Annotated in this window: 52 protein-coding genes, 1 other RNA gene and 1 pseudogene (1 of these 54 running past the window's edge); 34 read left to right on the top strand and 20 right to left on the bottom strand. The window is 51.1% G+C overall.

What is annotated here, in order from left to right:
* Together aroH and ppsR are read right to left on the bottom strand one after the other, a co-directional pair.
* On the bottom strand, positions 1 to 151 hold the 5' end (the start) of the coding sequence (gene aroH, locus NMD08_RS14900) for a 3-deoxy-7-phosphoheptulonate synthase AroH (protein WP_151219027.1). Its footprint begins 896 nt before the window's first position; 151 of the gene's 1,047 nt are visible here — the first part of the coding sequence; its start codon is at positions 149 to 151; the stop codon falls past the left edge of the window.
* Positions 152 to 277: 126 nt separating this feature from the next.
* Positions 278 to 1,111 carry a posphoenolpyruvate synthetase regulatory kinase/phosphorylase PpsR gene (gene ppsR / locus NMD08_RS14895; protein WP_003030553.1) on the bottom strand — a complete coding sequence of 278 codons (834 nt, stop codon included), beginning with the start codon at positions 1,109 to 1,111 and terminating at the stop codon, positions 278 to 280.
* Positions 1,112 to 1,438: 327 nt separating this feature from the next.
* Here ppsR and ppsA point away from each other — a divergent pair, with 327 nt between their 5' ends.
* Positions 1,439 to 3,817, top strand: a complete 2,379-nt coding sequence (ppsA, locus tag NMD08_RS14890) for a phosphoenolpyruvate synthase (protein WP_187252536.1) — start codon at positions 1,439 to 1,441, stop codon at positions 3,815 to 3,817.
* 109 nt (positions 3,818 to 3,926) lie between these two features.
* Here the strand turns inward: ppsA and aroD are convergent, their stop codons facing one another.
* From aroD to ydiK, 3 genes are all read right to left on the bottom strand, one after another.
* Positions 3,927 to 4,685 carry a type I 3-dehydroquinate dehydratase gene (gene aroD / locus NMD08_RS14885; protein ID WP_370618441.1) on the bottom strand — a complete coding sequence of 253 codons (759 nt, stop codon included), beginning with the start codon at positions 4,683 to 4,685 and terminating at the stop codon, positions 3,927 to 3,929.
* 166 nt (positions 4,686 to 4,851) lie between these two features.
* Positions 4,852 to 4,959, bottom strand: an RNA gene (gene rprA, locus NMD08_RS14880) — antisense sRNA RprA.
* A gap of 184 nt (positions 4,960 to 5,143) precedes the next feature.
* Positions 5,144 to 6,253, bottom strand: coding sequence for an AI-2E family transporter YdiK (gene ydiK, locus NMD08_RS14875; RefSeq protein ID WP_151219029.1), 1,110 nt, complete (start codon positions 6,251 to 6,253; stop codon positions 5,144 to 5,146).
* A 213-nt stretch (positions 6,254 to 6,466) separates the two neighbouring features.
* Between ydiK and NMD08_RS14870 the strand changes: the two genes are divergently transcribed.
* From NMD08_RS14870 to NMD08_RS14860, 3 genes are all read left to right on the top strand, one after another.
* Complete coding sequence (locus NMD08_RS14870; protein ID WP_151225381.1) at positions 6,467 to 9,523, top strand: FAD-binding and (Fe-S)-binding domain-containing protein; 3,057 nt, start codon at positions 6,467 to 6,469, stop codon at positions 9,521 to 9,523.
* A complete protein-coding gene (gene menI / locus NMD08_RS14865) occupies positions 9,520 to 9,930 on the top strand; it encodes a 1,4-dihydroxy-2-naphthoyl-CoA hydrolase (RefSeq protein ID WP_151219031.1) in 411 nt (136 codons plus the stop codon). Before NMD08_RS14870 ends, menI begins: the two co-directional genes overlap by 4 nt.
* A 77-nt stretch (positions 9,931 to 10,007) precedes the next feature.
* Entirely contained in the window at positions 10,008 to 10,196 is a 189-nt protein-coding gene (locus tag NMD08_RS14860; protein ID WP_151219032.1) for a YdiH family protein, read from the top strand.
* 67 nt (positions 10,197 to 10,263) lie between these two features.
* Here NMD08_RS14860 and NMD08_RS14855 read toward each other — a convergent pair whose 3' ends face one another.
* Positions 10,264 to 11,115: a Vmh family MBL fold metallo-hydrolase gene (locus NMD08_RS14855; RefSeq protein WP_370618439.1), complete on the bottom strand. Its 852-nt coding sequence runs from the start codon at positions 11,113 to 11,115 to the stop codon at positions 10,264 to 10,266.
* A 122-nt stretch (positions 11,116 to 11,237) separates the two neighbouring features.
* Between NMD08_RS14855 and NMD08_RS14850 the strand changes: the two genes are divergently transcribed.
* Positions 11,238 to 12,113 (top strand): LysR family transcriptional regulator, encoded by an 876-nt coding sequence (locus NMD08_RS14850; protein WP_370618437.1) that lies wholly within the window; start codon positions 11,238 to 11,240, stop codon positions 12,111 to 12,113.
* A 333-nt stretch (positions 12,114 to 12,446) separates the two neighbouring features.
* On the opposite strand, the gene NMD08_RS14845 is transcribed toward NMD08_RS14850, so the two are convergent.
* A complete protein-coding gene (locus NMD08_RS14845; RefSeq protein ID WP_151219035.1) occupies positions 12,447 to 12,878 on the bottom strand; it encodes a DUF3828 domain-containing protein in 432 nt (143 codons plus the stop codon).
* 1 nt (position 12,879) lies between these two features.
* Positions 12,880 to 13,242, bottom strand: coding sequence for a CHAP domain-containing protein (locus NMD08_RS14840; RefSeq protein ID WP_151225386.1), 363 nt, complete (start codon positions 13,240 to 13,242; stop codon positions 12,880 to 12,882).
* Positions 13,243 to 13,908: 666 nt separating this feature from the next.
* Between NMD08_RS14840 and sufA the strand changes: the two genes are divergently transcribed.
* From sufA to NMD08_RS14805, 7 genes are all read left to right on the top strand, one after another.
* The gene (gene sufA, locus NMD08_RS14835) at positions 13,909 to 14,277 is read left to right on the top strand and encodes a Fe-S cluster assembly scaffold SufA (protein ID WP_151219036.1); all 369 of its coding nucleotides are present in this window, start codon (positions 13,909 to 13,911) and stop codon (positions 14,275 to 14,277) included.
* Positions 14,278 to 14,285: 8 nt separating this feature from the next.
* Positions 14,286 to 15,773 carry a Fe-S cluster assembly protein SufB gene (sufB, locus tag NMD08_RS14830; RefSeq protein ID WP_151219037.1) on the top strand — a complete coding sequence of 496 codons (1,488 nt, stop codon included), beginning with the start codon at positions 14,286 to 14,288 and terminating at the stop codon, positions 15,771 to 15,773.
* A gap of 16 nt (positions 15,774 to 15,789) precedes the next feature.
* Complete coding sequence (gene sufC / locus NMD08_RS14825; protein ID WP_151225388.1) at positions 15,790 to 16,536, top strand: Fe-S cluster assembly ATPase SufC; 747 nt, start codon at positions 15,790 to 15,792, stop codon at positions 16,534 to 16,536.
* Positions 16,511 to 17,782, top strand: a complete 1,272-nt coding sequence (gene sufD / locus NMD08_RS14820; protein ID WP_370618434.1) for a Fe-S cluster assembly protein SufD — start codon at positions 16,511 to 16,513, stop codon at positions 17,780 to 17,782. Before sufC ends, sufD begins: the two co-directional genes overlap by 26 nt.
* Entirely contained in the window at positions 17,779 to 18,999 is a 1,221-nt protein-coding gene (sufS, locus tag NMD08_RS14815; RefSeq protein WP_151225390.1) for a cysteine desulfurase SufS, read from the top strand. The genes sufD and sufS overlap by 4 nt, the downstream gene beginning before the upstream one ends.
* A 12-nt stretch (positions 19,000 to 19,011) precedes the next feature.
* Entirely contained in the window at positions 19,012 to 19,428 is a 417-nt protein-coding gene (gene sufE / locus NMD08_RS14810) for a cysteine desulfuration protein SufE (protein ID WP_151219041.1), read from the top strand.
* A 123-nt stretch (positions 19,429 to 19,551) separates the two neighbouring features.
* Positions 19,552 to 20,556 carry a L,D-transpeptidase family protein gene (locus NMD08_RS14805; RefSeq protein WP_187253017.1) on the top strand — a complete coding sequence of 335 codons (1,005 nt, stop codon included), beginning with the start codon at positions 19,552 to 19,554 and terminating at the stop codon, positions 20,554 to 20,556.
* Between the two features lie 67 nt (positions 20,557 to 20,623).
* On the opposite strand, the gene lpp is transcribed toward NMD08_RS14805, so the two are convergent.
* From lpp to NMD08_RS14790, 3 genes are all read right to left on the bottom strand, one after another.
* Positions 20,624 to 20,860, bottom strand: coding sequence for a murein lipoprotein Lpp (lpp, locus tag NMD08_RS14800; RefSeq protein ID WP_003029373.1), 237 nt, complete (start codon positions 20,858 to 20,860; stop codon positions 20,624 to 20,626).
* 308 nt (positions 20,861 to 21,168) lie between these two features.
* Positions 21,169 to 22,581 (bottom strand): pyruvate kinase PykF, encoded by a 1,413-nt coding sequence (pykF, locus tag NMD08_RS14795; RefSeq protein ID WP_003029366.1) that lies wholly within the window; start codon positions 22,579 to 22,581, stop codon positions 21,169 to 21,171.
* Positions 22,582 to 22,588: 7 nt separating this feature from the next.
* Positions 22,589 to 22,783 (bottom strand): hypothetical protein, encoded by a 195-nt coding sequence (locus tag NMD08_RS14790; RefSeq protein WP_242637968.1) that lies wholly within the window; start codon positions 22,781 to 22,783, stop codon positions 22,589 to 22,591.
* 376 nt (positions 22,784 to 23,159) lie between these two features.
* Between NMD08_RS14790 and NMD08_RS14785 the strand changes: the two genes are divergently transcribed.
* The 4 genes and pseudogenes from NMD08_RS14785 to NMD08_RS14770 form a co-directional block, all read left to right on the top strand.
* Complete coding sequence (locus NMD08_RS14785) at positions 23,160 to 24,182, top strand: methionine ABC transporter ATP-binding protein (protein WP_151219042.1); 1,023 nt, start codon at positions 23,160 to 23,162, stop codon at positions 24,180 to 24,182.
* Complete coding sequence (locus NMD08_RS14780; protein ID WP_151219043.1) at positions 24,175 to 24,843, top strand: methionine ABC transporter permease; 669 nt, start codon at positions 24,175 to 24,177, stop codon at positions 24,841 to 24,843. Before NMD08_RS14785 ends, NMD08_RS14780 begins: the two co-directional genes overlap by 8 nt.
* A 21-nt stretch (positions 24,844 to 24,864) precedes the next feature.
* The gene (locus NMD08_RS14775) at positions 24,865 to 25,677 is read left to right on the top strand and encodes a MetQ/NlpA family ABC transporter substrate-binding protein (RefSeq protein WP_187252528.1); all 813 of its coding nucleotides are present in this window, start codon (positions 24,865 to 24,867) and stop codon (positions 25,675 to 25,677) included.
* Between the two features lie 16 nt (positions 25,678 to 25,693).
* Positions 25,694 to 25,816: pseudogene (locus NMD08_RS14770) on the top strand (hypothetical protein); the annotation flags it as partial.
* Between the two features lie 511 nt (positions 25,817 to 26,327).
* On the opposite strand, the gene NMD08_RS14765 reads toward NMD08_RS14770, so the two are convergent.
* The 4 genes from NMD08_RS14765 to ttrB form a co-directional block, all read right to left on the bottom strand.
* Positions 26,328 to 26,924: a hypothetical protein gene (locus tag NMD08_RS14765; RefSeq protein WP_370618431.1), complete on the bottom strand. Its 597-nt coding sequence runs from the start codon at positions 26,922 to 26,924 to the stop codon at positions 26,328 to 26,330.
* Between the two features lie 191 nt (positions 26,925 to 27,115).
* Positions 27,116 to 30,187: a tetrathionate reductase subunit TtrA gene (ttrA, locus tag NMD08_RS14760; RefSeq protein ID WP_370618429.1), complete on the bottom strand. Its 3,072-nt coding sequence runs from the start codon at positions 30,185 to 30,187 to the stop codon at positions 27,116 to 27,118.
* Positions 30,180 to 31,202: a tetrathionate reductase subunit TtrC gene (gene ttrC / locus NMD08_RS14755; protein WP_370618427.1), complete on the bottom strand. Its 1,023-nt coding sequence runs from the start codon at positions 31,200 to 31,202 to the stop codon at positions 30,180 to 30,182. The genes ttrA and ttrC overlap by 8 nt, the downstream gene beginning before the upstream one ends.
* On the bottom strand, positions 31,203 to 31,937 hold the full coding sequence (ttrB, locus tag NMD08_RS14750) for a tetrathionate reductase subunit TtrB (protein ID WP_222840911.1): 735 nt from the start codon (positions 31,935 to 31,937) through the stop codon (positions 31,203 to 31,205).
* A 226-nt stretch (positions 31,938 to 32,163) separates the two neighbouring features.
* On the opposite strand from ttrB, the gene ttrS reads away from it, so the two are divergent.
* From ttrS to ydhT, 9 genes are all read left to right on the top strand, one after another.
* Positions 32,164 to 33,897 (top strand): tetrathionate respiration histidine kinase TtrS, encoded by a 1,734-nt coding sequence (ttrS, locus tag NMD08_RS14745; RefSeq protein ID WP_370620213.1) that lies wholly within the window; start codon positions 32,164 to 32,166, stop codon positions 33,895 to 33,897.
* Positions 33,872 to 34,456 (top strand): tetrathionate respiration response regulator TtrR, encoded by a 585-nt coding sequence (ttrR, locus tag NMD08_RS14740; RefSeq protein WP_151225391.1) that lies wholly within the window; start codon positions 33,872 to 33,874, stop codon positions 34,454 to 34,456. The genes ttrS and ttrR overlap by 26 nt, the downstream gene beginning before the upstream one ends.
* Before the next feature lie 92 nt (positions 34,457 to 34,548).
* Complete coding sequence (gene fumD / locus NMD08_RS14735; RefSeq protein ID WP_151219047.1) at positions 34,549 to 34,758, top strand: fumarate hydratase FumD; 210 nt, start codon at positions 34,549 to 34,551, stop codon at positions 34,756 to 34,758.
* A 479-nt stretch (positions 34,759 to 35,237) separates the two neighbouring features.
* Positions 35,238 to 35,864, top strand: a complete 627-nt coding sequence (locus NMD08_RS14730; protein WP_003029338.1) for a ferredoxin-like protein — start codon at positions 35,238 to 35,240, stop codon at positions 35,862 to 35,864.
* 121 nt (positions 35,865 to 35,985) lie between these two features.
* Positions 35,986 to 38,088 carry an aldehyde ferredoxin oxidoreductase gene (locus tag NMD08_RS14725; protein ID WP_370620212.1) on the top strand — a complete coding sequence of 701 codons (2,103 nt, stop codon included), beginning with the start codon at positions 35,986 to 35,988 and terminating at the stop codon, positions 38,086 to 38,088.
* Between the two features lie 10 nt (positions 38,089 to 38,098).
* On the top strand, positions 38,099 to 38,764 hold the full coding sequence (locus tag NMD08_RS14720) for a YdhW family putative oxidoreductase system protein (RefSeq protein ID WP_151219048.1): 666 nt from the start codon (positions 38,099 to 38,101) through the stop codon (positions 38,762 to 38,764).
* 64 nt (positions 38,765 to 38,828) lie between these two features.
* Entirely contained in the window at positions 38,829 to 39,497 is a 669-nt protein-coding gene (locus NMD08_RS14715; RefSeq protein WP_151219049.1) for a 4Fe-4S dicluster domain-containing protein, read from the top strand.
* Positions 39,494 to 40,279, top strand: a complete 786-nt coding sequence (phsC, locus tag NMD08_RS14710) for a thiosulfate reductase cytochrome B subunit (RefSeq protein ID WP_151219050.1) — start codon at positions 39,494 to 39,496, stop codon at positions 40,277 to 40,279. Before NMD08_RS14715 ends, phsC begins: the two co-directional genes overlap by 4 nt.
* Before the next feature lie 3 nt (positions 40,280 to 40,282).
* Positions 40,283 to 41,095, top strand: a complete 813-nt coding sequence (gene ydhT / locus NMD08_RS14705) for a protein YdhT (protein ID WP_151219051.1) — start codon at positions 40,283 to 40,285, stop codon at positions 41,093 to 41,095.
* Between the two features lie 59 nt (positions 41,096 to 41,154).
* Here the strand turns inward: ydhT and NMD08_RS14700 are convergent, their stop codons facing one another.
* Positions 41,155 to 41,295 (bottom strand): hypothetical protein, encoded by a 141-nt coding sequence (locus NMD08_RS14700; protein WP_151219111.1) that lies wholly within the window; start codon positions 41,293 to 41,295, stop codon positions 41,155 to 41,157.
* A 93-nt stretch (positions 41,296 to 41,388) separates the two neighbouring features.
* Positions 41,389 to 42,120 carry a FadR/GntR family transcriptional regulator gene (locus tag NMD08_RS14695; RefSeq protein WP_151219052.1) on the bottom strand — a complete coding sequence of 244 codons (732 nt, stop codon included), beginning with the start codon at positions 42,118 to 42,120 and terminating at the stop codon, positions 41,389 to 41,391.
* 193 nt (positions 42,121 to 42,313) lie between these two features.
* Here NMD08_RS14695 and NMD08_RS14690 point away from each other — a divergent pair, with 193 nt between their 5' ends.
* The 6 genes from NMD08_RS14690 to NMD08_RS14665 all read left to right on the top strand — a co-directional run bounded on the left by NMD08_RS14690 (position 42,314) and on the right by NMD08_RS14665 (position 49,624).
* Positions 42,314 to 43,219, top strand: a complete 906-nt coding sequence (locus tag NMD08_RS14690; protein WP_210905021.1) for a 2-dehydro-3-deoxygalactonokinase — start codon at positions 42,314 to 42,316, stop codon at positions 43,217 to 43,219.
* Positions 43,206 to 43,853: a 2-dehydro-3-deoxy-6-phosphogalactonate aldolase gene (locus tag NMD08_RS14685; RefSeq protein WP_187252521.1), complete on the top strand. Its 648-nt coding sequence runs from the start codon at positions 43,206 to 43,208 to the stop codon at positions 43,851 to 43,853. Before NMD08_RS14690 ends, NMD08_RS14685 begins: the two co-directional genes overlap by 14 nt.
* 34 nt (positions 43,854 to 43,887) lie before the next feature.
* Complete coding sequence (locus NMD08_RS14680) at positions 43,888 to 45,255, top strand: MFS transporter (protein WP_151225395.1); 1,368 nt, start codon at positions 43,888 to 43,890, stop codon at positions 45,253 to 45,255.
* Positions 45,252 to 46,964 carry a dihydroxy-acid dehydratase gene (locus NMD08_RS14675; RefSeq protein ID WP_151219056.1) on the top strand — a complete coding sequence of 571 codons (1,713 nt, stop codon included), beginning with the start codon at positions 45,252 to 45,254 and terminating at the stop codon, positions 46,962 to 46,964. Before NMD08_RS14680 ends, NMD08_RS14675 begins: the two co-directional genes overlap by 4 nt.
* A complete protein-coding gene (locus tag NMD08_RS14670) occupies positions 46,964 to 47,875 on the top strand; it encodes a dihydrodipicolinate synthase family protein (protein ID WP_151225396.1) in 912 nt (303 codons plus the stop codon). The genes NMD08_RS14675 and NMD08_RS14670 overlap by 1 nt, the downstream gene beginning before the upstream one ends.
* Before the next feature lie 267 nt (positions 47,876 to 48,142).
* Positions 48,143 to 49,624, top strand: a complete 1,482-nt coding sequence (locus tag NMD08_RS14665; protein ID WP_151219058.1) for an APC family permease — start codon at positions 48,143 to 48,145, stop codon at positions 49,622 to 49,624.
* Between the two features lie 20 nt (positions 49,625 to 49,644).
* On the opposite strand, the gene NMD08_RS14660 is transcribed toward NMD08_RS14665, so the two are convergent.
* Positions 49,645 to 50,343, bottom strand: a complete 699-nt coding sequence (locus NMD08_RS14660; RefSeq protein ID WP_151219059.1) for a cache domain-containing protein — start codon at positions 50,341 to 50,343, stop codon at positions 49,645 to 49,647.
* Between the two features lie 24 nt (positions 50,344 to 50,367).
* Positions 50,368 to 51,093 (bottom strand): FadR/GntR family transcriptional regulator, encoded by a 726-nt coding sequence (locus NMD08_RS14655; protein WP_151219060.1) that lies wholly within the window; start codon positions 51,091 to 51,093, stop codon positions 50,368 to 50,370.
* A gap of 314 nt (positions 51,094 to 51,407) precedes the next feature.
* On the opposite strand from NMD08_RS14655, the gene NMD08_RS14650 reads away from it, so the two are divergent.
* The 3 genes from NMD08_RS14650 (at position 51,408) to NMD08_RS14640 (ending at position 56,098) form a co-directional block, all read left to right on the top strand.
* A complete protein-coding gene (locus NMD08_RS14650; protein ID WP_151219061.1) occupies positions 51,408 to 52,835 on the top strand; it encodes a gamma-aminobutyraldehyde dehydrogenase in 1,428 nt (475 codons plus the stop codon).
* Positions 52,836 to 52,993: 158 nt separating this feature from the next.
* Positions 52,994 to 54,886, top strand: a complete 1,893-nt coding sequence (locus NMD08_RS14645; RefSeq protein ID WP_151219062.1) for an FAD/NAD(P)-binding protein — start codon at positions 52,994 to 52,996, stop codon at positions 54,884 to 54,886.
* 3 nt (positions 54,887 to 54,889) lie between these two features.
* The gene (locus NMD08_RS14640; RefSeq protein WP_252838340.1) at positions 54,890 to 56,098 is read left to right on the top strand and encodes a cytochrome c; all 1,209 of its coding nucleotides are present in this window, start codon (positions 54,890 to 54,892) and stop codon (positions 56,096 to 56,098) included.
* Between the two features lie 43 nt (positions 56,099 to 56,141).
* Here NMD08_RS14640 and NMD08_RS14635 read toward each other — a convergent pair whose 3' ends face one another.
* Positions 56,142 to 57,614, bottom strand: coding sequence for a PLP-dependent aminotransferase family protein (locus tag NMD08_RS14635; RefSeq protein ID WP_370618423.1), 1,473 nt, complete (start codon positions 57,612 to 57,614; stop codon positions 56,142 to 56,144).
* Positions 57,615 to 57,671 lie beyond the last annotated feature (57 nt).

Raw genomic sequence — 57,671 nt, 5'->3', positions numbered from 1 at the left:
GGTCTTCACCATTTAAAATTTTTTCTATCCGGCGTCGGGATTCCGTGACATGACGGGCGACGGAGGACGAAACAGGATACCGTTGCGCAAGCTCTGCTGGAGTGACCAGGTTGTCAATACGCGCAGTACGGAGTTCATCGGTTCTGTTCATTATTTGTCTCAGAAATTTGTTGCTTCAACGGCAGGACTACCGGGAAGTGATGTACATCACAATATCACACTCATCCTGCCTGGTGGCGAGCATCATAACAAAAAATCGAACCAATGAACTAGCGTTCTAGTACATGCGCCGATTCAGCCCCATAATGTCGAGGATCTTGGTAGCAATCTCTTCTACCGAATAATTGGTACTGTTCAGCCATGGGATTTGATTTTTCCGGTATAGCGCTTCTACCTCAGCAACTTCCATCCGGCACTGGCGCAGCGAAGCGTACCGACTGTTCTCCCGGCGTTCTTCGCGGATTGCCGCCAGGCGCTCTGGGTCGATGGTCAGGCCGAACAATTTATGCTGCAACGGCTTCAGGGACGCTGGCAGTACCAGATTATCCATATCATCGGCAATAAAGGGGTAGTTGGCGGCGCGAATACCAAACTGCATCGCCAAGTACAAACTGGTCGGTGTTTTGCCGCAACGGGAAACGCCAAGCAGGATCACCTGCGCCTGATCGAGGTTGCGCAACGAAATACCATCATCATGGGCAAGGGTGTAATCAATAGCGGCAATGCGCGCGTCGTATTTGTTGAGATTACCGGGATTCAGACCGTGGGTGCGATGGGCGATTGGCGTGGGATCGAGCTTCATCTCGTGCTGCAGCGGAGCAACCAACGCCTGCACGATATCCTGACAAAAACCCTCGCTTTGCAAAATGATTGAGCGTATTTCTGGCAGGACGATGGAGTAGAACACCAGAGGACGCACGCCAGTTTGTTGGTAGATCGCGTCAATCTGGTCTTTTACCGCCCGCGCACGGCTCTCATTTTCCACAAACGGCAGCGTAATGCTGCTGATCGTGACCGGAAATTGCGACATTACCGCGTGGCCCAATACCTCGGCGGTGATGGCCGTACCATCAGAAATATAAAATACATGACGATCAACAGCATTATCCATTTTGCTCATCCTGGGCAGACATAATTCTCTGAAAGCATAAATTAAAATTCGCCAGAAGCGAATATTGCTGCATCTTTTTTATAAAATGAAACGGTATTTTTATATTTAATGAAAAGTACATTTCATTTTTCGGAACAAATGTTTATACCGGTAGTTTTTGTGGAGATCCCCTGTGGCTCGCGGGTTTGCGCAAATGCGGAAACAATCTGAAAAAATAAAAAATAAAGTTGCTTGAACGATTCACCGTTTTTTTCGCTGGAGTAAATATGCAAAGATAATTACGCAAAATTGAGTTTTCTAACCTCGTTCAAATATAAGGATTGTTCGATGTCCAACAATGGCTCGTCACCGCTGGTGCTTTGGTATAACCAACTCGGCATGAATGATGTAGACAGAGTTGGGGGCAAAAATGCCTCCCTGGGTGAAATGATTACTAACCTTTCAGGTATGGGTGTTTCCGTACCGAATGGTTTTGCAACGACCGCCGATGCGTTTAACCAGTTTCTGGACCAAAGCGGTGTAAACCAGCGCATTTATGAGCTGCTGGATAAAACGGATATTGACGATGTCACCGAGCTTGCAAAAGCCGGCGCGCAGATCCGCCAGTGGATTATCGACACTCCTTTCCAGCCGGAGCTGGAAAATGCCGTCCGCGATGCCTACGCGCAGCTGTCAGCGGACGATGCCCATGCATCTTTTGCCGTGCGTTCTTCCGCCACCGCAGAAGATATGCCAGATGCGTCATTTGCCGGGCAGCAGGAAACCTTCCTCAACGTCCAGGGATTTGATGCTGTACTGGTTGCTATCAAACACGTATTTGCCTCGTTGTTTAACGACCGTGCGATCTCTTATCGTGTCCATCAGGGTTATGACCATCGTGGCGTAGCGCTCTCTGCGGGTGTGCAGCGGATGGTGCGCTCAGACCTCGCGTCTTCCGGCGTCATGTTCTCCATCGATACCGAATCCGGTTTCGATCAGGTGGTGTTTATCACGTCTGCATGGGGCCTGGGCGAGATGGTCGTGCAGGGCGCCGTTAACCCGGATGAATTCTACGTGCACAAACCGACGCTGGCGGCTAATCGTCCGGCTATCGTCCGTCGCACAATGGGTTCGAAAAAGATCCGTATGGTCTACGCGCCAACCCAGGAACACGGTAAGCAGGTAACGATTGAAGATGTCCCGCAGGAACAGCGCGACATTTTCTCCCTGACCAATGCTGAAGTGCAGGAACTGGCGAAGCAGGCGGTACAGATCGAGAAGCACTACGGTCGTCCGATGGACATTGAATGGGCGAAAGACGGTCATACAGGTAAGCTGTTTATTGTGCAGGCGCGTCCGGAAACCGTGCGTTCTCGTGGCCAGGTGATGGAGCGTTATACGCTGCATGCGCAGGGTAAAATTATTGCTGAAGGTCGTGCCATCGGTCACCGCATTGGCGCGGGTCCGGTCAAAGTCATCCAGGACATCAGCGAAATGAACCGTATCGAACCCGGCGATGTGCTGGTTACTGACATGACCGACCCGGATTGGGAACCGATCATGAAGAAAGCAGCGGCGATTGTCACCAACCGTGGCGGTCGTACCTGTCACGCGGCGATCATCGCCCGTGAGCTGGGGATCCCGGCAGTGGTTGGCTGTGGCGATGCTACCGAGCGCATGAAAGACGGTGAGAAGGTTACTGTCTCCTGTGCCGAAGGTGACACCGGTTATGTTTACGCTGACATGCTCGACTTTAGCGTGAAGAGTTCCAGCGTCGAAACCATGCCGGATCTGCCGTTGAAGGTGATGATGAACGTCGGTAACCCGGACCGCGCTTTCGACTTCGCCTGCCTGCCAAACGAAGGTGTTGGCCTGGCACGTCTGGAATTTATCATTAACCGCATGATTGGTGTACACCCTCGCGCGCTGCTGGAGTTCGATGACCAGACGCCTGAGTTGCAAAACGAAATCCGCGCCATGATGAAAGGTTTCGATTCTCCACGTGAATTCTACGTGGGTCGTCTGACGGAAGGGATCGCGACGCTGGGGGCGGCGTTTTATCCGAAACGCGTCATCGTGCGTATGTCTGACTTTAAGTCCAACGAATATGCCAACCTCGTCGGCGGTGAGCGTTATGAGCCGCATGAAGAGAACCCGATGCTGGGCTTCCGTGGAGCGGGCCGTTACGTTGCTGATAGCTTCCGCGACTGTTTCGCGTTGGAATGTGACGCAGTGAAACGTGTCCGTAACGATATGGGCCTGACTAACGTCGAAGTGATGGTGCCGTTTGTACGTACCGTCGCGCAGGCGAAAGCGGTGGTGGAAGAGCTGGCGCGTCAGGGGCTGAAACGCGGTGAGAACGGGCTGAAGATCATCATGATGTGTGAGATCCCGTCCAACGCCTTGCTGGCCGAGCAGTTCCTTGAATACTTTGACGGCTTCTCCATCGGTTCAAACGATATGACGCAGCTGGCGCTGGGTCTGGACCGTGACTCTGGTGTGGTTTCTGAACTGTTTGATGAGCGTAACGACGCGGTGAAAGCCCTGCTGTCGATGGCGATTCGCGCAGCCAAGAAACAAGGCAAATACGTGGGTATCTGCGGCCAGGGCCCCTCTGACCACGAAGACTTCGCGGCCTGGCTGATGGAAGAGGGGATCGACAGCCTGTCGCTGAACCCGGATACCGTCGTGCAGACCTGGCTGAGCCTGGCTGAACTGAACAAGTAACATTATGCCGGATGGTGGCGTAAGCGCGTTATCCGGCCTACGGTGAGTATCATTCGTGGGCCGGATAAGATGCGGTAGCATCGTCATCCGGTATTTTATCCTTCCACGCTTAAGCCTGATGCAATATTGTCAGTACAGTGCGCAGATCGGTCACTGCGATTTGCCCCGGAGCAGATGCTTTTTTCACCGCACCGAACGTGGCTGCTGAACCAAAAACCTCGCCAGCCAAACGAGAAATCACCCCGTTTTTTGCCATCGACATCGTGATAATTGGACGATCGGCATAGCGTTCATGCATTTCCAGCGTCGCGCTGAGCAGCGTCAGCACATCCGTTTTGCATTGCGGCATCAGCGCAATTTTGGGGATATCGGCGTCCAGTTCCTGCATTTTACGCAGACGCTGAACAATCTCCTCAGCGGCCGGCGTTTTATGAAAATCATGATTCGACATAATAACCAGGACTTTTTTGGCGTGAGCTTGCTCAACGGTTGCTTTCACCTGCGCATCACCAGTGAATAGCTCGAGATCGATCATATCCACCAGACCACAGTCTATCGCTGCACGGTTTAGTGCGAAATAGTCTTCAGCAGGTAAGGCCTGCTCGCCGCCTTCCTGCGCAGTACGGAAGGTAAAAAGTAACGGCTTGTCAGGCAGAATCTCGCGGATGGCGCGCGCAGCGTCCAGTACTGCGTCAATGGATGCGACATCGGCAAAATGGTCAACGCGCCATTCCAGAATATCGAAATCCGCTTCGCGATAGGTCAGCGCTTCACTTTTTACCATTGCGATGTCTTTAGCCATCAGTGAGACAATGATCTTCGGCGCACCCTTGCCAATTACGACATTTCTTACAGTTATGGTTTTCATTGATTACCCTATAAATATTGGCTGATATCTGTCCGTCAGCCCCCTGAGCCTTCAACAATATCACGGTTTTGTGCTTGATATCGAAACCACTTTTTTAATTGGTACAGACCGTTGAATGGCGGGAAAGTTAAGAAAGGAGAGTATGGCGATTAGAAGGGTACGAAGGACAAAAAAAAGCCCATCGTGGGAGATGGGCAAAGACTACACACAGCAATTCGTTGTTTCACTCAGGGGATTTCCATGCTTATAAATCAATGTGTTGATCTAAAGCCATGGGCTAATAGTAGGCATACGGCTTTTTAACGTCGATCAGATTCATCTCAATAGTTTAAAAACTGTAAAGAATTTGCGACACAAATGAGTGTTTAAAGAAGGGCAACGTTGGGTCTGATTCAGTAAATGGGAGGGATTAATTAGAATTGTTAAACAGTCAGGCAGCTGTGCCGCCTGACGTGGGATTACTTATTGCGTTCTATTTCAGCAATTTCTTCGAGGATTGTATCCGGATCGCTATCCGGCGCAGGGGCTTCGTTTACCCATGCGGAGAACAGACGCCAGGAAACAGCCAGGACCACCGGGCCGATAAACAGGCCAATCATGCCGAATGCAATTAGTCCACCGATGACCCCTGAGAGAATCAGGATCAATGGTAAATCGGCACCCATACGAATCAGCATCGGGCGAATCACGTTATCCAGCGTTCCGACCACACCGCTCCACACCAGCAGCACTGTGCCCCAGGTTGAATCGCCCGTCCAGTACAGCCAGATAATGGCCGGGACCAGCACCGGCAAGGGGCCCAGCTGTACCAGACAAGAGAGGATCATCACCACTGCCAGCAGCGTGGCATACGGCACGCCGGTTACCGCCAGACCAATACCGCCGAGCACGGCCTGCACCAGTGCGGTGACCACGACGCCTAATGCGACGGCGCGAATGGCCTGTGCTGCCAGCAGAATGGCGGCATCGCCGCGTTTGGATGCCAGGCGGCAAGCGAAGTGACGAATACCTAACGCCACCTGTTCACCGCGCCAGTACAGTAGGGCACTGAACAGCAGCATCAGACCACAGTGCATCATAAAGCGGCCAATATGTGCAGCCTGACCGACGAACCAGGTTGTCGTCGTGCCAATATAAGGACGAACCTTCGCCATGATGGCCGAGCCGCCCATATCCAGCAGGCTGTGCCATGCGGCATACATTTTGGCGCCGACTAACGGAATACTGTTCAGCCACGCCAGATCCGGCAGCGTCATATCGCCTGCGGTTACGGCATGGATCAACGGCCCGCTGCCATCCACAATGCTATTAACCAGCAGCGCGATAGGAATGATAAACAACAGTACCAGCAGCAGGGTCATCACCAGCACGGCCAGCGAGCGACGTCCCCAGAGCAGTTTTTGTAAGCGTAGCAGGATGGGCCAGGTCGCAATGACCACCGTACCTGCCCAGGCAAAACCGAGGATAAAGGGTTGAACAATCCAGAGACACGCCACAATCATGATGGCTAAAAACAGCACCGATAGCAGCACTTGTGCAATATCCCTGGGCTGACGGAAATTTACCATAAATACTTTTCACCTTTGTCTTTGCGTCAGAACGTTGACGCGACGTGAACATCTAAATGACACCCTGTAATGATGAGCAATTTCAGCGGTTTTGAACAGGTGGATTCTGCCTGTAAATCTGCTGAGCGTATTAGAAAAAAATGTGATACAACAAACAAAGCAACACGCAAACGATTAAATTCACAACACAGACCGCAGGAAAGGGTCACTATAATGATTCCACAAATTTCTCAGGCACCGGGTGTCGTTCAACTGGTGCTCAACTTTTTGCAGGCGCTGGAGCAGCAAGGATTTACGGGCGATACGGCAACGAGCTATGCCGATCGTCTGACAATGTCGACGGATAACAGTATTTATCAGCTGCTTCCTGATGCTGTGGTTTTCCCTCGTTCAACCGCAGATGTGGCGCTAATCGCCCGTCTGGCGGCAGAACCTCTTTTCTCTTCGCTCATTTTTACCCCGCGCGGCGGCGGCACCGGAACCAATGGTCAGGCGCTGAATCAGGGCATTATTGTTGATATGTCTCGCTACATGAGCCGTATCATTGAAATCAATGTGCAGGAAGGTTGGGTGCGGGTCGAAGCTGGGGTAATCAAAGATCAGCTCAACCAGTTTCTGAAGCCTTACGGCTATTTCTTTGCTCCCGAATTATCTACCAGTAACCGGGCTACGCTGGGAGGGATGATCAATACCGATGCCTCCGGACAAGGTTCGTTGGTTTACGGTAAAACCTCCGATCACGTACTGGGGATCCGCGCGGTGCTGATGGGGGGCGATATTCTTGATACTCAACCCATGCCGGTCGAACTTGCCCAAACGTTGGGTAACAGCAATACCACCATTGGACGCATTTACAAGACAGTTTATGAACGTTGCCGCGACAACCGAAAACTGATCATTGATAAATTCCCGAAACTTAATCGCTTCCTGACCGGGTACGATTTACGGCACGTCTTTAATGATGAGATGACCGAATTTGATTTAACCCGCATTCTGACCGGCTCTGAAGGTACGCTGGCGTTTATCACCGAAGCCCGTCTGGATATCACGCCGTTGCCCAAAGTCAGACAGTTGGTTAACGTCAAGTACGACTCGTTTGACTCGGCACTACGTAACGCTCCGGTGATGGTGGACGCGCGCGCGCTGTCAGTAGAAACCGTCGACTCCAAAGTGCTTAATCTGGCGCGGGAAGATATTGTCTGGCATTCGGTCAGTGAATTGATTACCGATGTTCCTGATAAAGAGATGTTGGGCCTGAATATCGTCGAATTTGCGGGTGACGATGAAGCATTGATCGATGCTCAGGTTAGTGCGCTGTGTGAACGTCTGGATGGGTTAATTGCCCGTCAGGAAGCCGGTGTCATTGGTTGGCAACTGTGTACTGAACTCTCGGGCGTAGAGCGTATTTACGCCATGCGTAAAAAAGCAGTCGGTTTGTTGGGGAATGCAAAAGGTGCTGCAAAACCTATTCCGTTTGCCGAGGACACCTGTGTTCCGCCGGAGCATCTGGCTGACTATATTGCCGAGTTCCGTGCGCTGCTCGACAGCCACGGTCTGAGTTATGGCATGTTTGGTCACGTGGATGCCGGCGTGCTGCACGTCAGGCCGGCGCTGGATATGTGCGACCCGCAGCAGGAAGTACTGATGAAGCGCATTTCTGATGATGTTGTCGCGCTGACGGCAAAATATGGCGGTTTGCTGTGGGGCGAGCACGGGAAAGGTTTTCGTGCAGAATACAGTCCGGCGTTCTTCGGGGAGGAGCTGTACCGCGAACTGCGTAAAGTGAAATCAGTGTTTGATCCGCAAAACCGTCTCAATCCAGGGAAAATCTGTCCACCGGAAGACGTAGATGCGCCGATGATGAAAGTAGATGCGGTGAAGCGCGGGACGTATGATCGTCAGATCCCACTGGCCGTACGCCAGGAGTGGCGCGGGGCAATGGAGTGTAACGGCAACGGGTTATGCTTTAACTTCGATGCGAAAAGTCCCATGTGCCCGTCGATGAAAATCAGCCTCAACCGTATTCATTCGCCAAAAGGGCGAGCTACCCTGGTGCGTGAATGGCTGCGTTTGTTAGCGGATCGCGGGATCGACCCAATACAGCTGGAAAAAGAGCTACCGGAAAAACGCGCCAGTTTACGTGCGCTGATTGCCCGTACCCGCAACAGTTGGCATGCGCGCAAGGGCGAATATGATTTCTCGCACGAAGTAAAAGAGGCAATGTCCGGCTGTCTGGCATGTAAAGCCTGTTCAACACAGTGTCCGATTAAAATCGATGTGCCGGAGTTCCGTTCGCGCTTCCTGCAGCTGTACCACACGCGTTATCTGCGCCCGCTGCGCGATCACATGGTGGCGACCGTTGAGAGCTATGCGCCGTTAATGGCGCGGGCACCCAAAACGTTTAACTTTTTCATCAATCAGCCGCTGGTACGTAATCTGGCGAAAAAGCACATCGGTATGGTCGATTTACCGCTGTTGTCTGCGCCTTCGCTACAACGTCAGCTGGTTGGCCATCGCTCCGCCAATATGACGCTGGAACAGCTCGAATCACTCACTCTTGAGCAAAAAGCGCGTACAGTGCTGGTGGTGCAGGATCCGTTCACCAGCTATTACGATGCGCAGGTGGTGGCTGATTTTATACGCCTGGTTGAAAAGCTGGGCATGCAGCCGGTACTGCTACCGTTCTCGCCAAACGGCAAGGCGCAGCATATTAAGGGCTTTTTAAACCGTTTTGCGAAAACCGCGAAGAAAACATCGGAGTTTCTCAATCGGGTGGCGAAGCTGAATATTCCGATGGTGGGTGTTGATCCTGCGCTGGTGCTTTGCTATCGCGACGAATACAAACTGGTGCTCGGGGAACAGCGGGGTGATTTCCATGTGTTGTTAGCCAACGAGTGGTTATCGACAATTGTGGAAGCGCAGCAGCCAATCGCGGTTGGCGGTGAACCGTGGTACTTCTTTGGTCACTGTACCGAAGTGACGGCTCTGCCAGGCGCGCCTGCGCAGTGGGCGGCTATTTTTGCCTGCTTTGGCGCAAAGTTGGAAAACGTCAGCGTGGGTTGCTGTGGTATGGCGGGTACCTATGGTCACGAAGTGAAGAATCATCAGAACTCACTCGGGATCTATGAGTTATCATGGCACCAGGCAATGCAACGATTGCCGCGTAACCGTTGTCTGGCGACCGGATACTCCTGTCGCAGTCAGGTAAAACGCGTTGAAGGTACGGGAGTTCGCCATCCATTACAGGCACTGCTGGAGATTATAGGATGATCTGGAAACGTGAAGTCACACTTGAGGCGCTCAATGCCATGGGTGAAGGAAACATGGTTGGGCTGCTCGATATCCGTTTTGTGCACATTGGTGACGATTCGCTGGAAGCCACGATGCCGGTGGATCATCGTACCAAACAACCTTTTGGTTTGCTGCACGGCGGCGCATCCGTAGTACTGGCGGAAAGCATGGGTTCGGTGGCAGGCTACCTGTGTACTCAGGGTGAGCAGAAAGTGGTGGGCCTGGAGGTCAACGCCAACCACATTCGCTCCGCGCGGGAGGGCCGCGTCAGAGGGGTATGTCGTGCGGTGCATACCGGCTCCCGTCATCAGGTGTGGCAAATTGAGATTTTCGATGACCAGGGACGATTGTGTTGCACGTCGCGTCTGACGACCGCAATTTTGTGATGCATATTGCTTTTGGTCATTATCTGCGCAGGGAATGGTGTTATACTGTGCAGGTTTTGAACACAAGCGAGGATGATATGTCTACCCAATTAGACCCGGCCCAACTGGCAATAGAATTTTTACGTCGTGATAAATCCGATCTTTCACCGGCTCAGTACCTGAAAAGACTGAAACAACTCGAACTGGAGTTTGCTGATTTACTGGCGCTTTCATCGATTGAACTGAAAGAAGAGATCTATTTTGCCTGGCGCATGGGCGTTCATTGATTCCGGTATGCTTATCGAGTAAAAACCCCGACACGCGTTCGGGGTTATTTTTTGCCTTAAATCTTCATTACCACTTCATCTCACCGGTATTGACTTTTGCACTTAGCTCCAGAGAGCTTGTGTCCGCGAGACCTGACCAAGCCGCGGTCATGGTTTTAATCACATAGTCAGATCCTTTCTTCGCCTCTAATGCCTGCTCAAACGACTGCAAATAGTCCTGAGTGAAGCGAATCGCTTTATCGCCCGTAGGGCGTTCGCCAATGTAATGACCTGGGATCACCTGAGTGGGGTGTAAGTTCTGCATTTCGCTCAGTACGCTACGCCATGCGCTACGTTGTTCTGCAGACTGAGTATCTGCCATCCAGACATGTATACCGGAAGCCACGCCAGTACCGCCAATAATGGCACGGTTTGCTGGGATCCAGACATAGGCTGCATAATCGTCGGGATGGCGCAGTTCCAGTGTTTCGCCATCAACCGTGAACTGCGTTTGCGTTATCGCCTGCGGAACGGTGAGCGATGTTGGCGCACCATCCTTCATTTGCGGACCCCAGAACTGCAGTTTAGCCTCTTTGGTGGCGCGGATATGGTCCACTACGTGTGGTGTTGCCAGAACTTTTACCTGTGGGAAGGCATTGACGATAGGCTGCAGGCCAAAATAGAAATCCGGATCGCCGGAGGTGATCACGATAGCCTTCAGCGTTTTACCGCTGGCGTGAATCATCTGCACCAGTTGTTCGCCATCTTTGGTGCTGAACTGGGCGTCAAACAAAATGGCCTCGTTGGGACCAGACACCAGCGTCGAAGAGACCGGGAAAATACCCTTGTCCTGGGGATTGTAAACCTCCAGTTGTAGCGGCGCGGCGAAGGCTGAAGAAGCGAAGAGAGGTAACAGCAGGGCCAGAGTTTTAACTTTCATGCCGGGTAACCTTATGCAGGGAATTGTCTTTTGATAGTTCCCGTATTTTAAGGAAATTCGGATCTGTTAGAATTCCCTCATTAGGACATGCTGAGTTTCATAAAACGATCGGATGGGATGTAATGGACAGAGTAATGGCGGCAACGGTATTTAACCATATCTGTGATTTGGGCAGTCTGAGCGCCGCTGCACGTGCATTGGGGCTTTCCCGTCCGATGGTCAGTCGTTACCTCGACGAGATGGAAAAATGGGCAGGCGCAAGGCTTATCCATCGATCATCGCGTCGCTTGACGATCACGCCAGCGGGTGAAGAGGCATTAGCGAAAACACGTTCTCTGGCGCAACTTTCGCTGGATATCGGGGCCGCCAGCGCCGCGCAAACGCCCAGTGGCACGCTACGTGTGGCCTGTGCGCACTTTACTGCTATGCATATATTAGCGCCGGTACTGCCCACATTTCTGGCGCAGTATCCGCAGTTGCGGATCGAGGTGGAGATCAATAATCAACCGGTAAGCCTGGTAGGAGAACGGATTGATGTGGCAATCCGTATAACGGAAAATCCCGAACCCGGAACCATCGCCCGTCGCCTTGGCGACTGTAAATCGGTGCTGTGCGCGTCTGTAGATTACCTGCATCAATACGGTACTCCTGAAACGCTCGACGATCTGACGCGGCACAATTGCCTCTATTACAGCGGGTTTGCTGGTAAATCCTGGCACTTTCAGGATGTCTACGGCCAGGATGTCGCCATTGCGATTAAAGGGAACTTGAGCGCCGGAATCTCTTCGCTGCTTTGTGAGTCGGCGCAGGCGGGAATGGGCATTGCGCTGGTGCCGGAACTGGAGGCGCGGGAAGGGCTGGCGCAGGGGACGTTGATTCGCATATTGCCAGAGCTGCAGCCCAAATGCCTGCCGATTTATGGTTTATACCTTTCTCGTGAACATCAGCCTGCGGGCTTACGCTTGCTGCTGGACGCACTCAGTGGGGCGCAATGCTAAAAAGGTAGCTAAACGTGCTCATAAAATAGTCAAACCGCAATTTGTGTTAAAAAAAACTTATCAGTGTATGAGATTCTTCTTATCGCCCCTTCAAGAGCTAAGCCATTGTGAGTGCCGGAGATAAGCGCCGGATGGGGCCGGAACCCTTAAGCCTGCCAGCAAGCAGACTTAAGGGTTTTTTGTTGTTTGTCAATTAGCTGGGGTCGATTCCATTATCATTGACACGGAAAATATAAAAATCCCATTCAGTTCGCGCAGGCTTTTTTACTTTCCGGCGATATAGCAGGGGTATTCGCGGATGTGCCATGGCATAGTAACTCTGTCATAACGTCGTTAATTGTTATCGCGTGCAGCAACGGACTGTACTTTCCACTCGCCATTTTCATTAACCATACAATCAATAACCGTGTGAGGATTTTTTTTGCCGAATGTTATATTGACGTTTACGCAGACAGGATCCCAGTCATATGAGGATATGGCCACATTCTCTGTCCAGTCGTCACCGATATATTGTGATTTTAGAAAAAAATCAGCAGAATAGAAAACCTCATCATCATAATTTGGATCTTGTGTTCGCCTTAGTTTCTGCATTGTTGATGCAGTAACGTATTTATCGATATCCTTACCGTCGGTAATCGGGAAATTATTATTGTTAATTTGGTTCACGTACCACTTATTAAATGCAACGGCCTGGTTAACAGGATCGTTGGTATTATTTGCCATAGCAGATGATGCCACCAGTAGCAAAAGCAGTAATTTTTTCATGTCACTTGTGCCTGTATATAGTAACAGTGGGCTGGATTTTTCTGTACTGCGGCCCAGGGTATAAACTGCGCTGTACGAAATCGGAGTACCAGGTTCCCGTCCCATCGTAAATACAGGCGTGCCCATACTGGTTTGGACCTGGTAAAGCATCAATAACCGCTATATCGCCCTCTATTAGGGTGCCGTATGATTTGCTGAATCCTGCTTTTTCTAGTGACCTTGCAAAACTGTTGGCGTTAGCACCTTCAATTTTGACGCCGCCAGCGCGAATTGCTGCAGCTACTGCTCGAGCGCAATAACCCTGGCTTTTTTGATGCGCGTGACTTCGCGCATACGAGACCGCATCATGTTTATTCCATGACATAATTTTCCCTTAGTAATAGAATGAATCATAAAATAATAATACTCCGGCACTTAATTCGAAATTGTATTTTATAGTGAGATTTAATTAATCAACATATGTAATGCCAATATTAATTATCGAATTGATAATTAAAGCGTATAGCAATATATTGAATTAGCAATTAGTCCTGCAAATCCAAAGTTAATCTTATTTACGTAATGTTTACTGTTAAAATCAAACTGGCTTGTAAATTATGACGTTTAAAATCGGGAACACGCCTCGCATAACCTCCATTTTAGGATTTGGGGGGCAAAATCGCGCTGAGGGCTCAATTTGGGGCGTTAAATAGTCTGTACTTATCTATCACGAGAAAAGACTAAGTTACTGATTACACTATAATCCAATGATTTCATTAAATTTTTAAAACCTATCCCTTAAATAGACATTATCTATACATCTTTTGATCTTTGACCTGCCTGAACGATTGGATTTTCATAATCCATTATTAATCAAAGCATTGAACAAAATAATCCATCTCTGATAACCCGCGCTGCAGGGTCTATGCTTATTAAAAGTAACCAAAAAGGGCGATTAACCCGAATGCCCCTGCTGTTGAGGGGTTGAAGTGATAATCATTATCACTAACATATTGTTATAGCTTAAAAGCTAGTGACTCGAGGTAACCCTATGGAATTGCATTCAGGAACATTTAACCCGGAAGATTTTGCATGGCGTGGACTGAGGTTAACGCCAGCGGCTGCGGCGCACATCCGCGAACTGATGGCAAAGCAACCCGGCATGTTGGGCGTTCGCTTGGGCGTGAAGCAAACGGGATGTGCAGGATTCGGCTACGTGCTGGATACCGTCCGTGAGACTCAAAAAGACGATCTCCTGTTTGAAATGGATGGTGCCAGACTGTATGTGCCGTTACAGGCGATGCCGTTCATCGACGGCACAGAAGTCGATTTTGTTCGCGAAGGATTAAATCAGTTATTTAAATTTCATAACCCGAAAGCCCAGAACGAATGCGGCTGTGGCGAAAGTTTTGGGGTATAGGCGGTACTATGTCTCGTAATACTGAAGCAACTGACGATGTCAACACCTGGGCTGACGGGCACCTTAATTACAAAGAGGGGTTCTTCACCCAACTGCAAACCGACGAGCTGGCGAAAGGGATCAGCGAAGAGGTCGTGCGCGCAATTTCGGCAAAACGTAATGAACCCGACTGGATGCTGGAATTCCGCCTTAATGCCTTTCAGGCATGGTTGACCATGGAAGAACCGCACTGGCTAAAAGCGCACTATGACAAACTGAATTATCAGGATTACAGCTATTACTCTGCGCCGTCCTGCGGCAACTGCGATGAAACCTGTGTGTCTGAACCGGGAGCGGTGCAGCAAACGGGCGCAAATGCATTTTTAAGTAAAGAGGTCGAGGACGCCTTTGAACAGCTTGGCGTGCCGGTCCGCGAAGGCAAAGAGGTGGCGGTTGATGCCATTTTTGACTCGGTGTCGGTGGCGACCACCTATCGCGACAAACTGGCGGAACAGGGCATTATTTTCTGTTCGTTCGGTGAGGCGATTCACGACCACCCGGAGCTGGTAAAACAGTATCTGGGCACGGTTGTTCCGGGTAATGACAATTTCTTTGCCGCGCTGAATGCGGCAGTGGCCTCCGACGGTACGTTTATTTATGTGCCGAAAGGTGTGCGTTGCCCAATGGAACTGTCGACCTATTTCCGTATCAATGCGGAAAAAACCGGGCAGTTTGAACGCACCATTCTGGTTGCGGATGAGGGAAGCTACGTCAGCTATATCGAAGGCTGTTCGGCCCCTGTGCGCGACAGCTATCAGCTGCATGCTGCGGTAGTGGAGGTCATCATCCACAAAGATGCCGAAGTGAAATACTCGACGGTACAAAACTGGTTCCCTGGCGATGGCAATACCGGCGGCATTTTGAACTTTGTTACCAAGCGGGCGCTGTGCGAAGGCGAAAACAGCAAAATGTCGTGGACGCAGTCAGAAACCGGTTCGGCCATTACCTGGAAATACCCAAGCTGCATTCTGCGTGGGGATAACTCTATCGGCGAATTCTACTCCGTGGCCCTGACCAGTGGTCATCAGCAGGCCGATACTGGCACCAAGATGATCCACATTGGCAAGAACACCAAATCAACCATCATCTCGAAAGGTATCTCCGCCGGACACAGTCAGAACAGCTATCGCGGTTTAGTGAAAATCATGCCAACCGCCACCAATGCCCGCAACTATACCCAATGCGACTCGATGCTGATCGGCGCGGATTGTGGGGCGCACACCTTCCCGTATGTGGAGTGTCGTAACAACAGCGCCCAGCTTGAACACGAAGCCACGACGTCGCGCATTGGTGAAGACCAGCTATTTTACTGCCTGCAGCGCGGTATCAGCGAAGAGGATGCCATTTCCATGATCGTGAATGGTTTCTGTAAAGACGTGTTCTCTGAACTGCCGCTGGAATTTGCCGTGGAAGCGCAAAAACTTCTCGCCATAAGTCTTGAACACAGCGTCGGTTAAAATTTAAGGAAAGCACATGTTAAGCATCAAAGATTTACAGGTCAGTGTGGAAGATAAGACGATCCTGCGTGGGCTGAGTCTTGACATTCGCCCCGGAGAAGTGCACGCCATTATGGGGCCAAACGGTTCCGGGAAAAGTACGCTTTCCGCCACGCTCGCCGGACGTGAAGACTATGAAGTCACCGGCGGGACGGTAGAGTTCAACGGTAAAGATTTACTGGAACTGTCACCGGAAGAGCGGGCCGGTGAAGGCATCTTTATGGCATTTCAGTATCCAGTAGAAATCCCCGGCGTAAGTAATCAGTTTTTCCTGCAAACGGCACTGAATGCGGTGCGCACCTACCGTGGCGAAGAGTCACTGGACAGGTTTGACTTCCAGGATCTGATGGAAGAAAAAATTGCGTTGCTGAAGATGCCGGAAGATTTGCTCACGCGTTCGGTCAACGTCGGTTTCTCCGGCGGTGAGAAAAAGCGTAATGACATTTTGCAAATGGCGGTACTGGAGCCTCAGTTGTGCATTCTGGATGAGTCAGACTCCGGGCTGGATATCGACGCGCTGAAAATCGTCGCCGACGGCGTGAACTCGCTGCGTGATGGGCAACGTTCATTCATTATCGTCACCCATTATCAGCGTATCCTGGACTATATCAAACCCGATTATGTTCACGTTCTCTACCAGGGGCGAATTGTGAAATCCGGTGATTTCACACTGGTCAAACAACTGGAGGAGCAAGGTTATGGCTGGCTTAGCGAACAGCAGTAACGTGTTGCAACAGTGGCACCATCTGTTTGCGACGCAAGGTGAGACTCGCTCGCAACATGCCCAGCAGCACCTGCAACAGATGCTGCGACTGGGGCTGCCAACGCGTAAGCATGAGGACTGGAAATACACGCCGCTGGAGGGATTAACCCACAGCCAGTTTGTCAGCCATGTCAATGAGATATCGTCAGCCCAGTGTGAAGCGTTAGCACCGGCTATTGAGGCCATACGACTGGTATTTGTCGACGGGCAATTCTCTCCAACGCTGAGCGACAGCGCAGAAGGTAGTGGTTTTGATATTACCGTTGATGATGTACGCCAGACGCTACCGGCCGCCATCCAACCGGAAGTCTTTCTGCACCTGACCGAAAGCCTGTCGCGTAGCGTCACGTACATTAAGGTGAAGCGAAACCAGCGGCCGAAGAAACCGCTGTTGTTGTTGCACATTACCCAGGGGCTGGCGAGCGATCAGGTGAATACGGCGCACTATCGCCACCATCTGGAACTGGCGGAAGGGGCTGAAGCAACCGTCATTGAACACTATGTCAGCCTTAGCGAGCTTCGTCATTTCACTGGCGCACGCTTAACCATGAATGTCGCGGCGAATGCGCACTTGCGCCATATCAAACTGGCGTTTGAGAATCCGCAAAGCCACCACTTCGCACATAATGACATTCAATTGGGGACGGATGCCACGGCCACCAGCCACAGCTTTTTACTCGGTGATGCGGTGCTGCGCCATAACACCAGCACTCAGCTTAACGGCGAAAACACGACGCTTCGGCTCAACAGCCTGGCGATGCCGGTGAAAAATGAACTCTGCGACACCCGCACCTGGCTTGAGCATAACAAGGGATATTGCAACAGCCGCCAGTTGCATAAAACGATTGTCAGCGATAAGGGGCGGGCGGTATTCAATGGCCTGATTAACGTTGCTCAGCACGCTATTAAAACTGATGGTCAGATGACCAACAATAATTTGCTGCTCGGTAAACTGGCTGAGGTGGATACCAAACCACAACTTGAAATCTATGCCGACGACGTGAAATGCAGCCACGGGGCGACGGTAGGGCGGATCGACGACGAGCAGATGTTCTATCTGCGTTCGCGTGGGATCGGCCAGCAGGATGCCCAACAAATGATTCTCTATGCGTTTGCCGCTGAGCTAACGGAAGCCCTGGACGAGGAAACGCTGAAGCAACAGGTATTGGCAAGGATCGCCCAACGCTTGCCGGGAGGCGTAGCATGACATTTCCCATTGAAAAAGTGCGGGCCGATTTTCCAATCCTGACGCGTGAAGTGAATGGTTTACCGTTGGCGTATCTGGACAGCGCCGCCAGCGCGCAAAAACCTAACCAGGTGATTGATGCTGAAGCCGAGTTTTACCGTCACGGCTATGCGGCGGTCCACCGTGGTATCCATACGTTGAGTGCTCAGGCCACGGAAAAAATGGAGAATGTGCGCAAGCTCGCCTCGCTGTTTATTAACGCCCGCTCAGCGGAGGAGCTGGTGTTTGTTCGCGGTACCACGGAAGGGATCAACCTGGTAGCAAACAGCTGGGGCAACAGCAATGTGCGGGCGGGTGATAACATCATCATCAGCGAAATGGAGCATCATGCCAACATTGTGCCCTGGCAGATGCTGTGTGCCCGCGTCGGGGCTGAACTGCGCGTTATTCCACTTAATGACGATGGTACATTGCAACTGGAAGCGCTGCCGATGCTGTTTGACGATCGCACGCAACTGCTGGCGATTACCCACGTATCTAACGTACTGGGCACGGAAAACCCGTTGGGTGAGATGATCGCGCTGGCGCATCAATACGGTGCAAAAGTACTGGTGGATGGCGCACAGGCGGTTATGCATCATCAGGTGGATGTGCAGGCGCTGGATTGCGACTTCTATGTTTTCTCCGGTCACAAGCTCTATGGGCCAACTGGTATTGGCGTTCTGTATGCCAGAGAATCGCTGCTACAGGAGATGCCGCCGTGGGAAGGTGGCGGGTCGATGATTGCGACAGTGAGCCTGAGCCAGGGAACGACATGGGCCAAAGCCCCCTGGCGGTTTGAAGCCGGAACGCCAAATACGGGTGGAATTATTGGGCTCGGCGCGGCTATTGAATATATTTCAGCGCTGGGGCTGGCTGAAATCAGCGAATATGAACAATTCATGATGTGCTATGCGCTTGAACAGCTGGGGGATGTGCCGGATTTAACGATCTACGGACCGGATAACCGTCTGGGCGTGATTGCGTTTAACCTCGGCAAGCATCATGCTTATGACGTCGGGAGTTTTCTCGATAACTATGGCATTGCTGTACGAACGGGGCATCACTGCGCAATGCCGCTGATGGCCTTTTATAACGTTCCCGCGATGTGCCGGGCGTCCATTGCCATGTACAACACCCATGAAGAAGTGGATCGCCTGGTAACAGGTCTCAAGCGTATTCATCACTTACTGGGCTAACAGGGAGGCGTTATGGCTGCGCTACCGGATAAAGAAAAGTTGTTGCGTAATTTTACACGTTGCGCTAATTGGGAAGAGAAATACCTGTACATTATTGAACTGGGTCAACGTCTGCCACAATTAAGCGACGACGATCGTAATGTGGAAAATAGCATCCAGGGATGTCAAAGCCAGGTATGGATTGTTATGCGTCAGAATGCCGAAGGAATTATTGAATTTCAGGGCGACAGCGATGCGGCTATTGTGAAAGGGCTTATTGCGGTGGTATTCATTTTGTATGACCGCATGATGGCCCAGGATATTGTGAATTTTGATGTGCGTCCGTGGTTTGAAAAAATGGCGCTCGCACAGCATCTCACACCGTCTCGGTCACAAGGGCTCGAAGCGATGATTCGGGCAATTCGCGCCAAAGCCGTAACTCTTAGCTAAACTGATAAGACACGTCATTTTTCAGAGCGACCTGAACAATCTCGTGTTGGGCAACGCAGTGACTCGTAGGCCGGATCGGGCGCTTGCCGCCATCCGGCATGAACGCCAGGGGGGTGAGTGAGTATGAAACGCGCGTCTGTTATTACGTTAATGCTAATCGGCGCTTACAGTGCTATTCAGGCCGCATGGGCGGTCGATTATCCTTTGCCACAGGCGAACAGCCGTCTTGTTGGGCAAAACCAAACCTACACCGTGCAGGAAGGCGATAAAAACCTACAGGCGATTGCCCGTAAGTTTGATACTGCCGCAATGCTGATCCTTGAAGCCAATAATACTATTGCCCCCGTCCCAAAACCCGGAACGCTGATTACCATTCCCTCGCAATTATTGCTGCCAGATGCGCCACGCGAAGGCATTATTGTGAATCTTGCGGAACTGCGTCTGTATTACTTCCCGCCGGGTGAGAATATTGTTCAGGTCTTCCCGATTGGGATTGGTTTACAAGGACTGGAAACGCCGGTTATGGAAACCCGGGTTGGGCAGAAGATCCCAAATCCCACCTGGACTCCTACACCAGGCATCCGTAAACGCTCTCTGGAGCGAGGCATAACTCTACCGCCAGTTGTACCCGCTGGGCCAAATAATCCGTTAGGGCGCTTTGCACTGCGTCTGGCGCATGGAAACGGTGAATACCTGATCCATGGCACCAGCGCGCCGGATAGCGTGGGCTTGCGTGTGAGTTCCGGCTGTATTCGCATGAATGCACCGGACATCAAAGCATTGTTTGCTCAGGTCCGCACTGGAACGCCGGTCAGAGTGATTAATGAACCGATTAAATATTCGGTTGAGCCGAACGGCATGCGCTATGTCGAAGTGCATCGACCGTTGTCGCCGGAAGAGGAACAAAACGTCCAGACTATGCCCTATGTACTACCCGCCGGTTTTACCTCATTTAAAGACGACAAAGCCGTGGATAACAGCCTGGTGGAACGAGCGTTGTATCGCCGCGCGGGCTATCCTGTCACAGTGACAGCCGGACAAGTCTCGGTAGTTAGCAAGGGTGCGGAAGTGAAGTCTGCGCGTAATGGCGTACCAGGAGGGGATGCAGAGGTGCACGCAACGCAATAGCAGGGAAAGGAAATTCAGAGCAAAAAAATGGCGCACAATGTGCGCCATTTTTATTACACAGATACTATTACTTGCGGTATTTAGTAGCTGCGTTGTCCAGACGCTGGTTAGCGCGAGCTGCGTCATCTTTAGCAGCCTGAACGTCGGAACGCATTGCGTTCACGTCGTTGCTCAGCTGGTCAACTTTAGCGTTCAGAGTCTGAACGTCAGAAGACAGCTGATCGATTTTAGCATTGCTGGAGCAACCTGCCAGCAGAGTAGAACCCAGGATTACCGCGCCCAGTACCAGTTTAGTACGATTCATTATTAATACCCTCTAGATTGAGTTAATCTCCATGTAGCGTTACAAGTATTACACAAAGTTTTTTATGTTGAGAATATTTTTTTGATGGGAATGCACTTATTTTTGATCGTTCGCTCAAAGAAGCATCGAATTGTGCAAAAACAGCTAAAAAACCGAGTGAAAACAGAAAGCTTCCATCGGATTCATCTTAGATAATCTCGGATTAGATAGTGAAATCCGATTTGATTTTTTATTAATTGTGGCTATCGATAAAATAAAAAAAGCGCCGCAAGGGCGCTTTTCAAGCAAATTAATTCGCGGTGGAATTATTACAGCACGTGAACAGATGCAGTGTTGGTGGTTCCGCTCGGAACCAGCGCACCGGAAACCATCACAACTACGTCGCCTTTCTGAGCCAGACCGCTCTCCAGAGCAACTTCTTTGCCCAGGCGATAGAAATCATCGGTAGAGCTGATTTCTTTAACAACTTGTGCAACAACACCTTTGCTCAGCACCAGTTGACGCGCGGTAGTTTCATTGGTGGTCAGCGCCAGAATGGTCGCATCCGGGAAGTATTTACGTACTGCGCGAGCAGATTTACCGCCCTGGGTTGCAACGACGATCAGTGGAGCATCCAGTTTTTCTGCAGTTTCAACCGCGCCACGGCAAACGGCTTCGGTGATGCGCAATTTGCGGCTGTCGTTGTTGAAGTCCAGACGGCTGGTCATCACGCGGTCAGTACGCTCACAGATGGTCGCCATGATGGTGACGGCTTCCAGCGGGTATTTACCTTTTGCAGACTCACCAGACAGCATGACTGCGTCGGTACCGTCGAGGATGGCGTTAGCAACGTCGCCGGCTTCAGCACGGGTCGGACGCGGGTTTTTGATCATCGAGTCCAGCATCTGGGTCGCAGTGATAACGACTTTACGCGCACGGATACATTTTTCGATGATCATCTTCTGTGCGAAGATAACTTCTTCAACCGGGATCTCAACGCCCATATCGCCACGAGCAACCATGATGCCGTCAGACGCTTCGAGGATTTCGTCGAAGTTGTTCAGGCCTTCCTGGTTTTCGATTTTGGAGATGATCTGGATGTTTTCGCCGCCGTGCGCTTTCAGGTGCTCACGGATTTCAACGACGTCAGAACGTTTACGGATAAAGGAAGCCGCAACGAAGTCAACGCCTTGTTCGCAACCGAAGATCAGGTCTTGTTTGTCTTTTTCAGCCAGTGCTGGCAGCGCGATGGAAACGCCTGGCAGGTTAACGCCTTTGTTTTCGCCCAGGTCGCCGTTATTCAGCACTTTACAGATAACTTTGTTACCTTCGATAGCGGTAACTTCCATGCCGATCAAACCATCGTCAACCAGAACGGTGTTGCCGACGGACAGATCTTTCGTGAAGCCTTCATAGGTAACAGCAACGATTTCGTTGTTGCCTACGACAGATTTGTCGGTGGTGAAGGTGAAGGTCTGGCCCGCTTTCAGGGAAACGTCGTTACCGCCTTCCAGTTTGATGGTACGGATTTCCGGACCTTTGGTGTCGAGCAGGATTGCGGCTTTCTTACCGGTTTTGCTCATGACGTTGCGCAAATTCTTGATGCGCTGACCGTGTTCTGCGTAATCACCGTGGGAGAAGTTCAGACGCATGACGTTCATGCCCGCGTCCAGCATTTTGGTTAACATCTCTTCGGATTCGGTTTTCGGACCGATGGTGCAAACAATTTTCGTCTTTTTCATGACAGTCTTAGTCTTTAAGTTGAGAAGGATATGGAAATCTGGCTCCCGCCGCGCACGGACGGGAAGCTAAACCTGAGTTACGAAAGTTGTGATGCCTCGCTCTAAGGATAGGTGACATCGAAAGAGCGTGCAGAGGAATGTGTGCTTGCGTTTCAGCCCAACGGGATGGTGAGTTTTGTAGTCGTTGAGTTTTACAGGTCAATGTGCTGAAACCATTCAAGAGACAATTGGCGCGCATTATACGCTGAAAAATATCAAAAAGGAAAATGGAAACAGCGTTTCAAAACACTTCTGTGCAGTTTTACAGAAAATATTCATTAATTTGTTCAGATGTATGGATAAAGAAGTTGTTTGCCACTGTGGTTTGTTGCGCAACACGCTGAAAACGTCATCCCGGTGCCTGTGTTATATGCACATGACGCCAACCATATCGACATATTTCTAAATGTTATATCAAATTCATTTTAATTCATTTTAAAAGTCAACCTTGCTGATTACACTCGTTTGGACATCCATACTGCTAAACAGCTAAAAGCGCTAGCAGAAGAACACTAAGCAGCAGCGGATACCCAAACGACATGATTGTCCTGAAAAATATTTCGAAAGTGTTTACGCCAGGCAGGCTTGCCATTACCGCTGTCGATAACGTCAACCTGACGGTTGAACAGGGACAGATTTACGGAATTATTGGTTACAGCGGGGCGGGGAAAAGCACCTTAATTCGCTTGCTCAATGGGTTGGAAAAACCAACCTCAGGCAGCGTAACAATTAACGGTCACGATATCTCTGCCGCCCGTGGGGAATCGTTACGTCAGGCGAGACTGAAAATCAGCATGGTGTTTCAGCACTTCAATTTGCTGTGGTCGCGGACCGTTAGCGAGAATATTGCTTTCTCTATGCAAATCGCTGGCGCGTCGAAAGCGTCTATCAAATCGCGGGTTGCCGAACTGATTGCGCTGGTTGGGCTGAGCGGTCGCGAAAATGCGTATCCGTCCCAGCTAAGTGGTGGACAAAAACAACGGGTAGGGATTGCCCGCGCGCTGGCGAATAATCCTGACGTATTGCTGTGTGACGAAGCCACCTCGGCGCTGGATCCGCAAACCACCGATCAGATTCTCGATTTACTGCTCGATATTAACCGTCGCTTCAAATTAACCATCGTGCTGATCACCCATGAAATGCACGTAGTACGCAAGATCTGCGATCGCGTGGCGGTCATGGAAAATGGCAAAGTCGTTGAAGAAGGCGACGTGCTCAGCGTTTTTACTCATCCGCAACAGGCGATCACCCGACAGTTCGTTCGTCAGGTGAGTCAATACGGCGAGGAAGACGAATTCAACCCGCAGTTGGCCAGCGAACTTGGCGGCGTGGTGATCAAGCTTACGTTTACCGGGCAACGTACACATCGGCCAGTGGTTGGCGAATTGACCCTACGCTATGGCCTGCCGTTTAACATTTTACACGGCAAGATGACGCAAACCGCGCACGGTGTGTTTGGTCAGCTCTGGGTGCACGTGGTGGCCTCAGAAGAACAATTGAACAATATTTTGGCCGACCTGCGCCAGAGCGACATTGAAGGCGAGGTGATTCAACATGGCTGAAGAACTTTTTCCTCATCTAAAGTGGGACCAACTGCTGGCGGCAACCCAGGAAACGCTCTACATGACTGCCCTTTCAGGCGCAGCGACCTTTATTCTGGGAATCGCACTTGGGCTGGCGTTATTCCTGACCGCACGCGGTGGACTGTTTCACAATCGCGCGGTGTATAGCGGTATTTCGCTGGTGGTGAATATCTTTCGCTCGATCCCATTCATCATTTTGATCGTGCTACTGATCCCGTTTACCAAAGTAATGGTTGGCACCATTCTCGGCGCCAATGCCGCGCTGCCTGCGCTGATCGTAGGGGCTGCACCGTTTTATGCGCGGCTGGTCGAAATTGCCCTGCGTGAAGTCGATAAAGGCGTGATTGAAGCGACGCGTTCGATGGGCGCACGTCTGAGCACACTTATTTTTCGGGTTTTACTGCCAGAATCCTCTCCTGCCTTGGTGTCCGGCATCACCGTAACGCTGATTGCACTGGTTAGCTACAGCGCGATGGCGGGGGTGATTGGCGCCGGTGGTTTAGGGAATTTGGCCTATCTGGAAGGATTCCAGCGCAACCACAGCGACGTCACGCTGGTGGCGACAGTGACGATTTTGCTCATTGTTTTCATCATCCAGCTTTGCGGCGATGTGATCACCTCTCTGTTAGATAAACGCTAATAAAATACGGAAACCATTATCATGAAAAAATCACTGACGTTACTTGCCGCAGCAACCTTAAGCGCCCTGAGCTTTGCCTCGTGGGCAGATACGCTGACCGTTGGCGCGTCCAACGTGCCGCATGCAGAGATCCTTGAGCAGGCTAAACCTATACTGGCGAAGCAGGGGATCGATCTGGAGATCAAACCGTTCCAGGATTACATTCTGCCGAACACCGCGCTGGCTGGCCGTGAGATTGACGCTAACTACTTCCAGCATATTCCGTACCTTAACAGCGTGATAAAAGATCATGCTGGCGATAATACCTATGATTTCGTCAGCGCTGGGGCGATCCACATTGAGCCGATTGGTATCTATTCGAAAAAAGTGAAATCGCTTAAAGATCTGCCGGAAGGTGGCAAGGTCATCATGCGCGATGCGGTATCTGAGGAAGGCCGTATTCTGTCGATTTTCGAAAAAGAGGGGGTGATCAAGCTGAAGCCGGGCGTAGATAAAGTGACCGCGCGCATTAGCGACATTGTTGAGAACCCAAAAAAACTGAAGTTCCTGCCTAACGTGGAAGCCGCGCTGTTGCCGCAAATGTATAACAATGATGAAGGCGATGCGGTGGTGATTAACGCTAACTACGCCATCGACGCCGGGCTGGATCCGGTGAAAGATCCGATTGCCGTTGAAAGCGGTGAAAACAACCCGTACGCCAACATCATTACCGTGCATCGTGGCGACGAGAAGAAGAAGGATATCGTCGCATTGGTCGATGTCCTGCACTCCAAAGAAATCCAGGACTGGATCCGTACCAAATATAAAGGCGCGGTGATCCCGGTTAATAACTGATCCGCTTTTTGCCGAGTGGCGTAGGAACGGTAACATATTGATGACGTTAACGTTCGGTGTATTAGCCAGTTCAGAAACATACGGTCATACAGGATGGACCGGAACGTTGACGTCAATCGATCCGGTTAACCATATGGCTGGATAGGTGATCAGATATATGGGGTGTTGAAATAAAAACTATAAAGGGACTCTGATGGAGTCCCTTTATTTATTAATGTAACCATTATCACCAGCATGATAAAACATTTATTTTATTACATATAACATTGCCGCAAGCATACAAAAAAAACAGGAGATAATGATGCTAAAATAATAATTTATTACATATATTCTTGTGAGTTTTTTAGGAAGCGAACGTATAAACTCCACATCATTAATATTTTTGCTATATTTTGACTTTTTATTATATCCTGCCAAAAAAAATGGTGATGAGGTGTAAAATAACTCTGTGCTTAATGGTAAGTTCCCAAATTTATTTTTATATAAATCACATATAGTATAAAAATTTCTATTGGCTATAAACATTAGAAAGTATATAATTATACCTCCAAAAAATACTATACCTATTAAACTTAAAGTAATTAATGATTTACTAATCATTTTCTCTCTTTATCCTATAGATAAATAATAACTCTTGTTTTTCCCATATTTTATTTTTTCGTATTGTATATTACCTCTCCGGACGTTTCACCTATCTTTTCTCCTGCTTTGCTTACGCCAAATGCTGCCGCTGCCTGTACAACGATCCCGCAAACAATACCTCCAATACCTCCTTCTGGAGCACTTAATACAGTCAATACTACTGAACATATAGCGGTCGTACCAGATTTGATTGAAGCATTAAACATAGCTGGAACTAGCAAACCCCCTGAAAACTTGCCAATTTCAGTGTAAGCCGTTTTTTCACAATCTCTACCAATTGTACAGGCATCATAAATAGAATTAGCACCATTCAATGCTGACAGGGCAATGCCAAATTTATTGAATGTTTTCATTAGCTTTACCAGTTTTGCTGATTTTTCTATATAAGTTGCATAACCTTCAATATCGTTAATCCCGGTCTGATTCCATTTATGAACAATAGACGACGAAGACAATCTCAGTGCTTTTTTAATATCATCATACTGTGCAAGACCAATATGCTCTCTAAATATTTTTAAAAATATCCCAGTGACCCGACCTAAAACCCATAATTCATGTTCGCTTATGTACTGACAAATTTCTCTGTTGCTTTGATAGAAATACATTTCAGAAACTTACTCATCGGTTAAAAGAACAATAAAAAACTAATTTTTATATCAATTATGTGATTCCTGTAGCATAAAAAATAAAAAAGCCTGAATCTTTTTTTTAATAATTCAGGCTTTCAATAATTAATTTAATTAAATTTGTTTTATGAATGCGTTATAATTTTTTTTCGATGCTTTTATTAACATGATTAACGATTTATACGCTCAATTCTCGCTGGCAATCCCTGGCGCACTGCGGCTCCCGACACCCAGTCAAGCCAGGTATTGGCAACCTGTCGGGTAGGATCCGCAAAGCCCAAATCATTGAGATTAATTCCTGACTTTATTTGTGCATCAAATGCCATTGGCTTGCCGTCGAGCGTATGCTGAGCTGCGCCCATCTCTTTATGCCCGTAACCGTGTTCAATGGCGATCACGCCCGGCATGACGCCATGCAGCAGGCTTATCTGCGCCTGCGCCTGCCCGCCAGGCGTAGTGATCCGCACCCTATCGCCATGTGCTAAACCATACCGCTCACCATCCTGCGGATTGAGCGCCACCAGATTAACCGGTTTCAGATGATGCAGGCGCGGGATCACCGCCGTGGCGCTGGACATAGTATTGGATTTAAAGGAAATCAGTTTCAGCGGCCACTCTTGTTCCGGGAACAATTCCTCGACCGCACGTCCATCTGACAGGCGCGAAGGATACCAGGCGGGGCAGCCGCTGTAACGCTCGCCGGTAATCGCATGGCGGTGCGCGGCGACGTCCGCATTCCATATTTGCAGCGGTTTTTCCCACGCATTGCCGACACGGTTATCGACCCGACCACTGTTATCCGGCGCAAAACGGCCACCGCGCGAATAGATAAACGCCACGCGGCTTACCTCATCGGTTTTTAACGTTTGAGTCATTACAGGCAAGATTCGTTGCACCCCGGTCAGCGCGATGTCATCTTCCCGTGCCTCTGCCACAGGCGCTTTGCCCATAAACGCAATATTGGCGGCGAGTCGCAGGTAGTAATCTTCCGCACGATTCAACGGATAGTGATTGCCCTGCGGATCGGTAATTGCGTTGTCGCCAAATCCGGGTAGTCCGATACGTTTCGCAACGGCGATACAAAAAGCTTCCATCGAGGCCGGTTGACCATCTGCGGTAGTGCTGGTTGCGGCTCTGACGACAGGCCAACGCGCTGTGGTCGCTTTGCTGGCGACACCCGCCCACGGCGCACTGAATCCCCAGCTTTCAAAGTTGTGGGTATCTGGCACGATGTAATCTGCCAGCGCCGTGGTTTCGTTCATAAAAGCGTCAATGGCGATAAACAGCGGCAAACGCGCAGGATCTTTAAGCTTTTCTTCCGCCACGGCGCGCAACCCTGCAATGCCGTAGAACGGATTGGTCATATTAGAGATCCAGGCTTTTAGCGGATAAGGGTAACCTTCCAACGCTGAGACGAGGAGTTCAGTGAGCTGACCGGCAACAAACGGATACCACGGGGCTTTGGCCGGGAAGGGCGACTGTCCGGCAGCCACCTTATTACGGTACTCTTCGGAAGACTCATAAGCCGTTTTACTGCGCGCGATGCTTAACCCTTTGGGTTTAACCTTCCCGGCGAAGCTGTCCATGTTGTAGCGTGGGCCGTCGGTGGCGCCATTAAACTTGCCGCCGCCGACAAACACGCCGCCTTCAAGACTGAGGTTGCCAATCAGCGCATTGAGCATCATCACTGACCAGGCATTATAGAATCCATTGCCTGCCATCATTCCACCATGCGTGATCACTGCCGCTTTACGGCCATGGCGGGTAAACGCGTCGGCCAGTGCGCCAATGTCTGCTTCAGATACGCCGCACTGCTGGCTGTATTGTGCCAGCGACAGTTTCCCTGCGGACTCTTTCAGACATTGAAGGCTGCTTTTTACGGTCACCGTCTGTCCGTCTGCCAGCGTGACGTCGCGGGTGACGAATAGCTGCGCGCGCGCACAACTGCTGGCTGCGACAATTTCGCCAGCTTCGTTAATGACTACCGGCACCTGGGCGGCATCTGCGCTCAGGTGCGCGAGGGTTAAATGCTGTCCGGCAAGGGTTGGAAGCTCATTGGTAATCACCAGATGCGTCGCGTTGGTCCAACTTTTTTCTCCTGCCTGCTGCATGGCATGCACGCCGGGTATGGCGAGGTAATCGGCGTTATAACGTTGTTTATCGATAATCCAACGGATCATCCCCATCGCCAGCGCGGAGTCACTTCCTGGGCGTACGGGCTGCCAGTGGCCGCGATCGTCAGCCAGTACGGTGGTTAATGGCAGGGCTGGTGCCACCACTACATACCGGAAGTCGTTACGTAAACGGGCACTGGCCAGTTGGCGAGCCTGGCGCTTAAACGGGTTGCCGGATTGCGCCGGAGACGTACCCATAAACAGCGCAAATTCGACGTTGTCCCAGTCGGGCTTCACGTGGGTGTTTTTATCCAGATCGCCCATTAGCGCGCCGGAACCTGCCCGATAAGCCAGACCGCAGTATGCGCCATGGGCACCGAAGTTTTTACTGCCAAAACTGTTCAGTGCGAAGCGGCGTAAAAATGAATCACGACCTTCATCGCTGGTATTGGTTACCAGCAGTTGATTGGATTTTGGGCCAAATCCGGGATGTCCGGCATCAAGCGGTGTGTTGGTGTTATGGATTGCGCGCAAGCCATCAACGTGACCTTCACCAAACAAATCGCCACCTTCCACTACCTCTTTGATCAATTGTTCAAAACTAATGCGTTGCCATTTTCCTTCACCGCGTTTGCCGACGCGTTTCATTGGCTCCAGAATGCGCAGCGGGCTGTATAGTCCTTCAAGTAAGGTGGCGCCACGGGCGCAGGCAGTGGAACGCGCGTCCAGACCCAATTCGCCCGCCAGCTGTTCCATTGCAGTGGCAAAGGGGACGGCGGAGTCAATATGATGCTCCTGAGACAACGGATGATACGGATTGCCCGCAATGCGAAGTACCTTACCTTGTTCACTGTCAACGCGAACCCGCACGCCACACTGCGTCCAGCAGCCGAAGCACTGCGTCATGGAGATAACCTGCTGCGGGTTCTGCTGCCAGCGCGGCTGGGCATTAGCTTCAGGGATGAGGGCGTTACCAAAAATGCGGTCACGGGTAATTTTGCCCGAGGTTCCGTCCAGTAAACCGTCTATCGCGCGCTTTGCCACGTCCCGATAACTCAGGCCAAAAGTCACCATACCACCTACGGCAAGGCCCACTTTAAGCCACTGACGACGGGTTAAATTAGCCATGTTGCATTCTCCTTGCGATCGCGTTCAGGGCTTCACGAACAATAATGATCAGCGCAATCCACAGGCCGAAGGTACCCACAATGGCTAGCCAACCATCGGTACCGCTGGGCAAGGTGTAAGGATTAAACTGCGCGTTAAATTTCGGTACGGTCTGTACCTGAATGAGTAATGCCCAGCGCATCAGCCAGCACAGTGCCATTGCGCTTAACGCGAGTACTATGCGCAGCGGCAGCGATAAGGGGTTACGTAGCACCAGCGTGCAAAGAACAAGCGAAATAAGCCAGAGCACAACCCAGCCGATGGCGTAGTGTTGTGCCGAAGAGGCCACATCCAGCCATTGGCGGATAGCCGAACCGGAAAGCGTATTACCGCTTGCCCACGCCACTACCACTAAAGCCAGTGCTACCAGGGTGACTATCTGTCCCCACGCCAGTTTGCGCGCTAATGTTCCCTCGCTTTTAGATACTGAGATGAGTAGGGCGAGAAATGTTTGCAAGGCGCTGAGAAACATCGCAACCGGAAAGGCGTAGCTGAACCAGACGGGGCGCGCCTGAACTACCGACACTTCGCGTCCGGTATAAATCAGCAGTCCGATGGCCGAAAGTGCGCTACCCAATGCTAACCATTTTGTGACACTGTAACTTTTAAGTGTGAGCCGTTTAACGTGCTGCGCCAGAAACCACAGACCCAGGAAGCCAGTAAATAGCGGTAAAAACAGCGCGCCCCACGGCATCCACGACCACGGCGTCGGAAAAGCATAAAAATGCCAGACGCGGGCAGTTTGGTGTAAGTCAGCGGTCAGCGCTAGCGGCGCAGTAATTGCGCAGGTCAGGGCGATTAGCAGCGTCATGTTTTCCAGTTCCGGCGTCTCTTGTTTGCGCCAGTGAAGCACACAGGCGAACAGCGCGGCGCAGGCAGCAATGCCGATGAAAAAGAAATATTGTACGGCCCAGGGTAACCAGCTTACGTCCTGGGGATGGGCCAGAACCTCGTCGATAATTAGTGAATGGTTCATTTAAACCTCCTGCCAGAGAGCGGGTTGAGCGCGTCCCATCAACGGGGTGACAAACGCTTCATCCAGTCCCAGATAGAACACGTGGGGTGAAGTCCCGTTTTCCGGTTTCAGGACTTTGATGGCGTCATGGTGTTCATGCAGCATTTGCGAAATTCGGCTGTGCGGATCTTTGATATCGCCGATAATGCGTGCGCCGCCGACGCAGGATTCCACGCAGGCCGGGAGCAGGCCAGCTTCCAGGCGATGAACACAAAAAGTGCATTTATCGGCGGTTTGCGTTTCATGGTTGATGAACCGCGCATCATAAGGACAGGCCTGAACGCAGTAGGCGCACCCCACACACCGCGTGTTGTCGACCACCACAATGCCATCTTCGCGTTGGAAGGTGGCCTGTACTGGGCAAACGGGAACGCAGGGGGGATTATCACAATGATTGCACAGACGCGGCAGCAGAACGTTAGTGACGCTCAGCTGGCCTTCAATTTGCACCTGATACTGATTGACGAGGGTACGAAACTCGCCTTGCGGCGTCTGGTTTTCAATAGCGCAACTGACGGTACAGGCCTGGCAGCCAATACAGCGTCGCAGGTCAACCAGCATGGCGTAGCGATGCTGAAGTGAGCCTTCATGGCGTTCAGGCGAAAAGGGAAATTGCGCCTGAGCCAAAGGTACCAGCGATGCGCCAGCGGTCAGGACGCCAAGTTGCTGGAGAAACTGCCGTTTACTGCTGTCCATATTTTCTCCCGTCACGATGCAACAACGAAACATTGGTCACGCCGTTGATTGCGTGTGATGAATAAAGAATCTCGATGATTTACAGTGTAAAAATCGTGACGGGGAGTACTCTATTGTGGTTAACCACATACCCGGCTAGTTGTTGATCTAAAACAACATATAAGACAGGGATAATTGAGTGGGACGCAACGTAGTAAAATGTCTGACGCTGCTGGCGTCGCTGTGGATGCTGAGCGGTGTAGTCAGGGCGCAGACATGGAACATTGGTATTTTGGCAATGCGTGGGGACGTCTCCACACGTAATCACTGGCAGCCGCTGGAGGCTATGTTAAATCAGCAAATCCCCGGCGAACAGTTTCACATTCAACCGCTGGGTCTGCACCAGATGCAGGAGGCGGTGAATCGCGGAACGGTACAATTTGTAGTCACTAATCCGGCGCAGTTTGTTCAGCTAAACAGCCGTTCGGCGCTGCGCTGGCTGGCTTCGCTGCGCTCTACCCGCGGCGGGAAAGCCGCCAGTAACGTAATTGGCAGCGCGATCCTTGTCAGACGCGACAGCGGGATAACCTCTCCACACGATCTGATCGGCAAAACCGTTGGCGCCATTGATGCGCAGGCATTTGGCGGCTATTTATTAGGATATAAAGCACTTAGCGATGCAGGCCTGCGCCCGGAGCGTGATTTGCGCCTGACATTTACTGGATTTCCCGCTGACGCGTTACTCTATTTATTACGCGAAAAAGCCGTACAGGCGGTGATTGTGCCGGTATGCCTGCTTGAAAAAATGGATGAAGAAGGGCTGGTTCGTAAAACAGATTTTATGACCGTGCTTAACTATCCGACGTCGATTCCCTGTTTAACCAGCACGCCGCTCTATCCTGACTGGTCATTTGCGGCGCTGCCCGCGGTAAGCGACGAGCTGGCCGATCGCGTCACGCGGGCCCTGTTTAATGCGCCGCAGGACGCGACATTTCGCTGGGGAGCCCCCGCCTCGACCCGCGAGGTGGAAGCGTTGCTGCGCGATGTCCGCCAGCATCCGCAGCAGCGGCAGCTGTGGCTTGATGTCAAAAGCTGGTTTATTCAACATCGGCTGGCGATGGGAGCGGCGGCCATCGTGCTGTTGTTGCTCACGCTCAACTACATCTGGGTGATGTTGTTGGTTCGCCGACGCGGCAGGCAACTGGAACGAAACAACGTGCTGTTGCGCAAACAGGAGCAGGCGTTGGAAACGGCTCGCCAAATGAGCGTGTTAGGAGAGATGACTTCCGGCTTTGCCCATGAGCTAAACCAGCCGCTGTCGGCTATCCGCCATTATGCGCAAGGTTGTCTGATTCGCCTGCGCGGTCAGGATGAACAACACCCATTGTTACCCGCGCTGGAACACATTGATACTCAGGCGCAGCGGGGCGCTGATACGCTGCGCAATCTTCGTCAGTGGGTCAGTCAGGCACAGGGTAATCCGGTGATGACCGATGACTGGCAAGCCGTCAACGCTCACGATGCAATCCATCACGTCTGGCAATTATTGCGCATGCCTCAGCAATTCCCGGCGATAGCGCTGCAAACGCGAGTTAGCAAGGCGTTAACGCTAACGTTGCCGAGCGTTCTTCTCGAACAGGTGCTGGCCAATCTGGTACTCAATGCCGCCCAGGCCGGGGCTACCACAGTGTGGTTTAGCGCCTTGCGTCAGGATGGCGGTGTGAGTATTCAGCTGCAGGATAATGCCGGAGGCATTGACGAGGCTCAGTTGTACCAGGCTTTTCAGCCGTTTATGACCACGCGTAAAGAGGGCATGGGACTCGGCCTGGTGATTTGCCAGCGGTTGGTACGCTTCGCAAACGGAGACATTGATATCAAAAATCATCCAGCTCCCGATGAAAAAGCAGGTGCAGTAGTGACATTACATTTTAAGCAAAACCAGGAGGAGGGCCGTCGTGGCAATCATTCATCTGCTGGATGACGACATCGCTGTAACCCAGGCCTGTGCGTTTTTACTGGAAAGTCTGGGATATGAGGTGAGTTGCTGGGAGCAAGGCGAAACATTCCTTGCCAGGGCAAATCTGCACCAGGTGGGCGTACTTCTGCTGGATATGCGGATGCCGGTACTCGATGGACACGCGGTGCATGAAGCAATGCGTCAGCGAAAGAGCACGCTGGCGGTCGTCTTTCTCACCGGGCATGGCGATGTGCCGATGGCGGTTGAACAAATGAAACGTGGTGCGGTCGATTTTTTGCAAAAGCCGGTGTCCGCCGCGCCGCTGCAGGCGGCATTAGAGCATGCATTGCAGGTTTCTCAGGCCGCCTTCTCGCGACAAAAGATCGTGGTCTGCTATCAGCAGCTTACGCCAAAGGAGCGAGAGTTGGCACAACTGGTAGCAAAAGGGTTAATGAATCGGGAAATTGCTGACGCCATGAATATTGCCGTGCGTACGGTTGAGGTTCATCGGGCGCGGGTGATGGAAAAAATGCAGGCGGGGAGCCTGGCTGAGCTGGTTAACCGTCTTCAACAGGTTCTGTAGATTGATGACATTTGATTGATTTTCATTGAATTTTGTCTAAACCACCATACTGATATATGCTGTGGGTCTGAGTTAATGACGAGCAGGCAAAAATGGGAAATCAGACCAAAGACGACGAGTTGTACCGTGAAATGTGCAGAGTAGTCGGTAAAGTAGTGCTGGAAATGCGCGATCTGGGACAGGAGCCTAAGCATATCGTCATTGCGGGAGTACTGAGAACGACCCTCGCCAATCAGCGTGTGAAGCGCAGCGAGTTAGAAAAAGAGGCAATCGAGACTGTAATTAAAGCGTTGGCCGGTTAATTCATAAAAAGAGGAAGGGAGATTCTTCGCCGTCCTCTTATTCTCGTTACGTTAATCTACCAATATATATAATTTAGTACTGCAATCAGAAGAAGGTTTTTCGCTGTATATTAAATTGTATATCGTTTGATATATAAAATATATATGAGAGTGGGGTCACAAATATTTGTAAATCATATGAAATTCTATTTCAATTTATCTTAATGATAATAAATATCACTCCGCATTAATTATTTCCCTTCCGTTTTTTAATTGATGACGATCAAAACTATAAGCCCTAAATAACCACATTATTCCTGTACCTAACCCCAAAGGATTAGATTCATTCAGTTTAACCACCGTCATTTACACGATCAGGTTAGGGCAAAAATTTACGTGTTGTTGGCAACATTAATCGCTCGAAATGGCTTGAGCTGCACTGGTTTAATTTAGCCTGGAGGTGTTGCTACCACAGCGTTTGCGAAGAGGATGCGAAATAAATGAACCAGGTTGATCGTCCATTTTTAGATTGTGGTTTAACGCGGCTTGAATTTCTGCGGATATCAGGCAAAGGCCTTGCGGGATTAACCATCGCCCCTGCGTTGTTATCACTTTTTGGCTGTAAGCAGGAAGATGTCGACAGCGGTACTGTGGGTCTTATCAATACGCCGAAAGGGGTGCTGGTGACCCAACGAGCACGCTGTACGGGCTGCCACCGCTGTGAAATTTCCTGCACTAATTATAACGATGGTGCCGTGGGCACTTTCTTTTCCCGTATAAAAATCCATCGCAATTTCTTCTTTGGCGATGATGGTGTTGGCTCCGGTGGCGGACTGTATGGCGATTTAAACTATACCGCTGATACCTGTCGTCAGTGCAAAGATCCGCAATGTATGAAGGTCTGCCCCATTGGCGCTATTACCTGGAAACAGGAAGACGGTTGTATTGCCGTGGATCACAAACGTTGTATTGGCTGTAGCGCGTGTACTACTGCCTGTCCGTGGATGATGGCGACCGTGAATACCGAAACCAAAAAATCCTCAAAATGTGTGTTATGCGGGGAATGCGCAAATGCGTGTCCAACTGGGGCATTAAAAATTATCGAGTGGAAAGATATTACTGTTTGATAGATAGCAGGCATGCCTGATACGCGTCATTAATTGCCGAAAATATCGCGGTGTTGCAGAAAAAAAACTGCCTGACGGATGGCGAGTATATCTATTAAACCTTCTTGCAAAGGAAAACATGATGGCTAATGGTTGGACAGGTAATATTTTACGGGTCAATCTCTCTACGGGTAATATCACCCTTGAGGATTCCAGTAAATTTAAAAAATTTGTCGGCGGGATGGGCTTTGGTTATAAAATTATGTACGACGAAGTTCCGCCCGGCACCATGCCTTTTGATGAAGGGAATAAGCTGGTTTTTGCCACCGGGCCGTTAACGGGTTCTGGTGCTCCGTGTAGCTCCCGCGTCAATATCACCTCCTTATCGACCTTTACCAAAGGTAATTTAGTCGTGGATGCCCATATGGGGGGATTCTTTGCCGCGCAAATGAAATTCGCCGGATACGACGCCATTATTATTGAAGGCAAATCCGCGACCCCCGTCTGGCTCAACATTAAAGACGATAAGGTTAGCATTGAAAAAGCCGGTTTCCTGTGGGGTAAGGGGACGCGCGCCACAACTGAAGAAATTTGCCGCATTACCAATCCTGAAACCTGCGTTGCCGCGATAGGCCAGGCGGGGGAAAATCTTGTGCCGCTCTCCTGCATGATCAACAGTCGTAACCACAGCGGCGGTGCTGGTACCGGCGCAGTAATGGGCTCGAAAAACCTGAAGGCTATTGCGGTAGAAGGCACTAAAGGCGTCAATATTGCCGACCGCAAAGAGATGAAACGGCTCAATGACTACATGATGACCGAGCTCATCGGTGCCAACAACAACCACGTTGTGCCAAGCACCCCGCAGGCCTGGGCGGAATACTCTTCGCCAAATTCCCGCTGGACGGCGCGTAAGGGACTCTTCTGGGGCGCAGCAGAAGGGGGACCAATCGAAACCGGGGAAATCCCACCTGGCAACCAGAATACCGTGGGTTTTCGAACCTATAAATCCGTTTTCGATCTGGGACCAGCCGCTGAGAAGTACACGGTCAAAATGAGCGGCTGCCATTCTTGCCCAATTCGCTGTATGTCGCAGCTCAATGTCCCGAGAGTGAAAGATTTTGGTGTACCGAGTACCGGTGGTAATACTTGCGTAGCGAACTTTGTCCACACCACCATTTTCCCCAATGGCCCGAAAGATTTCGACGATAAAGACGATGGGCGCGTGGTGGGGAACCTGATTGGCCTGAACCTGTTTGACGATTACGGCATCTGGTGTAACTACGGGCAGTTACATCGTGACTTTACTTACTGTTATTCGAAAGGCGTATTTAAGCGCGTGCTGCCAGCAGAGGAGTATGCGGAGATCAGGTGGGATCAGCTGGAAGAAGGCGATCCTAATTTTATTAAAGACTTTTACTATCGACTGGCGCACCGCGTAGGCGAACTTAGCCACCTTGCGGACGGCTCGTATGCCATTGCTGAGCGCTGGGATCTGGGCGAAGAGTACTGGGGCTACGCCAAAAATAAACTGTGGTCACCGTTCGGTTTTCCTGTTCACCATGCGAACGAGGCTTCAGCGCAGGTGGGGGCGATCACCAATTGTATGTTTAACCGTGACTGCATGGCGCACACCCATATCAACTTCATCGGTTCCGGTTTGCCGTTGAAATTGCAGCGCGAAGTGGCGGGCGAGCTGTTTGGTTCACAGGATGCCTACGATGAAACCAAAAACTACACCCCGATCAATGCTGCCAAGATCAAATATGCCAAATGGACGCTGCTGAAAGTCTGCCTGCATAACGCGGTGACGTTGTGCAACTGGGTCTGGCCGATGACGGTTTCCCCGCTCAAGAGCCGCAACTATCGCGGGGATTTGGATCTGGAAGCAAAATTCTTCCAGGCGGTCACCGGCGATGAAACCACGCAAGCGAGTCTGGATCTGGCTGCTGAACGCATCTTTACTTTGCATCGTGCTTATACCGTCAAACTGATGCAAACCAAAGATATGCGCAATGAGCACGATCTCATCTGCTCCTGGGTGTTCGATAAAGATCCGAAGATCCCCGTCTTCACTGAAGGGACCGACAAGATGGATCGGGAAGATATGCGTCAGTCATTGACGATGTTCTATCAGGAAATGGGCTGGGATCCAGAGCTGGGTTGCCCAACGCGTGAAACCCTGTACCGACTCGGACTTGAAGATGTAGCCGCTGATTTGGCGGCGCAAGATCTGTTGCCGGCGTAAGGAACGCGAGATGACAAACGTGAGCGATGTTCTGACACCCGATGAGGCGCTTCCTGACGAGGTAGATGGCCACAAGAGACAATGGTTGCAGGCTTTTCACCCGCCGGTAGAACAGGTGAGTGTGCCGCAGGTTCAGGACCCCGCCAACCCGCAGGCGATTGTGGCAGATTTTATCCGTCAGCATTCAGTTTCGGGGCAACTGGTGGCGCGTAGTCTGTTTTTGCTACCACCTTACTCGGTCCCTGAAACCGATCTCTCCGCGCTACTGGATGCGCTGTGTCTGGATGCGAATAGCACGGATATCACCTGTGTGCAGGGCACCGAAGATGCGTATTTCTATTCGACGCAAACCATGACGGCAAACTACGCCAACATGTGTGTGCAGGTAGTGGAAAACGACATCTGCCTCGCGATTGCCGAGGCGGTACGTTTTGATTGTCGAACGTACCCTCGCCCCTATAAGGTCGCCATGTTGATGCAACCGCCGTATAGCTTTGAATCTCAGCAGGTTACAGCGGCGCTAACGGCCATGGAAATGCATCCTGATTACGCAGATATACGGACTGTGGAATCGTCAAATGCGGAGCCTTATCTGTTTAGCGAACGTTTTATGAGTTATGGCAAAGCGTACGGCCTGTGCGAATGGCTTGAGGTTGAGCAGTATCAGAACCCCTGAATTTTTCAGGTTGATGTCATGGAACGTGTGGACGACCACTGTCACAGTATTAGAGGATAACCCGATGTCCTTCACCCGACGAAAATTTGTCATTGGCATGGGGACGGTAATTTTTTTCACCGGCCCGGGTCAAAATTTGTTAGCGAGTACGAAGAGCCCTAAAGCCGTGCGTTACGTCATGATTCACGACGAATCACTGTGTAACGGATGTAATCTCTGCGCCCGAGCATGCAGGAAAACCAACCATGTCCCTGCCCAGGGCAGTCGATTGTCGATAGCGCATATTCCGGTCTCGGATAACGACAACGAAACGCTGTATCACTATTTCCGTCAGTCCTGCCAGCATTGTGATGATGCGCCCTGTATTGAGGTGTGTCCAACCGGTGCTTCCTGGCGAGATGAGAACGGCATTGTGCGGGTTGACGCGTCTTCCTGTATCGGCTGCAGCTACTGTATTGGCGCGTGTCCTTATCAGGTGCGCTATCTAAACCCGCAGACCAAAGTAGCGGATAAATGCGACTTTTGCGCTGAATCTCGTCTGGCGAAAGGTTTCCCGCCGATCTGTGTTAATGCTTGCCCGGAACATGCGCTGATTTTTGGTCGTGAAGATAGCCCGGAAATTCAGACCTGGTTGCGAGAGAACAAATATTACGAATATCAACTTGCAGGCGCCGGAAAACCCCATCTGTATCGTCGGTTCGGTCAACATTTGATTAAAAAGGATAATGTATGAACGCGTCGCAGAATGCCGAACAGTTTCATGCCCAGCTTGCGCAGTATGTTCCCCTGTTTTCACCGGACTACTGGCCCGTGTGGTTGGTCATTGCCGGATTGATGCTGGTGGGGATGTGGATGGTGCTGGCGCTACACGCCATGCTGCGCTTTCGGGCTGCGCATAAAGCTCCGGCAGGGCACGGTGAGACGGTCTATTTATACTCGAAGGCCGTTCGTTTGTGGCACTGGTCGAATGCGCTATTATTCCTGCTACTTCTGGTCAGTGGCCTGATCAATCACTTCTCTGCTGCCAGCGCGTCGGTGATGAAAAGCCTGCTTACCGTACATGAGGTTTGCGGCTTTTTGCTGCTCGCTTGTTGGATGGGTTTTGTTCTGATCAACATGATTGGCGGCAACGGGCATCACTATATTATTCAACGTCAGGGCTGGATCGCTCGCGCGCAGAGACAAGCACGTTTTTATCTGTTTGGCATTATGCAGGGTGAGCCACATCCATTCCCGGCATCAAAGCGTTCTAAATTCAATCCGCTACAGCAAGCGGCCTATGTTGGCGTGATGTATGGTTTGCTGCCACTGCTGCTTATCTCTGGGTTGCTGTCGCTCTATCCTACGGTCGTCGGCGATGTGTTCCCTGGCGTGCGTTACTGGTTACTTCAGGCGCACTTTGCGCTGGCAATTGTCAGTCTTTTTTTCATTTTTGGGCATCTTTATCTTTGCACAACAGGTCGTACGCCGGGCGAAACCTTCAAGTGTATGGTGGATGGCTATCACCGGCATTAAGCGATGATGATTACGCGAAGTGATTTACGGGCCTGGCGCGTTGGGCCCGTAATGTATCGCTGGTTTCTACGTGCATTTCCGTTAGGTGGAAGTTACGCCGATGTTCATCGTGCGCTCCAGCGGGAAGGGTATACAGACTGGGCAAATAGCCTGGTGGAATACGGCTGGTCAAAATGGCGGGAAGAGGCGAGTTTTGTCCAGCAGGATATTTATGCTATGGGGAATATTGCCCGTGCGCAAACGGCGGGGGAAATCAATCGTCCGCTGGCGAGTGCGGAAGATAACGCCCGATGTAGTAGCGCAGACGATAACGTTAAAATCGCCAGCGCCGGGTATGCCGTACAAATCGCCAGCGCAGGTTACAGCGCACGTATTGGCAGCGTCGGCTATAACGCGCATATTGGCAGCTCAGGCGATCGCGGGCGAATTGCGGTAGCGGGTAATTCGGCGCGGATCAGTAGCGTGGGCGACGCAACGCGTATCGCCTGTACCGGCATGCGAGTACGCATCAGCTCGCTCGGCGACCGGAACCGGATTGCCTGCAGCGGTGATTTAACCCAGTTGGCCTGCTTCGGCGCAGAATCTAACATTGCCAACTGTGCGGACAACATCCACATTATTGCCAGCGGAGAAAACGCCGTTGTTGCCAGTACCGGCACCGTCGACTCGATCATTCTCGGCCCCGGCGGCTGCGCGGCGCTGGCCTATCACGATGGCGAGAGAATGCGCTTTGCGCTTGCTGTTGAGGGGGAAAACAACATTCGGGCGGGGGTGAAATATCGGCTCAACGAAGAACATCAATTTATTGAATGTTGAATCTCTTACCGGGAAGGAATCTGCAGGAAGTAAAAACCGGCATTGCGCCGGTGTGGAAATCAGATTTTGCAGGCATCGCCGCAGTCGTTATCAGCAACAATTTCTTGTGCTTTTTGGTCTGCATCTTCCAGACGTTCGGCGTTGCGGGCCTGCGCTTCTTCCAGCCCATCAAAGACCAGATTATCGAGATCAATTTCCATCATTCACCTGCTCAGGTTCATCGTTTAACATCTCGTTATTATATTGCAAAAATGTTGTTTAACAGCAGCGATTTTTGCTACTTAACCTCCGACTTAAACCAGGTGCGCGTATTTATCCGGCACTGTTTTCCACAAATGGCGGTTGGCCGCACTAAGAATAATATCGCGCATGCATTCCCGCGCCGTAACGGCCTGGCGTAATCGTATTGCTTCCAGAAGGAGTCGGTGTTGCTCAACGGCATGCTCGGTCTCCTTAACCGATGACTCCTGCGTCTGTTTAAACGACAGCATCATGGCGGCTGAAAGGGCGTTGCCAATGGACATTAAAAAGGGGTTATGGCAGGACTTGAGTAATGCCGTGTGAAAGGCTAAATCACCTTCCTCGAAGAGGGCAACCTGATCCTGCCTTTGCCCGCGCGACATAAGCGTCCAGGCATCTTCAATGGCAGCTAAATCGCGAGCTGTAGCGTTAGCGGCGGCCAGCGCAGCGGCGTTAGGTTCAAACATCAGACGCGTTACCATCAGTTGCTCTGCAACATCGGGCGAAATACCAACTTCTTCCATCCAGCTCAGTACATCCGTATCCAGAAAACTCCAGAGTTCACGCGGGTTAACCGTGCTGCGTCGTTTCGCCTGAATTGATAATAAACCTTTCGCCGACAGGACATGCAACGCATTACGCACAGAGGTACGTGACGCGCAATATTGCACGGCAAGTTCATTTTCGCCGGGGAGCATCTCTCCATCGTCCAGGGTTCCGCGAATGATTTTCATCGCCAGATCGCGGGTAATCGTTTCAGAGATGTTTGTTAGCGAGGTAGTCATATTCGGCCTTGAAGAAATGAGAATGAGGCATTGTACTCGAAAAACAGAATGTTAGGTATACAAGATAGTTCTTCTTGTGAGATCAGCTTACGACATGAAATGTTTTATTTCACTTCACGATCGCGATCACAGATCGGTAACATTAACTCAATTACATTCTTGTCATACAAGATATGTTTATTGAGGTTACAAGATGAGTGGGGAATGGATCGCGATCGACTGGGGAACCTCGAATTTTCGCGCGTGGTTGATGGCAGGAAACGATGTGTTGGATAAGCGCAGCGCCAGCTGCGGACTTCTTCACGTCGAGCCGGGGCGGTTCGATTCGACGTTAAAAATGCTACTGGGCGAGTGGGTGGAATCAGGTTCACCGATGATTGCAATGGCAGGAATGGTAGGTTCGCAGCAGGGTTGGTATGAGGTTGATTACTGTCCATTACCCGCGAGCACCGATAGCCTGCTTACGCACAGCAAAAAATTCACCACCTCCTGGGGCAGCGAAGCATGGATTGTACCAGGCATACGTAAAGCACCTAACGGTGACATACCGGATGTGATGCGCGGTGAAGAAGTACAACTATTCGGGCTGTCCTTATTGGAAGGTATCGTCGACTTCCGGGCGATTCTGCCGGGTACACATAGCAAACACGCTCGAATGAAGAAGCGAGAAATCGTTGATTTTTCGACTTATATGACAGGCGAACTATTCCACGTGCTAATTACCCACTCCTTGCTGGGACGTGCGCTTCCAGATGCGGTGGTTGATGACAGTGCATTCTTGCGCGGTGTTGCGGCATCCCGGCGCAACGCTGCATTAAGCCAACTTCTGTTTTCTGCCCGGACGCTACGGCTTTCGGGGGAAATACCGCCTGAATCTGTGAGTGATTATCTCTCCGGTCTATTGATTGGAATGGAGTTTTGCACTGACAACACCGGACTCGTTTGGCTGGTGGGCAGTACGGCGTTAACACGACGTTATCAATTGGCTGCCAATGCGTTTGGTATTCAGACACGCTGCATCGATGGTGATCGCTGTTTTATTGCCGGTATGCAGTCTCTTCAACAACAACTAGCAGAGAAACAAAATGGACAGCTTTAACTTTGCCAGCTTATGGCAAAAAACGCCGCTTCCTATGATCGCGATTTTACGCGGTCTGACACCAGAGGACGCGCCGGAAATTGGCGACGTATTACTCGAGGCCGGCTTCACCTGGCTCGAAGTCCCGCTGAATTCACCGCGAGCGCTCGATTCTATCACGCTGCTCCGTGAAAGGGTGGGTGAGCGTGCTATCGTCGGAGCGGGTACGGTATTGACGACAGAACAGGTCGATAGTGTTGTCGATGCGGGCGGTCAGGTCATCATCTCACCCAATATGAACACCGCAGTGATCAGCCGTAGCAGAGATCATGGCGTCATCAGTTTGCCCGGCGTTACCACACCAAGCGAAGCGTTTATGGCGCTGGATGCTGGTGCCAGCGGATTGAAGTTTTATCCGGCGGAAATGATCTCACCGGAGATACTCCGTGCCATGTGCGTGGTTTTACCCCCTCACGTCGTGTGTATGCCGGTTGGCGGTATTTCCGCTAAAGCGCAACAGTTACAAAACTGGTGTAAGGCGGGAGCAAAAGGTTTTGGTTGCGGCGGCGGTTTGTATCGTGCGGGCGCAGATTATGAACAGGTTCGATCCAACGCGCAGGCCTATGCCCAGGCATGGCAACAGGTTAATACCTGAGCATCGCGACAATAACAACTCAAGAGGCTGAAAGATGAATACGCGTACCCTTGATACTGAAAATAAAAATGCGGTTTATCGTAAAGTGACCCGACGGCTGATCCCGTTTTTAATCCTGTGTTATTTCTTCGCCTATCTCGATCGGGTGAACGTGGGTTTTGCCAAACTCCATATGCAGGATGCGTTGAATCTCAGCGATACGGTTTATGGGATCGGTGCTGGTATCTTCTTTATCGGTTACTTTCTTTTTGAAGTGCCGAGTAACCTGCTAATGCAGCGTTTTGGTCCCCGTTTCTGGATTGCACGCATCATGGCAAGCTGGGCAGTTTTATCAGCATTGACGATGTTTGTTACCACACCAACCCAGTTTTACATTGTACGTTTTTTACTTGGTATCGCAGAGGCCGGTTTCTTTCCGGGGATTGTTTATTATTTAACGCTGTGGTTCCCTTCCTGGCGTTCAGCGCGCACGCTGGGGCTGTTTATTCTGGTGACGCCGCTGTCGACTATTATCGGCAGCCCGTTGTCAGGGCTAATCCTGAAAATGTTCGAAGGTGTTGGTCAACTGCACAACTGGCAATGGTTGTTCCTGGTGGAAGCAATCCCGTCATTCCTACTGGCCTTCGTCGTGCTGCGTTATCTCGATAATGACGTGAAATCGGCCAAATGGTTATCGGATGATGAGAAAGCGCTGATTGAGCAAGATCTGCATAAAGATCAGCTTGATAAAGTCGCAGCCAACGCCGGAATGCCGCAGCACAGCCTGTCTGCAATGTTCCGTAACCGCTTCGTCTGGTTGCTGGCGCTGATTTTCTTCAGTTTTAACATTGGCTATTACGGTATTAACTTCTGGCTGCCATCGATTATTAAAAGCTCCGGCGTACAGGACGATTTTGCTATCGGCCTACTGGCGGCGGTACCCTATATTTTCGGTGCGGCCTGCATGTTGTGGAACAGCCGTCACTCTGATCTGAAGCAGGAGCGTCGCTGGCACATAGCTATTCCGGCGATTATCGGTGCGATTGGTCTGACATTTAGCGCCCTGAATGAAGGCTCCACGTTCTGGATGATGGCATGGATTTGTGTCGCCATGTCCGGCACGTTATCCCTAATCCCAACCTATATCAGCCTTCCGGGGACGTTACTTTCTGGTACGGCAGCGGCTGCTGGTATCGCATTAGTCAATTCGATTGGTAATCTAGCCGGATTCTTTGGTCCAACCGTTCTCGGCTGGCTGAAAGACACCACCGGCAGCACCAGTAGCGGACTGTATATTCTGGCGGGCTTCCTTGTACTCTGCGCGCCGCTGATTTTCCTCATTCCCGGACGCTTGGTTAATCCCCGCGACCGCAAAAAAACACCAGCAGAAAACAGTGTATTAACGAAAAGAGGTCATATATGAGCAGTTGTGGCAGCGGATGCGCAGGTTGTGGTGGCGAGCACTTCAACCCGATCCTCAGCGGTGATGATGGCGCTTTAAAACGCGCCTTGTATAAATCAATGGGCCATACAGACGAACAGTTGCATCGCCCGGTGATTGCCGTCGTCAACAGCTATACCAATGCGACAGCGGGACATGCCAATCTGAATGAACTGACTGCGCATGTGCTGAAAGGCATCGATGAGGCTGGTGGCGTGGGGATGGTGTTTGGCACTATCGCTCCATGCGATGGGATTGCTGAAGGGCATCTGGGTATGCGCTATATTCTGGCGGCCCGCGAAATTATCGCCAGTTCGATCGAAGTGATGATGCGCGCTCACCGCTTCGACGGCATGGTGCTGTTGGGGTCGTGCGATAAAATCGTGCCCGCTATGCTGATGGCGGCAGCACGTCTCGATATCCCGGCTATTTTAGTAAATGGCGGGCCAATGTATCCCGCAGAATACAAAGGTAAACACTGGGACGGCAATATCGTCACCGAGGCTATTGGCTGGAAACGTCGTGGCGAAATTGATGACGCTGAATTCCGCCATATTGAAGATATTGCTGAGCCGGGCCACGGTTCCTGCACGATGTACGGTACAGCCAACACGATGTGTTGTATTGCAGAAGTATTAGGCATGAGCCTGCCAGGGAGCAGTATGCTGCCTGCGATTTCACATGAACGACGAGATTGTGCTTATGCGACTGGGGTAACGGCTGTTGATCTGGTTAAGCGTGGCGTGAACGCCCGACAAATTATTACGCGCGAATCGATCCGCAATGCGATGACTTATCTGCTGGCAACGGGAGGTTCCACTAACGCTATTTTGCATCTACAGGCTATTTATTATGAAGCCGAGTTGGGACATCTGCCCTTGGCTGAATTTGATGCTCTCAGTCACCAGGTACCGCTGGTCGCCTCGCTCTATCCGGCGTCGGAGTATGACATGATCGATTTCTGGGAAGCGGGCGGTGTCGCGGCAGTGGAAAAAGAGATCGCCAATTTACTGGATCTCAGTTGCCTGACGGTCAACGGGCAAACAAAAGGTGAATGGCTACGGGGTGTTCCCAATTCCCGCCGCCCGGAAGTTATCCATACACTGGCTATCCCGGTACGCAATGAGTCGGGGGTTGCTGTGTTACATGGCAATCTGTCACCAATGGGGTGTGTCGTGAAGCCAGCTGCAGTGCCGGACCATTTGATGGTCTTTACCGGACCTGCTGTGGTATTTAACAGCGAAGATGAGGCCGTGGAATCGATTCTCTCCGGTGATATTCAGCCGGGAAGCGTACTGGTGCTGCGCTACGAAGGACCAAAAGGCGGACCGGGTATGCCAGAGATGTATAAGCCAATGAAATTCCTCGAAGGAATGAAGCTGTCAGACTCCTGTGCGCTGATTACTGATGGACGTTTTTCCGGCTCGAATCGTGGGCTGTTTGTTGGGCATATTTCGCCAGAAGCCAGCGATGGTGGTGTTCTGGCGCTGGTCGAAAGCGGGGATTCGATCAGCATTAATATTCCTCAGCGGACATTAATGTTGAATGTGGAAGAGAGGGTCTTGAACGAACGTCAGCAACACTGCCAACTGGTCCATAAAGACGTTCCACGTGGGTTCTTACGTTTGTATCGTCGCTGGGCGCTACCGGCTGCGCAGGGGGCTGTATTGGCGGATAGGGGAGATTTGTAATGATTACGGTTGCGCGCATCCGGGGGGTTAATCCCATTGTTGCTCTGCCGTTTACACCGCAGGGTGACGTGGATTTTACGAGCTTTCGTCGTTTGTTGGCGCATCTTTCTGGCATCGGTGTTAATGGGCTCACACTGTTTGGCATTGCCAGTGAATTTCCGAAACTTGACGATAATGAACGTCAGCAATTGGCGGAAGTCTTTGTTGCTGAGTTAGCGGATAAAGGCATATTTCGCGCACTGTCGATCACCGACCATAGCACAGAAGTGGCCGTTCGCCGTGCGCGGCGCTACCAGAGTATGGGCGCTGACGCGCTAATGTTGTTGCCGCCTTTTTTCCTACAGCCATCGCTTGCCGCAGTGCAGGCGCATATTGCCGCGGTACTGGAAGCGGTCACTATTCCGGTGATGGTGCAGTACGCGCCAGGAGAAACGGGGTTCCCGGTTACACCTGCGCAATTGGCTGAGGTGGCAAAACGTTACCCACATGCGGTGTTCAAGATTGAATGTAATCCGCCGGTGAACTATACGCGTGAATTTCTGCAGCAGGCGCCAGACGCGCATGTGCTAAACGGTTATGCCGGTTTGTATATGCTGCAAATGCTGGAGTCGGGAGGAAAAGGGGTGATGCCTGGCTGCTCGTTTAGCGAAATTTATGTGCAAATCTATCGTCACTGGTTGGTGGGTGAACATCAGCAAGCGACGCAGTTACATGAGACGCTGTTACCGTATATACAACGCTGGATGCAGCACTGCGAATATATCATTCAGGTAGAAAAAACAATCTTACAGCGCAGGGGGATCATTACGGCTGATTACTGTCGCAAACCTGGCTGGTCATTGACGCAGGAGGATATCACTACTATCGATCGTTTTATTTCACAATTTAGTTTGTCGGTCTGCACTGGCTAACAATTCAACAGCCGCGCATCTGAACAGCCACGCCGAACAGATGCGCGATTCCTCAGTAACGTATGGCTCCTTTCTCTTTTCTCAGCATGAATACATCACTTTTTTGTTAATTTGTTGTTAATTTTGATGGTTTATTCCAGTTTTTTCGGGAATGTGATGTGCGATCATTTTTAACAATTACGTGACAAAATCACTATACATATAACTTAATATCTTTTATACATTAATTGTTCAACCCTGCGACTATTCCACAAAAGAGAAAGCTATATGGAACAGACACCTGATAAGAAAAACGATAATTTTCAGAACGATGGCAAAGAACAATTCAATCGCTCGATAGGTCTTATTTCAAACTTTGCGTTGGGTTTTACCTATCTGTCGCCGCTTACCGCTGTCTATTCGCTGTTTGCGCTGGCCGTAACGCTGGCGGGGCCGCCGGCAGTATGGTGGATTTTAATCGTTGCATGTGGACAACTTTTAGTGGCATTGGTGTTTGGTGAGGTCGCTTCCCAGTATCCCATAACCGGCGGGCTTTATCCTTGGGCCAGGAGGTTATGGGGCAAGAAATATGCGTGGATCGCCGCCTGGATTTACCTGTGGGCGCTGGTGGTCACCATTACGTCAATCGCGGAATATACATCAACGTTTGTAGAGTCGCTCTTTCACTATGGTCAGACGCCAGCCACGATGCTGCTGACGTCCGTTTTACTGCTGCTTTTGATGATGGCTGTTAATATGTCCGGGACTAAAAATCTGGCCCGGGTCGCAAAAATTGGCTTCTGGTGTGAAATTGTCAGCGTGATTGCGCTGGGGATTTATCTGTTGATTTTCCACCGTTCGCAGCCGTTCTCGGTCATCTTCGATTCGATGGGGGTGCTGGCTCATGATGGCAGCTATTCAACTGCATTTATGTCTGCCGCGCTGATGGGGCTGTTCATGTTCTTTGGCTTTGAGGCCTGTGGTAATGTTGCGGAAGAGGTACAAAATCCAAGTAAAAAGATCCCTGTTGCGATGATTCTAAGCATCGTATTTGGCGCGATTTCCGCGATTATTTCCGTTATGGGTTACCTGCTGGCTTCGCCAAATCTGATAAGTATCGTCAATGGCAAAACGTCCGACCCGATCCCGGCCATCCTGAATGAAGCACTTGGTGAAACCGGTGCAACTGTCTTTATCATTGTTGCGATTGTGGCGATGCTGTCGTGCATTCTGTCTCTGCAGGCTGCGTTAAGCCGTCTTATCTTTTCCTTCTCCCGCGACAAAATGCTGCCGGGCAGTGAATGGATGTCAAAAATATCTAAAAATGGTGTTCCGGATAATGCCATGGTCGTTAGCTGTCTGCTGCCCGTCATCATCTGTGTTTGGGTTTATTTCCAGCCAGACAACCTGTCGCGTATTACCGCATTTGCCGTTATCGGGATTTACATCTCGTTCCAGATGGTAGTGCTTGCCGCGCTACGCCAGCGTCTCAAAGGCTGGAAACCGGCTGGAGAGTGGACTATTGGCGGTTGGGGCGTGATTGTGAATGTGCTGGCGCTGGCCTATGGATTGTGCGGGATTTGGTTGCTGGCACAACCGGCAGACAGCAGCGACTTCATCGATCGTTGGACGGTACTGTTCGGCCTGGCGATTGTTGTTGGCTCTGGTCTAATCTATATGTTCCTGACACGACCGTTCGGACGATCTGCGGCACCGGAAAACGACGCCATTGCTTACGCTAACAAACTCAATGTGGGGCAGGATAACTAAAACTAAGGGCCCTCGGGCCCTTAGTTTTGATAGTGATAAAGGATAAAGTAGTCGCTCTGGTAAACCACGGTGCTGTGCGTGGGGGACAGCAATTCCCCCACGCGAAAACGCGGCCAACTGGAGAAGATAATCCGGTTTTCCAGATTGGTCAGAATGACATAGTCAGGGTGGGGACAGGAAAGCAGTTCGGCTTCAATCTGACTGACCAGCAGATCGACGGCGGCGACGCCAAGAAACTGCTCGTTGTAATAGACCGGCACCGCCGAGGTCAGGGTGTAAGAGATATTGCAGATATAGTCGACGTAGGGGCCGTGGATATACGCTTTTCCCTCCGGAGGTGAGTGCTTAAACCACTCGAAGGTTCTGAAATCCAGTCGTTGCTGCGTGGCCTGATCTAAATCGAGATGGGCCTGGCTCAAGCCATTATCTTTCTTATACCACCATTCCAGCAGCCAATACTCTTTTGCGGTTGCGGTGCTCTCAATATGGCTGGCGAACCCGGCCCCTGAGCAGTAATGGTTGTCACTGAGGGTGCGTTTGATGTGCTGCTGAACGGTCGATCTCACCGACGGATCGAGAACTACTTCTGCGGAGGCCTTTTGCACCCCAGAAATAGCCTCATGGATGCTCCTCGCCAGCGCAACGGTAGACTCTACGGTAGAGGCGGTAATATCATCAATCTTACGAATTAATGCGCTTAAAGATGTCGAAGAGCTCATTGTCTGTTCTGCCTTCACTGATTGTCAGTTCGCGTTATATTTCAACTTTTTTTCAATAAGGTAATAGGTAAACGTGTCGATGATCCTCGTGGCAAGCTGCACCGATTCCGCCTCGTTGTGAGCCGCTAACGCATCCGCCAGCGCTGAATAAAGCGCGATAATCTCCGCATGAACGCTGTCTATGCGATAGAGTATCGCCACCAACGATGCCCATTCTGCCTGCACCTGTAGTTCCTGGTTGGCCAGCCGCGCGGAATGCGAACTGGCGGCTATCGCCAGCAGGCAACGCATATCTGCCTGGGTCATTAGTTCAGGTGAATTTGCCTTTCTGAGCACCTCAACAAACTCGCGAAATTTGGCGATGTCCGCGCTGGTCATTCGTCTGGAAGCCAGCCTTGCGCTATGGCTAATGATGGCACAATGCATTTCACCCAGATCAGAAAGATAATCTGTGCTTATCGCTTTGAACGGATGCAGAGCGTTGTTTTTGCTATCAATCTTTTCGCAAACGAAGCTCCCGCCATTACGACCACGAACCGTATAGATTAGATTATTAGCCCGAAGCGTATTGAGCGCTTCTCTGATGGTAATATGTGAGACGCCCATCATCTTTGCCAAATCAGTTTCGTTGGGAAGTTGTTCCTTTGGCTCCAGCAACCCGGTGATAATAGCGTTTGAAAGGCGTTGCACTATCTGGTCCGAACGACTGACCTGCCCGATAGGCGCAAATATGACCGCGTGAGTAATCATAACTTTTCTGCACTCAATTCCCTGAAACAACGACCATTTCTAACACATGCCCGCCGGGCAAGGAAGGTAAGAATGGCCGAGTTACTTTACATGCCTGTACGCAACTTCACAGCACAAGCGGATGTGTGTCCCGATAACCTCATGATGAGTTGGACATAACGCGTCAGCTCACGATGAAAAGCCTTTTCCTGTAAATGTGAAATCTAAGTTAAAAATGCGAGCCCTATCATAGTGTCAATGTTGCGTATTTGAAAATTTTTTACAATATATATATTACATAAGATTCTTTATGTATTAACCGGCAGGAGAAAGGCATGAAAACCCTGAAGCATTTCATCAATGGGCAATATGTAGCAGGCAGCAGCCAAGATACCTTCGAACTGGTAAGTCCGGTCGATGGCGAAACGTACGCATTATCTCCCAACGCTAGTGCGGCAGAGGTGGAGCAGGCCTACTCGGCGGCGGAGGCGGCGTTTAGCATCTGGAGAAAATCGACGCCAGCACAGCGGCAGAAGGCACTTTTGTGCCTTGCAGATGAGATAGAGCGAAACGTTGAGCGACTGGTAAACGCGCAGAGCCAGGAAACCGGTCAGCTCCGTCATTTTATTGAGAAGGAAGAGATCGCGGCATCCTGTGATGCCATCCGCTTTTTTGCCGGCGCGGCGCGCTGTCTTGAAGGGAAGGCAGCAGGAGAATATTCCGCCGGGTTTACCTCGACTATCCGTCGTGAACCGCTGGGTATTGTTGGACAAGTGACACCGTGGAACTACCCGTTCATGATGGCAGTATGGAAGATTGCGCCAGCGCTGGCGGCAGGCAACACGGTCGTGTTAAAGCCAAGCGATACAACGCCAGCCAGCACGCTGCTGTTGGCTGAATTGGCTGCGCCGTTGTTCCCAAGAGGAGCATTTAACGTCGTGCTGGGCAAAGCCAATACTGGTTCGCTGGTGGTCTCAAACCGGAAGGCCTCGCTGGTTTCGATTACCGGTTCGGTTCGCGCGGGTCTGCAGGTTGCTGCCTCTGCAGCGGCGAATCTGACTAAAGCACATCTGGAATTGGGCGGAAAAGCGCCCGCAGTGGTGTTTGCTGATGCGGATATCGACAAAGCGATTGCGACGATTACCACGGCAGGTTTTTTCAATGCCGGACAGGACTGCACGGCGGCTACGCGTATCCTGGTCGAACAGTCCATCTACGCTGAATTTCTGGAAAAGCTGATCCAGAAAACGAAGAGTATTAAATTTGGTCCACCAGAGGATCAGGATGCGCTGTACGGCGCATTGAACAGCAGAAACCAGCTCGAGCAGGTGAAAGGCTTTATTGAGCGTTTACCGGCACATGCAATAGTTGAAACCGGTGGGCGAGCCGGGCCGGGGCCGGGTTTCTATTTTGAGCCGACGATCGTCTCCGGGTTGCATCAACATGATGAAGCAATACAACATGAATTATTTGGGCCGGTGATGGCTATTCAGTCGTTTTCAACTGATGAAGATGCGTTACTCAAGGCTAATGATGTGGAGTATGGTCTTGCTGCCAGCGTTTGGACCAGCAACCATGGTCGTGCCCAGCGTTTCAGCATTGCCCTCGATTTTGGCACGGTATGGATTAACAATCACATTCCGCTGTGCGCCGAAATGCCGCACGGGGGGTTCAAAAAATCGGGTTACGGGAAAGATCTTTCATCTTATTCACTTGATGAGTATACCCGAGTGAAACATATCATGTGTGATATCGCTGAATAGCGGTTAGCAGGAAGTTCATCAATTATTATGATTCTAAAAAACGGGATGAAGAGTTAAAGCCAGTGAGGTCGTCGGCTGTATCGCTTTATTAAGATGAAGGGATATATCTCTTATTTGGTCGTATTTAGGGCAGTGTGTAGCAATAAGGAAAAAAGTAAATGGCAATTACCAGACGTGATTTTCTGAACGGCGTCGCGGTGACTATTGCTGCGGGGCTTACTCCGCTGGAGTGGGTCAGGGCGGCAGGAAAGAGCAACGCATTTATCGATGGGAGTTATTATCCGCCGGCACTCACCGGGCTGCGGGGAAATCATCCAGGATCGTTTGAAATGGCGCATGCGCTAGGCCGCGAGCAGAAGCATTTTGATTTAAACGCTCTGCCCGTTGAGGAAGAGTACGATCTGGTGATTGTGGGGGGCGGGATTAGCGGGCTGGCTGCCGGGTGTTTCTGGCGACAACTTGCCGGGCAAAATAGCCGGGTACTGATCCTCGATAACCATGACGATTTTGGCGGGCACGCCAAACGTAATGAATTCACTCACTCGGGCAAAAAATTACTCGGTTATGGCGGCAGCGAAGCATTCCAGTCGCCCGCGCATAATTTCAGCCCTGAAGTACAAAAACTGATGGAAACCATAGGCGTCAGCGTCACGCGGTTAAAAGAGAGTTTTGACGTAAACTTCTACCCCGACTGGCAGCTCAGTCGCGGGGTTTTTTTCGATAAAAAGAATTTTGGCGAGACAAAAATCGTCAGCGGCGATCCGGGGCGCGCGGTATCAGATGATATTCCGCCGGACAGACTAAATGGCCGGAAAATTGAAGACTTTATCAATGATTTCCCACTCAGTGAGAACGACAGAAAAGCGCTGATCGACCTGCACGTGCATCCAGGCGACTATCTTCCCGGTATGACGGTCGATGAGAAAATGGCATGGCTGGATACCCACAGCTACAGTGAATTTTTGGCCACAAAAGTCGGTTTGAGCAAAATGGCGCTGCTCTATTTCCAGCAGCGTTCCAACGACTTCTTTGCCATCGGCATTGAGGGTATCTCCTGCAGCGATGCCAGGGCATGCGCATTACCCGGCATGGAAGCGCTGGGACTACCGCCGTTGGACGGAGAATCGCTGGCCGATCTCGAAGAACCGTATGTCTACCATTTCCCGGACGGTAACGCTGGCCTGGCCCGACTGCTCGTCAGGTATATGCTGCCGGATGCGCTTCCGGGTAACACGATGGAAGATTCTGTCCTCACAAGACTGCATTACGAAAAGCTGGATCTGCCGGAAAACGCCACGCGCCTGCGCCTGAACAGCACGGTGATTAATGCGGCTAATGTACAGGATGGCGTGGTGGTGACCTATCTGCGTGACGGCAAAATGCACCGTGTGCGCGGCAAAAATACCATCATGGCGGGTTATAACATGATGATCCCTTATCTGGTGCCTGAGATGCCTGAACAGCAGCAGGCGGATCTCAAACTAAACGTGAAGGCGCCGTTGGTGTATACCAACGTGGTAGTCAAGAACTGGCAGGCGTTCAAACAGCTCGGCGTACATGAATTTTATTCTCCGGCGGCACCTTACAGCCGGGTTAAGCTCGACTATCCGGTTAGCATCGGAGGGTATCAACATCCGGCCTCACCGGACGATCCGATGGTTATTCACATGGTTTATGTGCCTACCTATCCGGGCAGTAACTTGTCCGCCAGAGAGCAGTTCCGTCTGGGACGAGCCTATTTGCTGGGGACCACATTTGCGGCGCATGAGGAGATGATTCGCGCCCAGTTGCAGGAAATGTTTGGTTCGACAGGCTTTGATAATCAACGCGACATCTCCGCCATCACTGTTAACCGCTGGGCGCATGGTTATGCGTATTACGCCAACTCGTTGTTTGATGATATGGATAAAATGCCAGAAATTATCGAGCGTGCGCGTCAACCAGTGGGCCGCATTGCTATCGCCAACTCTGATTCTGACTGGAGTGCTTATGCGCACACAGCCATCGATCAGGCATGGCGTGCGGTTAACGAACTCAAGGATATGGGGTGATTTATGCGTAACGTAACCATTCTTGCCGCCTGTTTATTTACCGCCTCGGTAAGTGCTGCTGAATCTAGTGGTGAATATATCGCGCGAATTTCTGACTGCGTGGCTTGTCATACCGCAGAGGGTGGTGTTGCGATGGCGGGGGGTAAAAAGTTTCCCACGCCGGTGGGCGATATTTTTTCGACCAATATTACTCCAGACAAGACGCAGGGTATTGGTAATTATTCATACGCGGATTTTGAAAAGGCCGTACGTCAGGGAATTGCTAAAGACGGTCATCCGCTCTATCCGGCTATGCCTTATCCCTCTTATGCGAAGTTGTCTGATGAGGATGTACAGGCGCTGTATCGTTATTTTATGCATGACGTTACGCCGTCGGCACAACCCAATAAAGAGAATGCCATCCCGTGGCTGCTCTCCGCCCGCTGGCCGCTGCATATCTGGAACTGGCTGTTTACCGATGCGCCCGCGACGGCTGTAGAGAGCGCGAAATCAGAGGGCAATGCTGCCTTGGTAAAACGGGGCGCTTATCTGGTGGAAGGTCCGGGACACTGCGGCTCGTGCCATACCCCAAGAGGCATGGCGATGAACGAAAAAGCCTATACCAATGCTGATGCCGAGTATCTGAGCGGCGCGATGATCGACGGCTGGTATGCGCCATCGCTGCGGGGCAGCGGAATGTCTGAGCAGGCGTTAAAATCGCTGTTACTGACCGGTAAAAGCAAACATGCCGCGGTTTCTGGTTCGATGGCTGAAGTTGTTACGCAAAGTACACAGTATCTGACCGACGAAGATGCCACGGCGATCGCGCAATATCTGCTGAGCCTGAAAAGCACGAAGCCCGAAACGGTGCGCGCGGCGGCAACCACGGCGTCGTGGTCGAACTCGTCCGAGGCGGGCAAAGTAATCTATAACCGTTACTGCTCCACCTGTCATGGCCTCGAAGGGAAAGGTACGGATGATAATGCGCCTTCGTTGATCAATAACCCGTTGGTGATGGTTGATGACCCAACGCCGCTGTTCAGAGTGATTGCCCATGGTGCAGAAACACCGACTACGCGTGGCAGTGTCTCCTTTAAGATGCCAGCCTACGGGGGCGTGTTAAGTGACAACGAAATGCGCGACGTGATTAATTACGTGCGCAAAAGTTGGGGAGAAGGGAATAGTGAAGTAAGCCAGCAGGATCTGGCTGGTGTGAAAAAAGCATCACATTAAACAGCATGCCCGATGATTGTAATTTGTCGGGCGGATAAGGCACTTAGACGGCGTTTACTCTGATAATACCTACCAGTCGGGTAAACGCCGCCGCCATTTCATGTTCTTCAATGCTGGCAAATCCCAGCAGCAAGCCGCTACGTTTGTCTTCATCCACATAGTAGCGTGACAGCGGGCGCACCAGTAGCCCTTGCGCATTTGCCTGTTGGGCAATCAAAACATCATCGCTCCCGGCGGGTAATTGTAAAATCATGTGCAGCCCGGCGTTGCTGCTGAAAGAGCCTAGATAATGCTCACCAAGCTGGCGGTTGATAAGCTCAACCAGCATTTGACGCCGACGGCTGTACAGCTGGCGCATTTTTCGAATGTGCGCGGCGTAGTAACCCTCGCGGATAAACTCCGCCAGCGCGGCCTGAATCAGCAAATGCCCGCCACGATAGAGGTCGTTATGGACCTTCTTTAGCGGCGTGGCTAACTGTTTGGGTAACACCACATACCCGAGCCGTAGCGCGGGATAGAGTGTCTTACTGAATGTTCCGATGTAGATCACTGGCGTCTCTTCCTCCAGTCCCTGCAATGATGGAATAGGCTGGCCGGAAAAACGAAACTCGCTGTCGTAGTCATCTTCTATTATCCAGCTTTGTGTTTCACGGGCGCGAAAGAGCAGTTGTCGACGGCGACTGAGACTCATAACCGATCCGAGCGGATATTGATGTGACGGTGTCACAAAAATAAGCTTTGGCGCGGGTTCGCCTGATTCCGGTGGGACCATACCTTGTTCATCCACTGGAATCGCCGAAAAATTAACCGCATTGATGCGCAGAATATTCTTGATTCCCCAGTAGCCAGGCTCCTCAATCCAGGCGTTATCACCCGGGTTGCATAAAGTACGAGTCACCAGATCCAGCGCCTGGTGAATACCTTCAGTAATCAGAATCTGCTCCGGTGAACACCGCACGCCGCGGGCGGTGCGCAGATAGTCTGCCAGGGCTTCTTTCAGCTCATTCACACCGCCGGCGGCATCGTAAGTAAGAAGCTCCGGGCGCAACCGTCTCGCCAGCCGATCCTGAATTTTTTTGAGCACCCGGTGAGGGAAATGCGCTACATCAGGTACGCCTGGAATGAAAGCACCCCACTGACGGGGACTGGCGCTGGCATGACCTAACAGCTCAAGGCAGCGGTCAGATAACCGGGAGCTCTCTTCCGGAACAGCACCAGGCGCTTTGTTGGGATGCAGGTCCAGATTGTCCAGCACGCTGTCGGTGACAAATGTTCCGCTGCTGGTGCGCGCGGAGATATACCCTTCGGCTTGCAATTGCTCGTAAACCCGCAGGACGGTATTGCGCGATAGCGTCAATTCGCCTGCCAGGTCGCGCGACGGCGGCATTCGGGTAGCCGGTTTCAGGCTACCTTCGAGGATGCAACTGCAGATGGCGGCATACAGGCGACGATGCAGTTTTTCATCCGTCTGTTGGCTAAATGCCTGCTTGATCACATCTCCGGCAAGTGAACGCATTTGGATCCTTAAAATAAAACGATTTGGCTCTCGATTAAAGTACCAGACGGCGTCTAA

Origin of the sequence: Citrobacter meridianamericanus (genome assembly GCF_041320245.1) — a bacterium.
GTDB classification, from domain to species: Bacteria; Pseudomonadota; Gammaproteobacteria; order Enterobacterales; family Enterobacteriaceae; genus Citrobacter; species Citrobacter meridianamericanus.
Note: the sequence above shows the minus strand (reverse complement) of the source record. Positions and strands in the feature narration are given on the sequence as shown.

Excerpts from the sequence above, each read along its gene's own strand:
- sufC (WP_151225388.1), top strand. The coding sequence starts at position 15,790 with ATGTTAAGCATCAAAGATTTACAGGTCAGTGTGGAAGATAAGACGATC.
- ppsA (WP_187252536.1), top strand. The coding sequence starts at position 1,439 with ATGTCCAACAATGGCTCGTCACCGCTGGTGCTTTGGTATAACCAACTC.
- NMD08_RS14685 (WP_187252521.1), top strand. The coding sequence starts at position 43,206 with ATGGACAGCTTTAACTTTGCCAGCTTATGGCAAAAAACGCCGCTTCCT.
- NMD08_RS14640 (WP_252838340.1), top strand. The coding sequence starts at position 54,890 with ATGCGTAACGTAACCATTCTTGCCGCCTGTTTATTTACCGCCTCGGTA.
- NMD08_RS14870 (WP_151225381.1), top strand. The coding sequence starts at position 6,467 with ATGATTCCACAAATTTCTCAGGCACCGGGTGTCGTTCAACTGGTGCTC.
- pykF (WP_003029366.1), bottom strand. The coding sequence starts at position 22,581 with ATGAAAAAGACGAAAATTGTTTGCACCATCGGTCCGAAAACCGAATCC.
- NMD08_RS14730 (WP_003029338.1), top strand. The coding sequence starts at position 35,238 with ATGAACCAGGTTGATCGTCCATTTTTAGATTGTGGTTTAACGCGGCTT.
- NMD08_RS14850 (WP_370618437.1), top strand. The coding sequence starts at position 11,238 with ATGGACAGAGTAATGGCGGCAACGGTATTTAACCATATCTGTGATTTG.
- NMD08_RS14680 (WP_151225395.1), top strand. The coding sequence starts at position 43,888 with ATGAATACGCGTACCCTTGATACTGAAAATAAAAATGCGGTTTATCGT.
- NMD08_RS14845 (WP_151219035.1), bottom strand. The coding sequence starts at position 12,878 with ATGAAAAAATTACTGCTTTTGCTACTGGTGGCATCATCTGCTATGGCA.
- NMD08_RS14855 (WP_370618439.1), bottom strand. The coding sequence starts at position 11,115 with ATGAAAGTTAAAACTCTGGCCCTGCTGTTACCTCTCTTCGCTTCTTCA.
- ttrA (WP_370618429.1), bottom strand. The coding sequence starts at position 30,187 with ATGGCTAATTTAACCCGTCGTCAGTGGCTTAAAGTGGGCCTTGCCGTA.
- NMD08_RS14840 (WP_151225386.1), bottom strand. The coding sequence starts at position 13,242 with ATGTCATGGAATAAACATGATGCGGTCTCGTATGCGCGAAGTCACGCG.
- NMD08_RS14695 (WP_151219052.1), bottom strand. The coding sequence starts at position 42,120 with ATGACTACCTCGCTAACAAACATCTCTGAAACGATTACCCGCGATCTG.
- sufD (WP_370618434.1), top strand. The coding sequence starts at position 16,511 with ATGGCTGGCTTAGCGAACAGCAGTAACGTGTTGCAACAGTGGCACCAT.
- fumD (WP_151219047.1), top strand. The coding sequence starts at position 34,549 with ATGGGAAATCAGACCAAAGACGACGAGTTGTACCGTGAAATGTGCAGA.
- NMD08_RS14645 (WP_151219062.1), top strand. The coding sequence starts at position 52,994 with ATGGCAATTACCAGACGTGATTTTCTGAACGGCGTCGCGGTGACTATT.
- NMD08_RS14780 (WP_151219043.1), top strand. The coding sequence starts at position 24,175 with ATGGCTGAAGAACTTTTTCCTCATCTAAAGTGGGACCAACTGCTGGCG.
- NMD08_RS14635 (WP_370618423.1), bottom strand. The coding sequence starts at position 57,614 with ATGCGTTCACTTGCCGGAGATGTGATCAAGCAGGCATTTAGCCAACAG.
- sufB (WP_151219037.1), top strand. The coding sequence starts at position 14,286 with ATGTCTCGTAATACTGAAGCAACTGACGATGTCAACACCTGGGCTGAC.
- sufE (WP_151219041.1), top strand. The coding sequence starts at position 19,012 with ATGGCTGCGCTACCGGATAAAGAAAAGTTGTTGCGTAATTTTACACGT.
- NMD08_RS14675 (WP_151219056.1), top strand. The coding sequence starts at position 45,252 with ATGAGCAGTTGTGGCAGCGGATGCGCAGGTTGTGGTGGCGAGCACTTC.
- ydhT (WP_151219051.1), top strand. The coding sequence starts at position 40,283 with ATGATGATTACGCGAAGTGATTTACGGGCCTGGCGCGTTGGGCCCGTA.
- NMD08_RS14720 (WP_151219048.1), top strand. The coding sequence starts at position 38,099 with ATGACAAACGTGAGCGATGTTCTGACACCCGATGAGGCGCTTCCTGAC.
- ydiK (WP_151219029.1), bottom strand. The coding sequence starts at position 6,253 with ATGGTAAATTTCCGTCAGCCCAGGGATATTGCACAAGTGCTGCTATCG.
- NMD08_RS14660 (WP_151219059.1), bottom strand. The coding sequence starts at position 50,343 with ATGAGCTCTTCGACATCTTTAAGCGCATTAATTCGTAAGATTGATGAT.
- ttrS (WP_370620213.1), top strand. The coding sequence starts at position 32,164 with ATGCTGAGCGGTGTAGTCAGGGCGCAGACATGGAACATTGGTATTTTG.
- ppsR (WP_003030553.1), bottom strand. The coding sequence starts at position 1,111 with ATGGATAATGCTGTTGATCGTCATGTATTTTATATTTCTGATGGTACG.
- ttrC (WP_370618427.1), bottom strand. The coding sequence starts at position 31,202 with ATGAACCATTCACTAATTATCGACGAGGTTCTGGCCCATCCCCAGGAC.
- phsC (WP_151219050.1), top strand. The coding sequence starts at position 39,494 with ATGAACGCGTCGCAGAATGCCGAACAGTTTCATGCCCAGCTTGCGCAG.
- menI (WP_151219031.1), top strand. The coding sequence starts at position 9,520 with ATGATCTGGAAACGTGAAGTCACACTTGAGGCGCTCAATGCCATGGGT.
- NMD08_RS14725 (WP_370620212.1), top strand. The coding sequence starts at position 35,986 with ATGGCTAATGGTTGGACAGGTAATATTTTACGGGTCAATCTCTCTACG.
- NMD08_RS14670 (WP_151225396.1), top strand. The coding sequence starts at position 46,964 with ATGATTACGGTTGCGCGCATCCGGGGGGTTAATCCCATTGTTGCTCTG.
- aroD (WP_370618441.1), bottom strand. The coding sequence starts at position 4,685 with ATGAAAACCATAACTGTAAGAAATGTCGTAATTGGCAAGGGTGCGCCG.
- NMD08_RS14765 (WP_370618431.1), bottom strand. The coding sequence starts at position 26,924 with ATGTATTTCTATCAAAGCAACAGAGAAATTTGTCAGTACATAAGCGAA.
- sufA (WP_151219036.1), top strand. The coding sequence starts at position 13,909 with ATGGAATTGCATTCAGGAACATTTAACCCGGAAGATTTTGCATGGCGT.
- NMD08_RS14860 (WP_151219032.1), top strand. The coding sequence starts at position 10,008 with ATGTCTACCCAATTAGACCCGGCCCAACTGGCAATAGAATTTTTACGT.
- ttrB (WP_222840911.1), bottom strand. The coding sequence starts at position 31,937 with ATGGACAGCAGTAAACGGCAGTTTCTCCAGCAACTTGGCGTCCTGACC.
- NMD08_RS14785 (WP_151219042.1), top strand. The coding sequence starts at position 23,160 with ATGATTGTCCTGAAAAATATTTCGAAAGTGTTTACGCCAGGCAGGCTT.
- NMD08_RS14805 (WP_187253017.1), top strand. The coding sequence starts at position 19,552 with ATGAAACGCGCGTCTGTTATTACGTTAATGCTAATCGGCGCTTACAGT.
- sufS (WP_151225390.1), top strand. The coding sequence starts at position 17,779 with ATGACATTTCCCATTGAAAAAGTGCGGGCCGATTTTCCAATCCTGACG.
- NMD08_RS14655 (WP_151219060.1), bottom strand. The coding sequence starts at position 51,093 with ATGATTACTCACGCGGTCATATTTGCGCCTATCGGGCAGGTCAGTCGT.
- NMD08_RS14715 (WP_151219049.1), top strand. The coding sequence starts at position 38,829 with ATGTCCTTCACCCGACGAAAATTTGTCATTGGCATGGGGACGGTAATT.
- NMD08_RS14700 (WP_151219111.1), bottom strand. The coding sequence starts at position 41,295 with ATGGAAATTGATCTCGATAATCTGGTCTTTGATGGGCTGGAAGAAGCG.
- NMD08_RS14690 (WP_210905021.1), top strand. The coding sequence starts at position 42,314 with ATGAGTGGGGAATGGATCGCGATCGACTGGGGAACCTCGAATTTTCGC.
- NMD08_RS14650 (WP_151219061.1), top strand. The coding sequence starts at position 51,408 with ATGAAAACCCTGAAGCATTTCATCAATGGGCAATATGTAGCAGGCAGC.
- lpp (WP_003029373.1), bottom strand. The coding sequence starts at position 20,860 with ATGAATCGTACTAAACTGGTACTGGGCGCGGTAATCCTGGGTTCTACT.
- NMD08_RS14665 (WP_151219058.1), top strand. The coding sequence starts at position 48,143 with ATGGAACAGACACCTGATAAGAAAAACGATAATTTTCAGAACGATGGC.
- NMD08_RS14775 (WP_187252528.1), top strand. The coding sequence starts at position 24,865 with ATGAAAAAATCACTGACGTTACTTGCCGCAGCAACCTTAAGCGCCCTG.